Raw genomic sequence first — 56,968 nt, 5'->3', positions numbered from 1 at the left:
GTCCAGATCACCTTGGCGGCGCTCTGCCTGGCCAATGATCTGGACATGCACCAGGCAGGCGAAGTCGAGCTGGCGCGCATCTGGACGAAGGTCGAGCAGATGCGGGCAAAGCAGGCGGCGAAGCCGAAGCACTCGCCCCTGCCAGCAGCACCAGCCGACGCCCGCTGCAAGTCGTGCGGCGGCAATGACGCCGACATGCCACGCCTACCCGGGCGAAGGCAAGCCCGGATGCCTGCGGGATGCGCGGCTGCGTGTCGATCGGCCGACGCCTCCATCACGTGCCGCATTTATCTCTGAGCTCGAGAGCACGGCGCAGGACCTTCTACCGAATGAGGATGCAGCGGGTGCAGAGCGCGTTCGACATGCGGCCCGTCTATTGCGCACTTCCCAGCCAGAAACGTGGAAGGTTCTCCCCTCCCCGGCTGGCGCGCCGCCGCCGGATGATGAACTGCGCGACATCCTTGGCCGGCCGTGCTTCACCTTGATCAGCATGGCCCAGATGCTGCGCAGCATAGGCCACGACATCAAGCGACGCGCCGAGGACGAACAAGCAGTATCAATCCTCTGGATGCTGGGCCTATACATGAAGCATGACAGCGAATGGCGGACTGAAGCGGCTCGCATCATTCTGGAGTTCAAAGACGGACTCAGCAAACTGGCACGACGTCACGCAGTTGTTGCCATTGGTTGACGGCGTCCACCCAATTCGAGGAAAGCGCGGACGGCCATTGAAAAAGCCCTAGTCCGTTCAAGCCGATCGTGCCTACGATAGTCGTGCACACCGCCTGGCATTGGAGCAACGCGGCATTGACCACCAAATTGCCAAACGCCGAACAGCACATGGCAGCAATCTTGGTAAAACCCGGTGGGTAGTCGAACGCACTATCGCCTGGTTGCATCAATTTCGGCGACTGCGCGTACGCTACGAACGACTGCCCTCGATCCATGAAGCATTCCTTCACTTGGGCTGCGCCATATTTGTTGGCGCATTTTGAAAAACTCATTTTGTTAGATGCTCTTAGAAGCCAGCACGATTGGTGAGCTTCTACAGGAAGCAGTCTCACCTTTCGTATTGCGCTTATTTTCGTTTAAGACAACATGTATCATGCCGTGAACTCTGTTGCCTATTTTGCTATCCTTCGCTTTAGGGCCAATTAGTCGTATAAAAATCCTAAGATGGACCATCCCCGATAACCTCTCTGCGAAGAAAAATTATGAGCAACCTAAATACAGCAAGATCACTTATACAGGCCGACCTGGATCATGCTCGCCAAGTACTCGATCTCTGGACCAACCAGATTAGTGAACTTGAGCGTGCGCTCCAACAAATCGAGGCTGTGGGCGCATCACGTGACGCATTGCAGGTGGAATATCAAGGTTCAAATACCCAGGCTTTGGCACTTGAAAAACCAGTGGCGCCGAAAGAAGGAAAAAAGCAAGGTCGCAAGCCAAAAAATGCAGATGAAACTACTGCACCGAAAGCAAGCAAAGCCGATCTGGATATCGCTTCAAAACGCAGCCGTAAGCTTGCCGAACGCAGCACCGCCCGTGCAGAACAGGTGACGGACGCGAAAGCGGCAAAACCGAAGAAGGCTAAGGGTGAAAAATCCAAGGCACCCCCCGAAGCGAAATTCAAGGATCCGAACTCGGGGAAAACTTGGTCTGGCCGCGGACGGCGTCCATTCTGGATGAAAGGCGATGCGCAGCAATACGAAATCGGGTCTGCGAATCAGAACCCGGCGAGCGAAGCACAGCCCGACGAAGCGAAAGAAGCAGCTACAGCTACCGAATAATTAGCTTCCTTTGGATGGTTGCGCTATCGGCGCTCAAACTCGGCTTAGTGCAATCCGGATGCCTTCACTGATATTGCCCTTGCCTAGCTTCTTGGCTCGGGCAATGCTTACCGCATCAAGATAAACGTTACGCCGCCCGCCGCCTTCCAGTTCGGTGGGCCGCCCGACGTGCCCGTGCCCTACAGGCCAGGCGATCTCATCTACCCTTCCCTTCCAGTTGTTTGTCGCGCTGGCCGCTTCATTGAAACGGTGTACGGCCAAGGTAGTGCGTTGATACACAAGGTGCAGGCTGACGTCCTTGTTGTCCAGTTCGTCGCGCTCGAGGAATGCCCTGAAAACGGATTCGGCGATCGACCGCGATCCGGTTTCAGTCCGCTCGAACGCGCTGCCATTCGGTATTTGCAGATAGATGCGGTAGCTCATTGCCTGATTCGTGTTCGTAGCTATGAGATCGACTATTTACTTCGTTTCCGCAAGAAGGCCGGAATGTCGCTGTCGTCTGTGATTTGATGGATGCGCAAGGAGGAAGCACTATCGTCATGCAAAACTTCTTCGTGTCGTACGGGCGATGAAGGCCTACGCCACACGTTCGGTAAGGGACGATTGAGATCTGCCATGAGCCCATCGTCGGATTGAGCTGCTCGCTCGACGGCGTGGGATATCGAAGGTGTACTGGAAGGGGGAATTCTTTCCACATTCAGGATCCCTACTTGTTCAGCGACTGCGATACAGAACTTCACTGAGCTATAGAACGTGATTTGCTCTTCCGTTTCGCAGAGATAGACTTTCTTGTTGCAATGGTCGCAATGGCGGACCATATCTGAAAATGCTGGCTTTAGCTGGTCCCAGCGCTTGGGGCAAGCAGACTCGAGATCTTTTGCGCTGCAGTTCTTGATGACATAGCCAGAGTACGACATAAAATTGCCTTGGATCAGTAAAACAGGTCTGACTCATTATATACACACCAAATTATATTGAAAGCCCACTGTTGCCATAGACCCACATAAGTCAAAGTAAGTTTTCAGTGCCTATAAGTTGCCGCCTGGTTAGATTATTACGGTCCCACATTTTGGAGCAAAGCTCTTGCCACTGACATGATCGCTACCCAATCCAATCTCGTCACACCAGTAGATGCTCGCCTTTTCCGCTTTGCTTTTTGTGTCAGCCGTGGATAGTCCTAATCTGCCTACGGGCAATTGGTTCATCGTTTCTCTCTCAGGCCCAGCGTACCGGCTTTTGGGCGCTCATGCTCCACGCTTTCAAATAACGCCAGACTGTCGGTGGAATGGCAACGCCATACTCCCGCGCCATTAGATTGGCCACGGACTCCCGTGCCAACAGGCAATTAGGCAGCCGCAACTGGTTAGGCGCCTTGCCTATTATCAGTGCTTGAATGTTCGCCGCTTGCCTGGCATACAACCGTCCCCCATGGCGACGACCCTGTTTCCTGGATCGGAGGGCACGTAGGCCACCTTCTCGGGACACCTTCTTCCATTTGCTTACCGCACGCACGCCCACCTCGAAGCTCATCGTCGTCGCACTCTGCATCATGCTGTCTCACACCACTTATGCCACCAGCTTCCTCAGGTGCTCCTGCTCCGAAATATCCAGTTTTCGTGCATCGGTTTTCGTTTTCATTCTTTTTTAACGGGCAACGCATTATGTGGTACACACATCAATCACGTTTTTCCTCGTATTTGTCATGCGTACCCATGTACCTGAAAGACTGATCAGTATTGCCGATCAAATTAACGAAGGCGGTTCGGTTGCTCTTACTAAACTTACTGTGCTCAAAAAATGGTTTGAGCGGCCCTCTCGTCTTTCCTCGTTTGCCATCTTTGTCGCTAAAACCGCCTGTAGCCGCAAAGGCAAGACGACCCGCGACGCAGCCATTCTTTTCCGCGAAGCTCGCCAGTTCTTGGCGCAGGTAGACGTCTATGCTCCAGATATATCTCGCGTCGAAGCGGTAAAGTTGCATAGACGACTGAACGAATTTCAAAACGAGTATAAAAGTTCGTCCTGGGGACAAGTTCGCCTCATTTACAATCAAAACCTATTTTTAGTGGAGGAAGGGCTACGCATCTATCTATGGCACACCGATTCTCCATCGCAGGGATATCGACTTGCTGCCAACTATTGCGAACATTACGATCCGCGTTACGGGAATGGTCTCAACGGGACCAGTTACACCAGGATCCATGAAATTGCGAGTTTCATGCTTACCCTTGAGGCACTTGAAAAATAATTGCAGCTAAGCACTATTCGCAGGCCTCGTCAGTATGTTGGAAGACGACATAGTCATCGGCGCTGCAAGCTTGAAACAGTTGACGAGTTATTTTTCTATAGGTCTGCAATACGGCGAAAGCAGACTTAAAGACTCAAGAAGCTGCAACTTCATATTCGCAAAAACAGTAGCTGCCCCGCATTCACGGACTACTTCGATTGACTAGTTGCAGTCGCAGGCGACGATAAGAAAGCAAAATTTCCACTAACAGGCCCAGTCTCAATCTTTTCAAGCAACTTTTGCTCCTACGAAATGTTGATATAATAGATGCCAAACATAAGATCATAGAAAAATATTTGATATTAAAGCTTTTCGGTCGCCCATCACGAGTCAATTCAATACTAATTAGCTTTTTTAATTTATGCCAGCCAGATAACATGAAAATAGACAGCTTTCAGATCCAAAATTTTAGAGGTATAACTCGCGTTGAAGCTAAAAATCTCGGTGATACGATTATCATCGCAGGACAGAATGGTTCAGGAAAATCCTGTATCTTCGACGCCATTCGACTTTTAAAAAGCGTTTATGGCGGCTATCAGCAAAATGAATGGCAACATTTCTTTGGTGAATTCGCTATTCAATTGCACGGAGGATCGAAAAACCTTAAGGGTCTATTTAATGATGCTTCAAAACCTGCGATTATCGAGTGTATATTTAAGATACGCGACAATGAGCGAGCGTATATATCGGCTAACGCAGCGGATTTATTAGAAGAGACGATTTGGCAAACTGTACTTCCAGAAGCTTTTCAATTTGGTGGGTATCGGAAGGCTTTGTTTTCAAACCAATTTCGTGAGAGACAGCCAGAGGTAACAGCGAGGGTTGAAAGTGAGTTCCCAAAGCTTCAGCAGGAATTAACGGCACCTCACATTGCAGCACGAGTTCATATTACCCCCCAAGGTAATATTACAATTTCAGACTCGCGCCTGTTAAATGTGATTTTCTCGAGCTATAAGCCACGGCAAATTGGCGTAATTGATTTTCATGGTGCACAAAGGCATTATGGCAGAGAAAACGTTCAAGGAATTAATCTCAGCCTTGATCAAGCAAATCAACAATATAGCCAACATACCCTTTATAACTATAACAATAAGTATGCAAACGTTAAAAGCGAAATGGCCGGAAACTTTGTAAAAGAACTGTTAGCCGAAAAAGCCAGCGCCGGCAATGAAACTAAATTAGAATCATTGAGCGATACACTCAAAGAACTTTTCGAATCATTTTTCCCGGACAAAAAGTTTCTTGGGCCAAAACCTACATTAGATGGAAGCCTCGCTTTTCCTGTCGTTACAGCTTCTGGCGCGGAGCATGATTTAGACGAGCTTAGCTCCGGGGAGAAGGAAATTTTGTATGGCTATCTTAGAATCCGAAGTTCAGCACCACGAGATTCTATTATCTTGCTAGATGAACCGGAGTTGCATTTAAATCCACGACTGATTCGGGGCTTGCCTGAATTTTACCGGAAACATCTTGGCGAGGCGCTTCAAAACCAACTGTGGCTCGTTACACATTCTGATGCCTTGATTCGGGAGGCGGTTGGCAAACCAGGGTTCAATGTTTTCCATATGCTCCCTTGTGGTGCCGAATCAGCCGGAAGCTCACAGTTAAAGCCACTCACAGTTAGCCAAGATTTGGAAATGGTAATGGCGGATCTTGTCGGGGACTTAGCGGCATATCGTCCTGGGGGGAAAGGACTTATTTTTGAGGGAGGGGGCGACTCCGACTTTGATAAAACATTTGCATCTGCTTTATTTCCTGATGACCTTCGTGGGATAAACCTTATATCTGGATCAAACAAGATCCGGGTTAAGTTGCTACATGAAATATTGGATCGTGCACACAAAAATGGGGACCTCCCGACTAAATTTTATGCAATAGTAGATAGAGATTCAGAGGAATCCGTTGAAGATACAAAAGCTGTCAATAGATTCGTTTGGGACGTGTACCATATAGAAAATTATCTGCTAGAACCAAAGATTATTGCTGAAGTATTGACATCACTGAGTTTAGGCGTAACGTATGATGAGGCAATAATTACAGAAAAATTAAATGAAGCTGCAAGGAAAGTAGTGCCTAGTATGCTGGTTCATAAAATGCGGTCGTATGTAAATTCTGCAATTGTCAACTCAGTAACGCTCGGTTTTGATCCAAATACTTTAACTATTGGCGTTGATCTGCACAATGCGGCCGCACGGTCGAGTATCAAAGTAGCTGGTTTAATCCAGTCTGAGCTTTCTAAAGATGCTTTAAATGCCCGAGAACTACAATATCGGCAGGAATTCGAACAGAGCTTTGCTGATGGTACTTGGATGAATAAGTTGCCGGGGCGTGATATTCTTAAGCAATTCGTCGACATCGAAAAGGTTTCAGTAGGTTATGAGGTTTTCAGAAATCTTATCGTCGCTAGGATGGCACAAACGCTATATAAGCCGGCTGGCATGAAGAATATCATTGAAAAAATAATTAACGATTAAGGTGTTTAAGAATCTTAGAGCATAGATCTTTGGTGATTAATTAACTCAAGAATTTTTCGCCTTTTCATTACTTTATTATAAAGATACACGTTTACTCATGCTGGGCTTATGTATTTAAAATTGAATGGCATCCCGTCCGATCTTCCTAGAGATGCGGACGTAGTCTATTTGTGGTTTGACCCGCAAGGAGTGTGGCGGCTCAATCGTGGAGATCTGTCATATGAGTTAGATGCAGTGTGCGTACGTCTTCATAACGTCCTTCGAAAAACTGTAATGCAAGGTGTCCCTTACGACGAACTCTTGCCAAGAGTGCCTCAATTCGTTTCCTTGTCCGGCTTGAATTCGGAATCTATATTGTCGAAGGATCACTTCGAGAAATTTATTAAACTGTGTGCTACGTTCCCCGAGCTAAACCGATTTCTATATCTTTATGAAGTGCAAAAGCTAATTAGCTCGATACAAGAATCCTTAAAAGAACTATTGCAAATGGTTGGTGAGTTTTATCGAACGTTGAACACAGAGGGATTGTTTTATCCGCCCATTCAACAGGAGGATGGTATCAGATTTAACACATCTCCTACTGTTACCAAGCTATTTGCTTTACTGACCTTTGTATTTGTTCGCATGCACAGCCTATTGGATTACATCGTGAAGTTGGCGATTGAGACAGAGCATTTGCCTCCGAATTTTACCAAGTACCATAAAATGCGTAGCTTGAATGACCAATTCGGTAGCCGTAAGAAAATCAGCTTCAATAAGTCGCCAAAAACGTTGTTCGAAGAATGTGAATTCATTACGACGATCGAAACCCTTCGAAATCATCTAATTCACGACGGTTTGCTAGATGATATGCCGAAAGCCTATGAGCAGATTGAGCAAGGACGTGCTGTAGAAAGATTCATCTTATTTCCTGATATGACGCACGGCCGGTTTGACCGGTATGGCAATCGAAATCTATTTTTCTCCAAAGAAAACAAAATTAACAAGTGTTTGCCGGAAATTGTTACTGAGTTTCAACTACGGTTGAAGGTCACTCTTGAAATGCTATTGACGCGATTAGCAGATCAATAGTGGTCAAAAATTGAGAATTATTTCGATGCAGTTTCTTCAAGGAGCATACCTCTCACAAACACCGGAACTGAGTGCATAAGGAAGATTGAGCAAATGAATTTAGCTTTCTAATTGAATCAAGTATTAAGTTCTAATTTGAGTTCAATACTTTTTGCTTTTCTTTTTCAAATTCATCTTTAGTAAGAGTGCCATCGTCAAGCAGCTTTTTGAGCATCGCAAGTCTTGCCAACCGTCCTTCACCAACAACACTTCCTACCGCAGGCGTACCATTTTCTGTGCATTCGAAAATCAGCTCTACACGTGGAAAATTTCCCATAACATGTGGTGGCTTTGAAACGGTTTCCCGCAATGAACGCATTGATTTTCCTTTCTGCGTGCAAAACTTTGACGCACGTTCTTCAGCATTTTCGCGATTAGCTTGTAACGAAACAAAGCCGGTTGCACCCTGATTGAACACCCGATATTCTTCTCCGCCATGCGAAGCACTGTTTATAATGGTTGTCTCACCGCGGTACACAGAGCCGTCGAATTCGGATTTACTTGAAGCAACCGGCTTTATTGCTCCAGTGGTAGAACACCCTGCTAAAAGTAACGTTATAACTGCAGTGAATGATATAAGTTGATAAAATCGCATATGTGCTCCTGTTAGGCGAAGCAATTCTAGCGGAAACACAGCCTAATAGTTAGGTAGTTTTAATTTATTGTTAGGTACACTAACTCCTGTAGGGACAAATAATTACGGGCCGGAATCTGAGCAATTCTTTAAGCTACGCTTTATGGTGAAGCCCGTTTCAAGCATTTTCGCTTTGGTCTGCTTCCAGTCTTTATCGCATGCACCTCACTCTCCCATTAATCAAAATGCGCTTGCTTTCAACACTAGCTTATGGCCTTTCAAGCTTCGGTTTTCTCAGTAATATCCAGCGTATCGTCGACTTCAATGCCGCGATAGAGGAACGGGGTGCCTATAGCTATGCCTATGCTTGCATGTGCCGCACGATCGGAGCCCGGTCCTCGGCATAGGAAATATGCAGCCATTCTCCGGGATGGTATTGGGTAAGGCCATCCGGATGGGATTCTTTTTCGGATGCAGCATCGAGCAGGGCGCGATCGTGCAACACAACTACCTCAACGCCATTCGCAACAACAAACTGTGCGGCGTAATTATCGGTGGAGTTGACGATATTGCCGGCGTAGCTGCCGTTCAAGGGATCGGCTTCGATCAGATTTTCTCCGTACACGTCCTGGAATTCTTCGATTTCCAGAGCACGCTGTTCCGCAGGCCTCATGAAATGCCGGGTCACCCAGTCTGGACGCGAGGCTGTGACCAAGACATCTTCGGCGGTGACGACTACAACCTGCTTCGGTACGGTGAAGTCGGTTGAATTGTCGTATATGAAGACCGCCTCAGCCAGTTCGGCGGCTGCTGGCAACAACTGCATCACTCGGGAATAGCGTTGGCGCACACGGTCCTCCCGGACAAAATGACCGGTTGTGGTGCCGCTTCTGTAACGCTCCATGACCCGGCGCACGTTGATATCTGGATGATCAGTTGCAATGAAAGTAAGCAATACCCTGTAGCCCTGCTCTTTTAGCTGAATAATTTCATTAAGACGGGTGGGATGCGACATTACCGTTTCATAGGCAAAGGAGCGCCGCGCATCAATGGCTTTTTTGCGCAACGCAATGCCGCGCGCTTGGGCGGCGATATCCCGTTCCTCCTGCGTGGCGAACTCTCCTTCCAGATCTTTCGCTACCTGATCTGGATTGATGAAGTATTCCGGTACTGGGAAGACATCGCCGAGGGCTGCCAAGCCTGTGTTCCGCACCTCATCGATTAAGCTCGTCTTGCCGCTGCCATTCGGACCTGCAAAGATAATGACGAACGGCGCATCTTGGGCAGAAGTAACCATAGAAGCAAGTAGGGGAAAAGAAAAACGCGGCTAGGCCGCGTTTCTCGTTTATCAGGAATAGTGTTCCGACTGGAAGTATTAACCGCGCGCCAAGGTGCGACGCCGTACGGTGCTGGCAACATCGGTCGGTGCTTCTGCTGGGGCGGGCTGATTCGTCACACCCTGCACGCGCACAGCCATCACGCGACGGCGCACTTCTTGCAGGCTGGTCGCCAAATTGCCCTTCAATGCTTGGTCCCAGACGCCGGCAGTCGAACCTAAAACCGGCGAGCTTTCCCGCAGCAAACCGATTTTCAGGAAGCGCCGGGAGTTGCGTTGCATCACTTTCGACTTCATTTTGCACTCGCTGTTTCAATATATTCAAATGAATTATATACCCATTGAATAGTTGTAGTTGCCCACGCTACAGCAAAAGCGATGTGCCATCAAAAGCGATCCCTGTATTTTGCTCGGCCGAACGCCGGCGCTTCCCGGTCGAGCCGACACGACGTGTCCCAATCCAACATCGCCAGTTGGCTGGCGGCGTGATTGAATTAAGAATGCGCGGCACGAGCCTTACCGAGGCGACCAAATGCCGGGCACCGGTGCACCCGATAGCAACGGCCACTCAGGTGGCACAGCCGAGATGGGTCTGTGGCGAATTCATCTACCGTTCCGTTTCAGCATGAGGGACTGATAATTAGGGTTATCAGTCGCTCATTTATGAAAGATTCATCCCTGCAGCTTTTTTAAGTCCGCCTGCGGCTGACTGGTAGGCCAGTCCTAGAGACTGCGATAATCGCCGCTTGAGCGCATCGACGACGAGGTTTTCGATATACGTAATTCGAACTAAATTAGATTCTCATGTCTTTCATAACCCTGCACCCGATCAACCATGGAGAACTGGCAGTACTTTTGCTGGCGGTTAAAACTCTTGTTAAAGGGATTTTGCGAAACCTTTTATTTAGGAATAAGATATGAGTATGACAATCCAATTCGATACCTTGCGTTACGTCGAGAAACTTAGGTCCGCCGGCATGCCTGAAGCACATGCCAAGGCGAGCGCCGAAGCTTTGTCAACTGCGCTAGAGCAATCGACTTCCACCACCCTTGCTACCAAAGAAGACATCAGTGAACTCAAAGGAATGATCAACGAGCTACGGCTATCGACGAAAGAAGAAATTAATGGGGTCAAGAACGACGTCAGTACGCTTAGAAGCGATTTGACTGCAGTGAAATCTGAGATGCGCGCAGAGTTTGTTCACGTCCGGTCTGATCTGAAAGTAATGCAGTGGATGACGGGCACCATAGTAGTCGGTGTCGTATCGCTCGTAGCCAGAAGCTTTTTCTAAGCTATAACTTTTCCAACCCCCGATAGTCGAGCTGACGTCGGGGGTTTTCATTACCGCTTCGTCTGGTCAACCGAGCTCTCTGGTTCCCTTTCAAGCTCCGGCCTTAGGCCGGGGTAGTTGACAGAGTTTAGACAGGCCAACGCCGGTCTATTGACGGCGGCAACTGAGCCTGCGCTGGCTCTTTAGTGGACGGGGCAGAATTGTTCAATTCTGTAAAGTGTTTGTCGAGTACGGCTACCGGCGGCCGGCCAACCACCAAGCCGTTCTCTACAGCCCAGAATGTTCCCTCTCTTAGACCAGTTCGAATCATTTGATCGACCATCTCCTTACCGAAGGCTTCTCGCAGGGAATCTATCCAGGCGGTGACGCCGGGCATCTGAATTCTCAGATGCCCGGATGCTCCACACGCAATATCTTTAGGTAGGTCAGTCATTTGCCAACGCGGTGACTGGAATTAAAAGGACGGTTCCGGCTCTTGTCGAGCGCCGCTCCACAAAGGAAGCCGGTAGGCGTTGGTCTATATCAGTACCCGGAAAAGCGCTTTCAATGACGGACTGCAGAATAAAGTGCTTGCCTTCGAGCGTCGCGAGGCAATGAAGTGTGCCCCCCTGTACCGCGCGCTGAATGAGCTTTTGAAACGTTTCATAGGTCAGCACTTGCCTAAATTGGTCAGCTTCCTCAGGTGTGGTTGATTCCGCATTCGTACCCTTGCCATTACCATTCGTCTTCTGCAACGGTTTTGGATCATTGCCAGCACCGAGAAAAACCAGTAATCCATCCCCTGCCTTCTTTTTTGACTTTGCAGTAGCCAAATTTTGAATGAACTGTGATGGGTCGCCAGCTTGCTGTAACTTTCCCAGATTCTCAGTGTTGCGCTCGTCCTGTTTTTGTTTCTTGTATTTGGAGACCGGCTCTGTTGGAGCATCCTTAACAGCCTTTCCGAGATCATGATTCTTAGGAATACCTAATGCATCAGAAACCCCTGTGCCCTGCTGGTCAGCAGAAACCGGCGACTCCGAGAGGGATGGTTGATCTAACGCCGCAGGTAACTCAGGCGAGGCAAAGGAATCGGCCACGTCTGACGAGGAATCACCTGTTTCTCCTTTGCCTGCAACCAGGTCAAGGTCCTCCATGCCGATATCGCACGCGACTTCAACCTCAAGCAATCCCAGATCTCCGCCATCTTTTCCATCCGACCCAACATCGGGTAGTTCGAAATTTTCGATGTCACTTGCGCAGGGGGCGTCGTCCGGCTTAACCGTGATGTCTCCAGTTGCGTCGAATCCACCATCCTTTACTTCCTTATCAAGCTCCTCCCAATCTATCGCATGTTTGCTGGCCGCTGGTGAAGATAGAGTGGCCAAGGGTACGGATTCCGATTTGGCTGGCAGTAATGGCGAGCCTGTTGATGAGGTAGACGGCTCAGGAGCAAGGCATTGAGAAGGCGCATGAGCAACGGAGGGCAAATCACTCCTATTTTTCTGCATATCAGCGTCACCAATTACGGCCGTGGTAACAGGATTTGGGACTACCAAAGTTTCTTCCTGATCTGAAGCTGCACCGCGGCTAGAACGTATCTCATGGCGACTTGCACCCGTAATTCCTTTGCGTACAAGCAGAAGCACGTCTTGACCAAATGCATTCTCGACCATCTCCAAAAGTTTCGTCGGATCCGGAATCTGGTTCAGATGCCCGAAATACGGGCTTACTATCTTGGCAAGAGTAGTAAGGCCCGGCATGTCCACAAGCGAGATAAGCTCCCTGTGCTTGGCAGTTGGAGCAATGACGATCGTCTGGTGCCAGTCAGCTAAAACGGCAGAGGTTTCGCTGTGGAAGAATCGAACCTGATACAGAGGTAGGTAGTTATTGAAGTCGACGCCATTGTGCGAAGTGGTCAACAGGGATTTTTCCTGAAGTACATGCAGGATGCGATTTAGCAGAATTAATCGTCCCCTGCCGAGTTCAACTGATACGCCAAGCTTTCTGCACATGGCAGCAAGAAGCGGCTCTTCCCGCATATACACAACGTTGCCATGCTTTTGACCAATTTTGAAAGCTCTATCCGTATCTCTGTCGCCGGTACCATTGATCCTGCCTTGCTCAGTGAGGCAAGCTACCAGAGCCGCATAGATTTCTTCCGCTTCAGTTTCGGAAATCGTGTCCTCGTTCGCGATGGCTGCACTTATGCCGCTTTCACGCTGGCCAGTCGTCTTGTCGGCCAGGATCAGAAATTCCATCAACGCCGTTACCCGGTCACCAATGGAAAGCCCATCCTTATCGACTGGGAAGTCGCTGGGGTGGTGGTAGTGCGAAATAACGCGCGACAAGGCACGGGTATCGTTGGGTGGAAGCTCCCAGAACTCGCTAATGCGCGCCAGTATGCGGGAACCAAGCCGGTCGTGCTCGACGCCGGCATCGTCCTGCTCCGTACCGGTCTCGCTGGTAAGTACGGTGCCATCCGCCTGCAGCTTGTAGGCTTCGATCTTGCCGAGATCATGCGCGAGCGCCAGCACCGGAATGATGGGGTCAAGCGGATCGAACACATAGTTGGCGTCGCGCTTGGCAATGATCAGCTTGGGTGACTTGCCCGGGCGCTTGATATAGACGCCATCATAGGACCAGGTTGGCGCGAGTTCGAGGGCGGTATCGGCTACGGCCATGCAGTGCTGCGCAAGCGTTCTTCCGCCATGGCCCCCCTTGCGATGACTTGCCGGATGGGTCTTGTGCGCAGACAGCGTTTGCCAGACGGCCATAAACAGGGTGACGTGGGCCGGATTGGTGGTCTTGTTCGCCTCAATCCATTGTTTGACCCGCTGGCTCTCAATAGGCAAGCATTCCTTTGCTTTTGATCGCTTGGCCGGCGGCGCCAGGATGGGAACGGGGCCGATCGAGGACGTAATGCCATTGAAGGAGCCGCCCTGCAGCCGCATCTGCGCCAGCGACCGTTCAAGAAGAATCAGCCCGGCTGTAATAACAACACCCATCACGCAGCCTACCAGGGTGACAAATGCCCCGTGCACCATGTTCGGAATGTTTCCCCAGAAAAAAACCGGGTCCGTGATCAGGGTGTAGAGGTTCATTGCAATCCAAATGGTTGCAAACACAATGAAAGTCGCTTTGACGATGGGATTTCTTTGGTTCATAGGAACGCTCCTGCAGCTTGCTGCACGGTAGTTGGTTTGGATTGCCTGGCAACGGGTTTGCCGTCCTTGTCTTCCATGGTGGTCCGGCATCCGTCGGCATAGCCGGTGCAGCCCCAGAAGTAGGACTTGGCACCTTTGATGCGCCGCATCGGCTTGGCACACGCTGTGCAGGCGACAGTCGTGCCATTGCTCAGGCTCGTGCCGGCACTGGTAGCGACCGCATGGCCGTTTTCATCGTTCATGGTTTTCTTGCACTCGGCATCCCGGTTGGTGCACGCCCAGAACCAGCCTTTTTTGCCCTTGATGCGCTTCATGAGGCTCTTGCAGGCGGGGCATGTGACCGAGTTGCCGGAGGCGTCCAGCGAGTTGCGGTGCGCCGTCTCGTCGTCGTCAATGAACACAAAGTCGAGCTTGAACTCGGCGTTCATCTTCAGGCTGGCAGCGAACGGGGCCTTCTTCTTGGACAGGAAGCCTTCAAGGGTCGGTGTCTGCCGATCGACAAGCAGCTGCGTAATTTCCTCGTCGCTGAACATGCGTCCGGCGATCTCGCGCCAGAGCGCAAAGCCGCAGCTAGTCTGGCAGACGTAGGTTGGGCCACCAGACACCATTTGTGCGCCACATTTCGGACAGCCGCAACCCGGTAGTACTGCCAAGGCGGGCGCTTTCTGACGGATTGCCTCGATGATCGTGCGTGTCAGTTCACCGATCTCGCTCATGAAAGCGTCCCGCGCATAGTTCCCGGCTTCCATCTGCCGCAGCTTCTGCTCCCACTCGCCCGTCAGCCGCGGCGAGGTCAGCGCATCAACCCCGTTCGCATCCAGAAACTCGACCAGGTCCATGCCTTTTATGGTTGGCACCAGCCAATTGTCGTTACGGTCGACGTAGGGCTCCTTCGGCTCGCCGCGGCCATCCACACGACTCAGCAGCCCTTCGATGGTGGCCGCGCGGGTCGCCGGCGTCCCAAGGCCGCGTTCCTTCATCGCGTCGCGCAAGTCATCATCGTCTACCAGCTTGCCGGCATTTTCCATGGCGCCCAGCAGCGTCGCCTCGGTAAAACGTACGGGCGGCTTGGTCTTCAGATCCTTGATGACGATGTCCTTGTTGCTCACCGTCTCACCGGGCGTGTAAACACAAAGGGAAGGCGACTTGCCGTCATCGTCAAGATCGACGCCATAAACGGCCAGCCAACCCTGCGCGGTCAGCACCTTGCCAGTGGATTTGAAAGATTCGCCTGACACTAGGGTAATCCGGGTCGTGTGCTGATATTGCGCGGATGGGAAAAATGCAGCAATGAACCGGCGTACGACCATGTCGTAAATCTTTGATTCATCCGCGGTTAGACTGGCCGGTTTCAGGCCGGTGGGCACGATGGCAAAGTGGTCGGAAATCTTGCTGTTGTCATAGATGCGCTTGCCAGCATTCATCCAACTGTTGGCCAGGACCATGTTTGCATGGGCTTCATAGGAAGTGCCGGCAAATGCAGTTAGGGTCTTGACCACGGTCGGCACATAGTCTTCCGGCAGGGCGGTCGAATCGGTACGCGGATAGGTCGTTGCCTTGTGCTTCTCATAGAGCGCCTGGGCGATATCGAGGGTTTTCTTCGCCGAGAACTTCAGACGCTTGTTCGCTTCCCGTTGCAGCGAGGTCAGATCAAACAGGCGCGGCGCAGCCTTGGATACAGGCTTGGCGGTGTCTGTGACAGAACTGGGCGCAACACCACGGCACTTTGTGGCGACCTCCTCTGCCCTCGCATTTACAGTGAAGCGGTTCGACAGGCCTTCCTCGCCCTCTTCTTTTGCATTCGGGTTGAACCATTTGGCGACATAGGTGCCAGCCTGCACGCCAAAGGTGCCATGCACTTCCCAGTAGTCATGGAGAATGAAGCCGCGAATTTTTTGTTCCTGGTGCACAAGGATAGCCAAAGTCGGCGTCTGGACCCGGCCGGCCGCCATGATCTGACGCCGATGCGTCTGCCGACCGCGCAGGTCCGATATGCCGCGTGAGCCATTGATTCCAACGACCCAGTCCGCTTCGCTGCGGCAGCGGGCGGCATCGCTGAGGTTGTCATACGCCGCGCCCGGCTTCATGGCGCCATACGCATCCCGGATGGCATCGGGCGTCATGGACTGCAGCCACATGCGTTTCATCAGCTTGTTGCAGCGGGCCTTCTCGTAGATCAGCCGGAAAATCAGTTCGCCTTCCCGCCCGGCGTCACAGGCATTGACCACGCTCGATACGTCGGCCCTGCCCATCAACCGTTCAAGAAGGAGGTATTGGGCCTTGCTTGGCTCCAGCACCTTCAGGGCAAATCGTGCCGGGATGATTGGCAGGGAGGACAAGTCGCGGCCCGTTGTCGCGGCTTCCGGGGCAAACAGTTCGACCAGGTGGCCAACCGCACAGGAAACGATGGCGGTATCACTCTCCAGCCAGTTTTGCACCTTGCTGAACCCGCCGAGTGCGGCGGCAATATCTTTGGCAACTGACGGCTTCTCCGCCACGATCAGCATCTTGCTCATGTACCGAACACCTCTTCATTCAGATAAAAAACAAGCCAAGCCATTCCCATGGTCTTGGCTTGATCGCAGCTGTCCCGCAATCCCTAATGCCGGGTGCCGGAATTCGAACGGAGCCTTTCGAAGCGGCCGTGTTCGTCGGCACACTGGTTGTCGCAGAAAAGCTTGCCGATCTCGACATCTGCTTCACAACGGCTGTTGTGGCAGACACCGGTCGGCGTCAGATGCCGGAACGTGAGGCTTGCCTGGGCCGCTTTTACGCCGCGCTCAACGAAGGCCTCGTTAATAGCGTCGGAATCGTCGCAAACGTCTGCCATCGCTCTAGCCCTTCGGATTGATATCGTTCAGTGCGTCTGCGAGGATCGCTGCCGAATCGATGCCCGCAGGAGTAGCGACTTGTGCAGGCGCCTCTCGGCGTGGCGCTTTGCGAGTGCCCATTTCCAGCATTTCGGCAACCCAGAACGGCGCAATCTTGATCAGGCCGGAATCCGGGGTGACCGGGCCGGGGAAATCCTTTGCTTCGATATAAGGCAGCTTCGACACCGGTGCGATGCCGGACTCCGGATCGGGGGCGCCAAGGGCTTTCACGTCGAGGCGATATTCGCCCTGGACCTTGATCGGCAGGCCGCGCGTGAGCGTGTTGGCCAGCGGCTCCAGATTGCGGCCGTACCAGCGGATCGGGATGCTCTTGTCGGGATCTTCCGTCTGACGCAGCAGCACGACCAGGCGATCGTTCATCGGCTTGCCCTCGGCATTGACGCGGTTGCGCTCCAGCGACTTCGCCTGCACGAAGCCGGCCAACTGGACGGTATTGGTGGCATTCTTGTTGAGTTTCAAAACGCGCCAGTCGACGCTGTTCATGCGCTCTTCCTTCGCCGGCACGTCACCGACGACTTTCGCCACGGCTTCGATGGCAGCCGGCACCCCGGAATCCTTGGCCGCGGCATGAACCTTGACCGACCACTTGCGCATGACATCTTCTGCGAAGCGCTTGTCCATGTGCATGAGGTTGGGCGACTCGAAGCGGATGCTCTTGGCACGCACGATCCGCACGTCGTTCTCGCGGGCTCCGATGAAATGACAGTAGGCCATCACCAGATCCCACTCCTTGAGGTCACGCGGCAGCGGCGCCTGACGGGGATCGAATTCGACCGGCAGCATGTGGTTCTCGCTGGCGGTCTGCTGGATGAAGCACTTGCCCTCGCCTGGCAGGCGCAGCACGCCGACGATCCATCCTGAATTGAGCATGCCGTTCGGGTAGGAATACGAATCGGCATTGCGCTTTGCGTCCATTGGAAGCACGGTAACTCCTAAATATTAGTCAATGAAACCCCAAACGGGGCCTGTGATGAGACAAGCAGCCCACTGCAAAGCGATACCGAAAGCGGAATGTTGTCCTACGTCAACAATTATACCGAACACATCTCTGTAATACCAACAGATATTAAAAATGAGTCTTCATTGATGCCGCAAAAGAGCGGGATTTGTGGCAACGGCGAGGGAAAATGTATGCAGGATGACAACGCAACATATGTGAATGGTAGTATTGATCACAACATGCGGTAGAATACTGACTGTATTGACTGCATCTCGATTCATCCAGTATCGTCATCGGCGATATCCAGGAATCGGCCATGCTAGCCACCGTATTTGAAATGGATAAAACTATGCCCAGAAAAGTAACTGCTTCAGCGCCCGAGACGGCCGCTCAACCGGTAGTCCGGAAGACGGGCAAGGTTGGCCGGCCTCCGCGTGCTGCTTACACGGAACCACAAATTTCGCTGCTCACTACCGCGGAAGATACGAACCCCGCGGAGGACGATGAGGAAAGCGGCGAGCGCAAAGTTGAAGGAAAGCGCCTGATCACGCTGATCAAAAGAACGCTGATCGATCGCAATCTGCCAGATCGCTACATCGCCGACCTGATGGGCGTGACGACGATTTACTGGAATTCCATGTGCAACGGCCATCGCAAGATCAAGTCGGTGGGCAAGGACAAGCTCGAACGCGTGGGTGAATTTCTTGGCATCCCGACGGTGCAGGTGATGATCCTGGCTGATTACTTCGAGCCGACTGACTTTTATGCCAAGCGCTCGCTGGACGATGAGCTGAACATGGTGCTGCAGGCGATGCAGGCCGATCCGAACTGGGTTGCGCTGACGCCGTCGAAGGCGGAATGGGAGCAGCTTCCCGTCGGCACCAAGATTCTGATTTCCCTGCTGTTCGAGCGTGAGGCCGGCAGGTCCTTTATGAGCAAGCTGCAGATGGAGCATCCCGCCCTGGCAAAGAAACTGGGGATGGAAGACCAAAAGGATAAAGCCGCATAAGCAAGATCTGCGAGTCATAAAAAAACGCCACCGGTCGAAAAGACGGTGGCGTTTGTGCTTCTGATTAGAACTCGAAAGCGAAATGCTGATCGAGCGGCTGGCTCTCAGGCGCTGGCACTGACGGGATACTCTCCGCTGCTGCTGGCGCTGGCGTTACGGGCTCCAGTTCAACAAGTGCTTGCTGTGCTGGTGCTTCAACTTCCATTTCCACATCGAGCGGATCAAAACGCATGGACTGCTCCGCCAGGATATTCTCTGGACGCGAGCAGAACTCCAGAAGCGCACTGATCTGCATGAACTCCAACCCTTCGATGGCGCCAGTCTGGGGCATTTGCTTTAGCACCCGGTCACATGCTTCGCGTAAGTGCTCGAACTTTGGTGACAGGATGCCCATCGAATCAGCCTTCTGGCGGATCCGGCGAACCAGACCCAGCACACGCGAAGTGGTTTTGCCGCCGGCTGCGCCTTTCCACGACTTTTTTACATCTTCCGCGATCTCCAGCGCTGCCTGACCCGGCAACCCAGTGACCTCGGTATGCAGCGCGTCATCCTCACCAAAGAACTGGGAAGACTGGATCTGCGTGGCAGACATGGCAAAGCGAAGCAGCTTGTCCAGGTCCGATGCCTTTGGTGCATGGTTGCGAATCAGATCGGCGCGGGTGAGTCCCGGTTTGATCTCGACAGCGTTTTGCGGGTTAGCCGCCCATTCCTCGACGATGTTGGGCAGCTCCTGCAGGAACTCTGCCTTTTGCGTCTGAAAGGTATCACGCAGTGTCCTCAATTCATCCGAAACCGCTTGTGCGCGGTCCAGAGGAACAAAGTAGCCTCGGACGCGGTTGTCGACACGCCGGGCGGCGCCAACACGCAGGATGATGCGCTTGGCATCCGTGCGCGCCTTGGACACCCACGAGAACGTGCCGGGCGGGAGCATCTTGCCGACTTCACGAATGAAGTCGTCCGCTTCCAGGGTACGTTCGCCGGTAGAACCGCCGATGATGATGTCGACCAAAACCATGTTGCTCAGTACTTGTGTGATATCCATAATTTCCCCATTCAAGAGTTGGAACTTCAAAGGAAGGCGCTTGCGTTGGCCCTGATACAAGGGAGATGAGCAACAGGGAAAAACAAAACCCCGGTCGCTGGGAAGCGGACCGGGGTCGGGTGGGTACTGCATCAAATCACAATTTCCTCGACCTCGAGCTCGATGGCGATCAGGCCTTCAATGGACGGTGCACCAAGGTCGAATTCGTCGATCAGGTCGTCTGTACGCAGCGAGAGCAGCAGACGCGAATCGTCGAAGGAAGCTGTGCTTGGGGTGACTGCAAACATGGAAATCTCCTCAAGTGGTGACCCGCAATGGAGCCGAATGGATGGGATGGAAAATTGTAAATTGCGGCTGGAAGAGACCCTGGCAGCCAAACCGTGGCATAGGGAGATGGCATACATGCAGTTGTAAGCAGGACAACTGCCAAGTGAAATGGCTGGATGAAAAAGAAAGAAGCCTTGATACCGGGGTGGTATCAAGGCTGTTGAGAGTTAAAAATCGAGAACGAAGCCGGGGTCGGCTGCATTGCTGCCCTGTGCAGTGACCTTTTCGAAGAACTTCAGATCCTGCTTTTGCTGGCGTGGCGCCGGCGGTGGTGGAGCGGACGGCACGGGCGATGTTACCGCCCTTGCCTTCTGCCCCAGTGTTCGCAATCCTTCCGCGATGGCCGACTGCTCCACATTGGATGGATCGTGCTGGTATGCCTTGCCAGACCGTCCTTCAGTCCATGCTTCGGCAAATTTGTAGGCTGCTTCCCTGCTGGCGAAATGCCCAATATAGAAGTAGCCTTCCCTGACCTTTTGCCGCGCTGTGTCCAGTCCATAGCCAGCAGCTTTCTGGTCGACCGTCCATTTCCTGTTGAGTGAACCCCAGAAAATGGTGTCTGCCTGGCCCGAGGACTCAAATCCCCAGGCCTTCGGCACTGCACTTGGCCCCTTTCCAGCATTGGGGTTGACGTACAGCTTGACCATCAGGCATCCGTAACGATGGTTTCCCACAGGTCCTGCACTGCCTTGCGTTCAGCCGCGGAACCGAAGTCCAGCAGCGTCATGTTCAGCGACTCGGTGAAGGCCGTCTTGCTGTCCATACCAGTGACATTGAACAGCTTGTAGCTCATCCCCCAGTTCAGCAGGTTGCGGGTAGTGATCGTAAATTCCAGCGGTTCACCATTCGCGCCTGCGTCCTCATTAATGCCGAGGAACAGGGAGCGCACCTTGCCAGCCAGTCTGGACATCGCAGTTGCAGCGACATCAGGCAGGCCGACCTGGTTCATCAGCAGTTCTTTCTCCTCCTCTTCCGACAGATAGCTCGCGTTGATCACGAAAAATCGATCGGTCGAGGCGATGTTCTGCCGCTTGGTGCCTTTGTACAGCGAAGCACTTCCGCCATTGCCGCCAGCAGAGCCGCGGCCGTTGGTATTGGCCGTAGCCGCGACCAGGGCGCCTGGTGCGATTTTGACCCGCTCCCCCGTTTCCGGGACAACGATGTCATCACCGTCCAGAACACAGTTCAGGCTCATTGCTACCGTTGGCAGCAGCTGATCCGACTCGTCAAGCACCAGAATGGCGTTGGGAGTGCGAGCCCAGCGCAGCACGGGTCCGTCGACAAATGTCATCTCGGGACCGACGCCGGTATTGCGTTTGATGCTGATGGCCAGCTTTTCGATCGCCTTGGCGATGCCCTGAATACCCTTCTCCAGTATCCCAGCGTCTTCCACCAGCTCGTCCTTGACGATCGGGCGACAAAGCTTCCAGGAGCCGAACAGTTGTGCCTGATCGGTGTCCTCGCTGCACTGGGTGCGAAACAGAGGACGGCCGGTTCGGGCTGCGAACTGCTTGACCAGCTCGGTCTTGCCGCATCCTGTTGGTCCGAAGATCATCAGGTTGCGTTTCATTTTCGCCTTGAAAAAGCCATCAGGCAGAGATGCCGCAGCGGCCCAGACCATCATTCGGCGCAAATTCTCGATCGTGAACTTGAAGCCGTCGATGACGGCTGGGGTATCAACGGTCGTGCCGAACACCTTGACCTGGGTTTTTGCAAACGCCGGATCGTCCAGACCAAAAACGTCCTTGACTGCCTTTTTTTCGACTGCTTGGATTGCTGCTTGCATGTGTTCTTCCACATCGGTTGTCCCGATGTGGTTCCATAGTGAGTGAGTTGTGGACGCGAAATTGCCGCGTTGGCGCAGGTCAGTGCGATTACCTTGCTCAACGTAATGCTTCACATGGAAATGCAACTTAGCGAAGGTTAATTACTCGAAAGCTACGCCGGATGGTATGCCTTCAGCCCAGCAAAGGCTTTTTGCTTAATTAAACATAGGTGAGAAAATCGAGATGGCAGACGAAAATGCGAATGAAAAAGTAGCTTCGTGGGAGAAAACAGTCGAGTGGGCCTTTGTCAGAAAATATCTATCAAATGCCGAATTTGCAGCACCAATAGACGGGGATCATGAAATCAGCGATGCAATTCTAGCGCAACGTGGTCAGTGGTTTTTGATTGAGTTTAAGCACACTGAAAACGAATTCAAGTCTGAAAGGAACAAGTATCCGACTTTATCCAACGAGCGAACATATAGCGTATTAAAAAGAAACTACCCAGTCGATAATGCTGTGATAGAAGAGATAAAAAAGATTAAGGAACGTCCCAAATGGCTTAATAGTATTGCCAACTATGAACACAATCTTAGGGGTGGTATAGAAAATAAGGAAAAGTTCAGGGAGGAATCGCTACTGGCGAAGGCTCAGAGGGCTTTAAAAGGATTGATAACGAGATACGCAGAAATAAATGGGGAATCTGAGAATAACTTAGAGCCACATTTCTTCGTCTTCTCAAACGATAATAAATTCGATCAACTTTTGGCTCATCCTTACTGGACTTACTGGCTCGATAATCTTAAAAAACCGAGAGAGAGGAAGACCTTTGATCCTGACCACATAGGTATGTATGGGCAAAATTATTACGCTTTTTCCGATTATGTGCGTGAATTAGCTCTGGCACGTGGCTATAACGTTGAAGAATTAGGAAATGGAGGTCAAACAGATTTTAAAGCCGTTGTGTTTGGTAGAGTCAGCGGGTTTACGCGCAACCGGGCCATTTCAATGTCGCTTAATACTTTCCTTTTGCTAGATAAAGATTTGGAGGCGGCTTATAAATTGTCCAATTCTTTAGAAACTAAACGACCAGCTAGAGCCGTTCACCAGCCGAAAGATCGCACACAAAATCCGCCAACTTGAAAAGAGTTAGAGAAATTGAAATGATTGCCAGTGTGACTTGCATATTTTATAAAAAGCTCATCAGGAAATGAGCTTTTTAGTTAAAACATTATGAAGTAATGAAGTTAATGTGTCCGAATCCAAGTCGTTTTCACCGCTTTATTTTCTGCCAGCAAACCTACTTGGTTGCCCCATGCCTGCACATCTATACCATTGCTGCTAATTGGTGTGACGACTACTTTAGTTCCGAGGGCGGTAACAGATGCAATGGCAATGCTCCCGTCTTCTGCAAAGGCATTCACCATATACTGCGCACCCTGCGGTGGATTGAATATCGGCTGAAAGCTCCCAGCACTGACAAACACTTCGGTCTCGCCAGACTTCACCATGCTGATACGCTCGACATCGATCTGATCCGCCTTCAATTTCTTGATTCGCACAGTCTCTGCTTCTAGTTGAGCCACAGTCAGCTTTTCAGTCTCGATCCTCTTGAACCGGGCTTCGTTGCCTTCGATTGCATTAATGGACACAATGAGCGTTGATTCGTCCTTTTTAGTGAAGTGCTGAAGAATTGCCTGTTGCTCCTTTATACCTTGCAGGAGTAAGGCAGTCATCTGCGCATAATTCACGCTCTTATAGCCATCTGCCGCGGTGCTGACCAATTCGGGAACATATCGTTCAACTTCCTGGGCAATGAACCCGACCTGGCGGCCTTCCGGCAAAGAGCGGGTTGGATGGGCCTTGTGATCAAAATAATAGTGGTAGCCAGAGATATTGGCGATCGTGGAAAGCGCATCTGAGATAGGCGTAATGTCCCGTTTTAACCGGGCATCAGAGTGGTTGTAAAAACCGTACGCATAGATGTTTGCAGCTTTGAAGTTCGCGTAGTCGCTGCCTGGCTGATTAATCACGGACAATGCAGCATCAGGATCAAGACGCAACTGAACAGCTGACGTTGCGCCCCAATGAAAGGCAAGTCGAGGAGCGCGTGCAATATCCGTCGATTGGCCCGCCTCATAGTTGTACTCACGTATCTGCAAGGCGGCAGACCAGAAATCATACCCATACACATTGGTGGAAAACAGAGATTGTGCCCTTGCCTGCTCGGTCAAGATTCGCGAGCCGGCGATAGCGCCAATGTTAGGCGTCAAATACGTGTTTGAGCCATAAACGCGTAAAGCACCTTCCGCCTGTAACTCTCTATTGAAGTAAAACAGGTTTCTGTCAGTGGTGAAATGGGCGAATCCGCTATTTTGCGATCCCATATCTACCCATCCGTAGGCGGTATTGACGCGCAGCGTCCCCCAGCTACCTTGAACCAAATTTGTAGGATTAGAAGTACCAGGCGCAATAGTTAATCCTGCATAATTTGCAACAAGGCCATTAATGCCCGAGCAGTCGTGATTGCTGTTGCCAATGCAAATCGATCCATAACTGTAGATGGATTTGCCCGCACCGATTGTTCCTGCGCCGACGTCATATGGAGCCTGATTCGCGCTGCCAATTTGGCCGGTCACGTTGACGGCCAGGCCTGCGTAGGGTGTGGTGAGGTTAACGCCAATCCGGCCGTCCTGAGTGATACGCATGCGTTCCAATACCCCGCCCGGGTTATTCGATGCCATGCCGGTACCAAATGCGATTCCGGCTGGCGCACCCGATGGGTTGAATTCCACATACGACATGTCAGTGCTGTCGACTTTGGACTGGATGCGGGTCGATGCTGAATCCCAGCCACCTCCATTCGCGAACCGGTAGGCCACGGTTCGCAGCATCGTCGTATTGGCACTGGTATAACTGGTATGGGCTATCTCCAATGTATTGCCAGCAGAAGTACCCAATGCACCGGCATGCACATGGAACATGGAGAGCGGTGTCTTGGTGCCAATTGAAACAGCGTTATTCGAATACCAGGTCGTGTTGTTTTCTGTAAGCCATGGCATGCCGGACCCGCTCCCACCGACCGGAACCCAAATTGCGGTAGTGGCATTCCACCGATAGAGCGCGTTCGTGTCTTTCGTAAGGCGCAATTGACCGTCTTTGAGCGCCGCCTGATTCAATCCCTGCAGAACAGACAGCGAAGCAACTGGATCGCCGAAATACAGCGTGCCGGAATTGCCTTGCTGGATTTGTGTTGTCGTATAGCTGACAACGAAGTCGTCCCCCGCCGCGCTGGCGCCGGCGGCGATGCTTGCACACGTAGTCGTAAAGACGTTGTCGACGCCTGCCGAAATCACGGCAATCACCGGCGCACCTGGTGCGCTCGGACTTCCAGTGATCCGATTGGTGCTGGCGCTGACAGAACCGTTATCCCAGGCACAGTAGCCCAGTCTGACGCCATACGAGTCAGTCTTGGGGGCGGCACTGGTCGTCGGGATGAAACCGCCGCCCACCGGGGCCCCGGTTCCTGGCAGCATGGCCGGTGTCTCCACGAAACCGTCACCATCGATATCCGAACCCTCAGAAGCCAGCGCGATTATGGCCTGCTGCACGGCGATTCGCTGGGTGGCAGAGCGCGTCATATCGGCCAGACCGGAGATCTCGCTGGCAGAGGCCGCATAGGTAGTGGCGTGGGCCAGCAACAGGATCGAAAAGGCCGAGACAGAGCATGCGGCTTTTGACGTGAAGGAAAACGGATATTTGTTCATCATGCGCCCGGGTATGGGGTCTTTTAGTTCATCAGGGTGACAGCGAGGGTGGAGCCGGAACGGGTCGCGCTCGTGCCGATCCTTGCCACAACAGTATCAAGCACGCCGATCGCATTGGCGTCCGATGTGCCAGCCACTGGGCTGATGGTGATACGAATGCCTGTGGAAGCGTTATACGAGTACGTCCAATTGTTGAAGCGCCGAGGCGCTGCAGGAAGCGTCAGGCCGCCTGTGCCGGACCATAGGTTCTTGTTCGTTGCCGGATTGCCAGGGCAAGTCAGGTCGGAGACAAGGGTGCTCGCCGGTGTGGCGGGGTAGCGGACATTGGTCACCGGGTCGCCGGCTGGGTAGCTGACCGCACAGGCGATGACACGGGCCCGGATGAGGGAAACCTGCTCCAGCAGAGCTTCTCTGGTTTCATGGTTCCACTGACCCAACTGGCTGGTACGCGACATCTTCGAATACGCCATGGTCATGAACGAAAGCAGGCTGATACCGATCAGGAGATAAGTAAAGATCAGACCCTGCTGCCTGGTGCGTTTCATGTTCTTCCTTCGTAAATTCACTGAACAAAAAAAAGGCCATCCATTTCAACTGGATGACCCCGGATCACGCGACGATCAGTTTTCGGCCAGTGCCTTGTAGTAGGCGTACTGGTTGTCGGAGGTCTTGATGCAGCCTTCAGGGCGTCCGTAGTAAGTCGTGGTGCTCGCAGCTACTGCGCTGTCATCGATAGCAGTCAGCGAGGTCCAACCGGCATTCGAACCCCCAGAGGATGCAGGCGTTGCGTTCAGGCCGTCGTTGTACAGGGTGTTATTGATCTGCTGGCAAACAGCCAGCGAGATATTGCCGACCGTAACAACGCCGTCGGCTACGCTGGCGGAGCCGATGTTGGGAAGCTTGATGTTGTTGTTGTAGGTGAAGGCCGGCGTGCCGCTTACCACAGCGCCGGCGGGAGGCGTATGCAGGACCGCGTACTGCGCACCTTGAGTCGGGTTGAACAGGCCCGTCGTGGTGTTATTGTCGAACGTGATCTGGCTGGCGGTGACGGTGCCGGTGGTCAGCAGCCGGTCAAAGCCCGCTTTGAAGTCGCTGGCTTGCTTGATCAGCACGGAGGCGTTGGTCTTGGCGCCCTGATCGGTCACGCCCGAAGTGCTGTTACGACTCATCTTGCCCATCGCGCCCATGACGACGGCCATCAACAGGATGGCCACGAACAGAGGTCCGACAAAACCGCTTTGTTTTTTGCTGCTCTTAAATGTCTTTTTCATAAAAACTCCAAGTGAGGTAAAAAAAATGGCACTGCTGACTACAAAACTGCGACGACTTACCCTTTCAATTCGATCTTTGCCTCCTTACGCAAGGACTGGATCTCCTGGGAAAGCCGGTCGTTGATCAGGTAGGTCCGAATTTCTTCCTTGACCTTGTCAAGGGATGGTTTCGGGACGTCTTTTGTCTCTTCTACGAAGGCAACCAGGACGCCCTCGCGGACCACCGTTGGTGCGAGCGCCTCGCCGGTCTTCATTCTTTTCAGGACCTGGCCAAGGTTGTAGGGAATCTCCGGCATTGCAATGAAATGGTCCCCGTCCTTCTTGATGTAGGAAAACTTCGCAAGCGCCTCCTTGCCTTCCTGGCTGGTTTTTCTGGCGCTGACGGCTTCATAGGTCATCTGCGCATCTTTGGCGTCCGACGTCACGAACACCCGCACTTTCATCAGCCGCGAATCTTCGGCCGTGATTTTCGTTTCATAGACCGCGGCAATGTCCGCATCGGTGACTGCGCTACGCAGCGCAGCGGTGCGCTTGGCGGCATAGAGCTGGAAAAGGATGTCGGCGCGCGCCGCTTCGATTGCGGCTTTCGCCTCGCCGGCGAACTGCCTTTCGGCCGCCTGCGAGACGACTTCAAGGGTGATGCGCCGGTCCAGCGCATTGGTGCGGTCAAGACCGTTCTGCAGCATGGGCACGAGCGCCGCTTCAGCTATGCCGTGTCCGTTGACCGAGGCAACGACAGCAGCCGGTACTGGTCGGGTTTCCGCGTTAGCGGTAGCGGAGAAGCTGTAGGCGGCACCCACGGTGCCTGCAATGCCCAGCGCTGCGACCGCGCCGATAATCGCTTTTTTGGTGATTTTCATAGTGATTCACTGATCAGGGTTATTGAATGGCTACTTGCTGCGTGAACGCCTTCAGTTCGGCATAGGCGGCTTCTCCGCCTTCGCACTTTTTCAGGCAGATTTTTTCGGCATTCCACATCAGGCCCGGCTGGTATGCCTGCATCGTGGATATCAGGTACAGCCACTCGGGCATCAGGGCTGCGTCCGTGACGGAGACGGTCAGGGCGTTCTTATCCTTGTTCAGGTTCACCACCACACTCGGGTTTCCCTGGCTGACGATGCGCCGGGCATCCTCATAGCCGACAGCGGTGAGCGGTACCTTGTTGATGGTGGCCGACCTGGTCATGGCGTAATCGGCCTTTGCCGCGGCGGATTTGGTCGAAAGGACCAGGACCTGCTCAACTTGGCTAAAGGCAAACCATGAGGTCAGCAATGCAGCTGCGACGACAGTAGGCGTGGCCACGCTGACGAACTTCGCACTTGCGGCAATGGAGGCAGAAAGCGACTTGAGGTTCGGGGACAGGTTTCTCATTTCACGACTCGAATGATGTTGTTGGCGGTGTCTTTGTCGGCCCGGGTGCCAGTGCCGAGGGCGTTGATGTAGTCCTGGGTGACCCATTCAGGCAGGCTGACGGTAAACGACTCGTTGCTGCCCTTCATTTCATAGGCATCAATCCAGCCGCCGGCACGCACCACAGTCGAGGAGATTTTCTGGAACTGGGCGAGTTGGCGGGAGAGCGGGGAGGCATGCTCAATCTTCATCACGACCGAATTAAGCTGGTCGGCAGTTTTGGTGTTGTCGCTCCTGAGTTGAGCGGCCATCACGCCTTCAGTGACCATCGCCCCGAGTCCAATCACGGCGGCAGCCGCTGTGACGACGGCGCCGATCTTGATGGTGCGCACAGAGAACTGGTCCGCCATGCGGCGGTACCGGCCAACAGCCGACTCCAGAGCCCACGGCTTGGCCTGCTCCACGTTATGGACGGGCAGGTTTAAATCGTGGATATAGTTGAGAACGACATCCGCCTTGTTGGTCAGCGCCTGGAATTTCTCGCCGTCCTTGATGATCGCGCAGGAAAAACCTTCGTTCTCGAGCAAATAGACGCCCTCCCCCTTGTGGTCGGGATGGCCAGGAAATGCGGCTGCAAGCGGCGTCTCGAACTTGCCGGATTCATGTAGCGCGGCAGATGGGAGCGCAAAAAAGTAGGCATGAAGGCCGTCCGCCGACAAGCCCACCAGCGTATGGAGCTTGTCAGTGTGCAGGACTTCGCGTGATATCAGGAAGATGCTCTTTTCGACGTCGCCAGAGTGGTTGATGACGCTTCCAGCCATCATGGTCGAGTAGATCGGGCCGAGGGGAATTTTGTTCATGATTAGCCTTTCAGTCCGGACAGAAGCGAGTCGTTCTGAATCCAGATGACATACACAGAGCCGAGAACGGCCACGGTGAGATAGAGGGCGGTTGCAAAGAAGGAAACGACGCCAAACCGCTTGGAGGCCTTGGCAGCCATGTAGCCGCGGCGTTCGGCGATCGTTGCAAACGAGGTCGCCAGCTGGGCCCGGTCGGTATGCGCACTGACCAGCAGGCGGTCGGAGTTATCCAGCATGGGCTGGGACAGCATCGCGGCAACCGAGTCGCCGTTTTCCGAGCGCACGCGGGCCTCACCCCAGTAGCGCATGACGCCCGGCACCCTGGAGCTTTTTTCGGCAATCGCAATTGCCGCATTCAGGTGAACGCCGCCCTTGACGAGGGACGCGGCCACCTTGAAGGAGTTGGCGACGGCCGAATGCAGGATTGCCTTGCTCAGGACCGGCACGTTCATCACCTTGTCGTCGACCCAGGTGCGGAAACGCTTGTCGCGGTCAAAGTAGGCATAAATTGCCATCACCACGACAAAGAACAGGCCAAATGTCCCCCACATCATGACGTCGGAAAACACCATCGCATAATGGATTGCCTGCAGTATTTCCTGTGTTTTTGCCGCTGGCGCATCGACTGGCATGTTGTTGAGCATCATGGGCAGCAAGCCATAGCGGTTACTCACCACGGTGCTGATGGCCATGAAAATCTCGATTGCCGCCATCGAAGCCATCCCGGTGAGCAGCTTGTTGTTTACGGCACGAGATTCCAGGTGCTCGACAGCGGTACGCAGCGCCTCGGTGAGCGTGCCGGTCCGCTCGCCCGCTTCCAGAATTGCCAGCGTCGATTCATTGAAAAAATCAAGACTGACAAGGGCTTCAATAAAGCCGCCGCCGCGCTTGATGATGGCGTGGGCGCCGTTCAGATGGGCGCGGGTGCTGGTCGTGTCGGATTCAATGACGGTTTCCAGTGCGCGTGCAGCCGACATCGAGGTGCAGTTGAAATGGATAGCCATCAAGAACTGCTTCTTGTATTCGGCCGTCACCCGGTTAAATGCACTGAAGCGCGGCTCGACCGGCGCGACATCGACGGGGATGCCTCCCTGACGCCGGATGGACGAAATGACTTCTTCTTCGTTCTCTCCCACGATCAAATCCCGATGCCGGAAGTAGCCGCGCGCCTTGCGGTCCTCAACCGCATTGGCGTCGGCCCGCACCTTCAGCAGGTAATCGACCCGGTAGCTGCGCAACTGGTTGAACATCAGATCAGCTCCTTGGCCGCACCTTTGAGTGCGGTGGCCAGATCGATCACGCCGGTCTCCTGCAGGCGGCCGAGCGAATCCTGGCGGGACTTGATGGTGATTCCCGGGATTTCTTTGAGGCGGGAATAAGCTTTCGCGGCATCAAATACCACGGCGGTAAGATCCGCACGGGTTTGCGAATCCGTGGAAATGATCAGTGTTTCGTGGGAGGCAACACGCCCGTAGTAACCAAGATTGCGGCAGCGTGGGCAGCCGGTGGCCTTGCGCAGTGCGGAGGTCTGGCTGAGGTGGATTTGCCGGTAGGCGGCTTTTTCAACCGTCTCGGCAATTTCCGCTTCGCTCTTGACAGGGGCCGCGCAAGTGCACAGCGTCTTGACCAGGTGCTGGCTGACCACCACCCGCAAATTGTTGGCCAGCATGTACAGGGCGCTCGACTTCGACGAGCCTTCCGCGAAATTGGTGACGCGTTCGAAGGTTTCAGCCGGATTGTTAGCATGGATGGTGGCCAGCACGAGGTGGCCAGATTGCGCGAACTGGAGCGCAGCCATCATCGTGTCGCTATCGCGGATTTCGCCGAGGATCAAGACGTCAGGGTCCTGGCGCAGCATCGAGCGCTCGACATCCAGAGCTTGCTGGTTCAAGTGCGAGTTGAGCTGGATCTGCCTGGTGAACGGAAGAACATATTCGACAGGCTGCTCGACGGTCAGAATATTCGCCTCATCCCGTGGGAATTCCTGTGCCAGGGCATACAGGGAGGTCGTCTTGCCAGATCCAGTCGGACCGGAGAACAGCACGAGGCCGCCCGTTTTGCCCTCGACGCGGGAAATGTTCCTGAACAGCTGCGCCATATCCGGCTGGTTGGGAAAAAGCTCATCGAGCGTGATAAGTGCATCCGGGTCCAGAACACGCAGCGTCATGGTCTCGCCCCCGACGACAGGCTGGGTAGCTACCCGGAAATCAATGATCCGGCCTCTAACTTCGACGCTCAGACGCCCGTCCTGGGCGCGGCGGTCGTCAGACGCGTCCATGTTGGCTTCGGTCTTGAGCCGCATAAAAAGGGCTGACATCAGGTTAGCCGGTACCAGGTGGGTCTGTTCCAGAGTGCCGTCGATCCGGTGGCTGATCCAGGCTTCGGGATCGGGCTTCTTGTCCAGGTGGATATCCGATGCGCGCAGGTCAATTGCCTCGATCAGCATCGCCTGATAGGCCTGGCGCAGCATGACGCCATTGATGGCTTCCACCTTCATGCGGGTTAGCATCGCATCGAAAGAGTGTTCGCCGGTGGATAGGCGGGTCAGGGTTTCGTAAATGTCCGTGCGGTCGGTTGGGATGATCTTGACGTTCGCGACCTTCACTTCGCAGGCGCGCAAGATCGAAGCAATCTGGCGGTCTGTCAGCGGCGTGGCCGACTTCATCTCCAGTGTTTCGTTGGTCACACGCAGCGGGTAAATCTGGTACTGCCTGCATACCTGCACAGGGAGAATCTTCTGGAACAGGCTGCTGGTGGCGCCGCCATCGGCGTCGGAGCTGACTTTGACGATCGCGCCCTTGGAGACAAAGCGGTTGCGTACAAGGATTTCTTCGATGAAGAAGGTGCGGCCCTGCTCGCGCCAATAAGCCTGCTGGCGCAGGCAAATGCTCAGTTGCGACGGGGAGATCAGGCCAGCGGCGATGAGGGCTTGTCCGCGGGCGGATGCCTCTCCGCTCCCAAATTTGTTCAACATCAGCTGCTCTGAATGATTCATCGTCAGGTCCTTAGTACGCAGGAGTCGGAGCAGCGCCCGCTACGCCATTGGGCGACGAGCCATTGGAACCGTTGATGCCGTTGCTCGATACCAGCGGCCTTGTTTCCGGAGAAATCGTTGCCTTGTAGGCAGGATCAGGTTTTTCGAGAACGATCTGCGACGGGACGGACGGTGCTTGAGACTCCACCTCGCCCATGAACACGACCTGAACCGGCTGAGCCCCTTTTTTCTTGTTCGATCCAGCGCCGCCATTGCTGTAGTAGTAAAGCGACACGCGCCCACCGCTGACTTTAGGCACCAGCGTGACGGACGAGCCAAGGAATTCAATCGCCTCGCCGTCCCTGACAATCAGGCTGTCCGCGCGGCCTACCGCACCCAGACCCGGCGTAGCCTGGCGGGACACGGCACCAGCCGTTGCTGGCGCGACCGATGCCTGTGCCGATGAGTTTTGGACAGCTGCACCACGTCGCAGAACAGCCTGGTCGCCAACCGTGGCAGAGACATAGAACGCATCAAAACGCTGGCGCAGTTCGGTGATGACTGCGTCGGGCTTGCTCTCCTGACTCACAACCGGTGCGGTACGCAAAAAGTCGGACGACACTGGAGGCGGCACACTTGAACGGCTGGCATTCGGCGGCGGGCTGCCGGGACCTTGCGGAAGCGGGCTGTTCAGGTTCTGCGGGTCGCTGGCCACGGGCTGCTTGACCGGCTGCGGCCGCATGAGCGGATTCGGGATTTGCATTTGCGCATGGCTAGCGTCGGCCAAAAGCAGCGCTCCAAGGCCGGCCAAGGTGCAGAGCACGGTCGAAAATTGTTTTTTCATGTTGGAATCCATGGGTGTTTTTCTTGGGGAACTCGGGGTTGGACGGGACGAATTACCCGCCTGCAGCGCGAGTCGGGGTGACGACGCCGACAGCGGCCGGGGCTTGCGCCGACTGCTTTTTCCCTTTGAAAAACACGACCTTTGAGCGCAACGCCAGCACCAGTTCGGAGCGCACCACTTCTTTTGTGACGCTGTTTTCCGAAACTCCACGGTTGTCATTGCGTGTTTCGCGGTCCGTCGTAATACCGCCCAGCAGGACCAGATCGCCAGGGCGCGAGCGGATGACATTTTCGATTTCCCGGTCGGCAGCGTCCGGCAGGACGAGATCGATGCCCAGCGCGGTGAATTTGTTGAAGCGCACGATCTCAGAGAGGCTCATCTTGAGCTTGGTGTAGACAGTGTTGTCGCTGTAGTCACCGTACAGGGCCAGTTCCAGGCCCGTGCGCAGGTCGCGGGTTTCCGTGGTCACCTGATTCAGGCTGGTGGAGAAGTTGGTGCCGATCTTGCTCACGTAGGTCGTTGACTGGCCGACCCGCAAAGCACCCTTGGAGCCCGTAATGACGGACAGTCGGGGGCGTGAAATCGCCTTGACGTTGCCTTGGGTCTGGAGGAAGTCGATCAGGCTGTCGATGGTCAGCTTGCTGGATGACAGAATGAGGTTCATTCCTAACGCATTGGCAGTTGCGGACACCGTGGTCCCGACTGCGGTCCCAACAGCGGCGGCTGCCGTCTGCTGTGCGCCAGTGGTGCCTGAGGTGATGCCCGACGCAGCTGCGGTCTGGGTGGGAGCGGAAGCAGGAAGGCCGTTGCGGTTGTAAGCCAGCTTGTTCCAGGAAATGCCGATATTGGAATTGTCCTTGAGATCGACCTGGAAGATGTCGATGGAATAGACAATCAGTGCACGGTTTTCACGCACCTTCTGCAGGTAGCTCTCAATGCGGGAAAGTGCCTTGCGATTGGTCTTGAAAACCAGCGAGCGATTCAGGCGGTCGACGTACGGGTCTTTGGCGCCAAGATGCTGCAGCGTGTTGGCCAGGCCTGCGGCATTGTCTTCCGATAGCGCTGGCGGCAATTCGACGATGAATTGCTGCTCCTGCTGCAAAAAGAGGGTGTTGTTTCTGACGCTGTAGAAGATGCCCATCGAATCGGCCAGCGTTTCCAGGACATCCCGGAGCGACCCTTTCAGATCGAAGACCGCCGCGGCGCCGAACCGCTCGCTCGTCTTCGGCCCGCCTTCGATATTGAGTGACAGGCCGGCATCACGGGCGATCAAGGTCAGCGCATCGTATATGCCAGATTCGGTGACGTGAATCGGCTTGACCAGGCGATCGGGCACGACCCCGGCTTCCTCCACCGGGCGCAGCATGAATACATCCTCAGCATTGAAGCCGGCATCCAGATCCATGGTGGTTTCGTTACCGCCATCGACAACGGTTTGCACCGTCGTGTCATTCCGGGTCACGGTGGTCGGCTCCATGGACTGGCGTGGGAAAGTGGCAGAGCAACCGCCGAGGGTGGCTGCTATCAGGAGTGCTGCAGTCGACTTCTTGAGGATGGGGTGCATTGCTCGGTGGAAATATAGTTGAATGACGCGAATCATACCTTACAAATAAATGTAATACAAAGGGTATGTAAAACAATTTTAGAGCTTGTAGCGGTCGACAACACTTGCAAGCTTGAGAACAACCGGGGAGCGGGGAAATACCGTGAGGATGAAGCGGATACACAGGCAAAAAGAAACCCCTCGTTCGAAACGAGGGGTGGGGTGGTATTTAAGAAAATGCCGCTTCAAGCGAGCCGAAAACCGCTTCGGCAAGCTGATGCGGGTTGGTCGCCACGCCAAATGCAGCGGAAAGACCACGGTAATAGTGCTCATACTCTTTGTCGATAAGGACAAAGCGTACTTCGACACCGAACCGTTTTGCTTCTTGGATGGCTGCTTCAAGCACGTTGAGGTCGCCCGGATCGCCATCTGTTGTGACACAGAGGATTTTCCGGCTTTCCTTTCGGTCCATAAGGCGTTTGAGCGCCCAGACGACTGCCAGGTGGGTATTGGTGCAATCCCGGGCCGCCGCGGTGAACAGATTCAGGGTTTTGGCCCAGTCTCCGTCCATTGGCTGCCATTCGCGCACAGAAGTGCTGTAGCTGGCCAGGCCGAACGGAATGCTGGCGTTATCGCAGACTTCGCCGGCGGCGACTGCTACCCGCCCTGCTGCTTCCCGGCGCGTGATGTTGCCGAACGTCTCTCCCATGCTTGCGGATTCGTCGTTCAGAAAATACAGGCATGTATCGAGCTCCTCGCTGCGGCTCTTTTTCTGAAAAACCCGCAAATCGCCAGTCGCTACCCGCGCCACCTTGTTCGGCCGCAGCCGTCCTTCGGTGGAACTGGATCGCTGCACCATTGAATGCGCCTCGAGCAGCTCTTCCATCTTCAGCGCCAGAGTAGCCGCTGTCGAACGTGCCGCGCTTCGCAACTGGGCCCGATGTTCCGGAGGCCTGACGTTGTTTGGCGCATCGACTTCCCGCATTTCATTGGTGTGACTGCCACCTGAAGCCTGTTGCATCGCTTCGTTGCCCTCGCACAGGACATCTTCCAATCCCTTGCCATAGTTGCCGGCATCAGCATCGGTCGAATCCAGTACGTCGGCAATTGCCTGTTGCAAGTCGTCGTAAGACGGCTCGTAGACGGCAGAGCCTGAACCCGGATTGCCACCATTCTGGCCAGTGGCACCAGAGGTGTCGTCAGCGCTCATGTTGCCAGTACTGCCGTCGCCGGCGTCCTGATCCCCTGAATTGCCGGCATTGCCCTGGTCACCCGGTCCATCTTGGTCGCCTCCGTCGCCTTGATCATCCTGGCCATTCTGCTCGTCCGGGTCTCCCTGGTCGCCAGTCTGGTCCTGATCGCCTTGGTCTTGATCTCCCTGGTTGCCCGGTTGATCCTGATCGGAGGCGTTGGCCTGATCGTCGCCGTCGCCTTGTCCCGTCCCATCTTGCGGCGGTGGGGGTGGCGGCTCTTTTGCGGCCAGTTCCAGTAGTTCCACAATGCGCTGTGATGCATTTGCTGCGCCTTGTGTATCCGCTGCATGAGCTGCTTTGAGTGCTTCCGCTTTGACCTGAGCCGTCAACTTTGTTCCGAAAGTCTGAATAGCCAGCTTACGGTACGCGACTGAAAAGCCCTCCAGGCATTTCTGGCCCAGCAACTCCGAACGAAGCTCCGTAACCAGCCAGCCAAAAAGAATTTCAGCAGGGTGTAAGGTTGAAGCATCAGCGTCGGGCCCCTTGAAGATACCGCGTTGCGTCAGGATCTCGATGCCCTCCCGGATTACCTTCTTGGAACCGCCGTACGACTTCGAGGCAAGCAACTCCCCTCGCGCGTCTTCCAGTGGGTTTGTCAGGCGCCCAGCAAGGCCGGGAGGCAGCTTGACGCCAAAGTCCGTGTTATTGCCATGGCAGAGGATTTCATGCGCCACCAGAGCGCGCAGAAGGATTGCATCCTCTTCGGTCCCGGTTGCCGCCATGTTACTGAGCTTCATAACAAGCCCTTTATCGTTTTGCGGATCAGGGCCGATGGAAGCAGTTGGCATGTTGCTCCACTCAATGCGAATGGGCCTGCCTGCACGCTTTACCTCGTCAAGAAGCAGGTAGGTGTACAGGTACAGGTGCCGCATCGAAGTCTTCTGTGTTGCGCGTGTCATCAACATCTCCTTAGTGAACAAAGATGGCCATCGTGAGGAATCACGTTCGCCGGATAAGGGGAGATGTCAGACAGGGAATTAGAAAACGGTGGTGTGTTGAGTGTTGAGGTCACCAGCAGGAGATGTTTAGCCCAACGAGTCGGCCCAACTTAGCAACGGTGGAGAGGACCTGTAACGTCTGCTTCCCATCATCAAATTAGTTAACGACAACTTTCCTCAAATGATTTCGCAACAAGGGGACTATGCAAAAGAAAAATTACAAGTCATCGCTATTAAATGTTTTATGGGTTGCCTAGAAAGCGTCAGCCGGAAGTTGCCTTGTAGGGAAGTTGCCATCCAATGTTCCTTCAAGTGTCAAGGTATGGCCAATAATTGATTTCCCGTCGCTATAGAAATTTAACGGAGCATTTCCCTGTTGGACCGTTGTTCCGTTTCCGAAAAGCTTTGTCTCTCCATACCATTTTTCGCCAGATGCAATGTTCGCCTTGTAAAGGCCTAATGGAATTTTTATGGAGGCTTTTTCACCGGATCGGACAAACACGGAAAGCACTGGCTGTCCTGTATTTGCGTCTACCATTTTCACCAAATGGCTGGTTTTGTTCAAGCCTGATGACTTGGCGACAACGGAGAAAGAAGCGACTAATGGAGCACTATGGCCAAGTTGATAGAGCGTTACGTCCCCTGTCGCTGGCATCGGCATTTGTTTTGCTGAAATCGGTAGGAAGCTTGGCCAGTTAATAGGCGCCTTATCGGGTGCAATTTTATGGGTAATAAACGTTCCTACCGAAAGCATAACGACAAAAAACAATACGCTTTTTCCGAGTCCTGAAGGCTTTTCACTAGGCATGCGGAAGGATCCTTTTTTTCTTGATTGCCGCTGCGTTTGTGTTCGATGGCGCTCGTGCATATAGTCTCGATCCTGAATGCCCATTAATTCCTCACTTATGCAAAGCCAGTCGGAAAGCCATAAAACATTTTTTCGACCGGGATTTCAAGACCAGCGGGTGTGCAGCACTAATTGCGCCAACGAGAAACGGAAAATATCCAGTATCAATTCTTTCTTGTTTCCATTGGCCCAGATAATGCCGTCGCACATCTCGACTGGTTGCTGACTACGTTGAATATGGTCCTCGATGAGGATCGGATACCCTCTGCTTATCTGACTTTTTTAAATACGACGTCATACATTACCCCCTGCTGTACCATGTTGTTCACTTGGCGAGGTAGACGATTGGATACTATCCATCCTTGCTCCAGGATGGTGCTGTAATTGTGAGTTCCGTAATTTGGACACTCAAATCGATTTTTTTCTACATTGCCAAAGAATATTGCGCGGCAAAATTCTTCAGTGCCTTTTGCTGCTTTGTTGAGTTCTTGCACCTGACCCGCAACTTGCTTCTCAGAAGCCTTGTTCGCTATGTCGAATTCCTTCCTAAGTTGCGCGATGGACTGTTGGTTGAACTGGCGTCTGGCAGCGAAATCGGCTTTTAATTTCTGTAGCTCGGCATCCCTGATGATTTGTATGTTGGTAGCAGAACTCGATTGCGGAAGCAGGATGCTTTGCTGGAACGTTTTATAGAAGTCATTACTATGTTCAGACAGATTCTTTCCAATCGTACGACTGAATAAATTGTTCGAGTAGATAGTTGTTAGAGGGACTGACGCACTAGGGTTAGGCCAGTGAGAACATTCCTTCTGTCGATTACAAAAATTTAGTATAGGAGCGGAGGGATTTTTTCCGTAGTAATCCGTCGACCATTTCTGTTTGCTTCCATCAACCATGGTCACTTCGACCATAGGTCCACCTCGTGGACTATCGTTGCGGATGAAAGCAACTTCCTTGAGGTTATAGAGCTTTCCACCAGCTTCGAAGGCAATCACGCGGTCACTATCCTCGTTCATGGCGTATATAGTGCGGTCAGATGAGTCCTTCACTGCCACTGCCACACTGTTGTCGTCATAAACTTTGAGAGTGCTTAGCTTGTCTTGTTTGATTTGCTCTGGATTAGAACTAGCGCAGCCAGCAAGTGCGACGATAAGAGGAATCAGGTGCAGTGGTGTTTTTTTCATTTTAAATCGAAGTATGAACAAGTAAGGTTTGTTAATTAAATATCATCGAAAAAAGCGTAGTTTCTTGGAGCCTTAATCGAAAAGATTGTGGACTCATGCATTCCATTTTGGGTTTTTGCCTGAGTTATGCGTGGCCGGCCGGGAACACATAAAGGGCTTTGGCGACCGCAAATTCCTTCACCAGCGGATGCGCAGTACTGATCGCCCCATCGAGGAACGGGAAAATGTCGACTTTTGCTTCCAGCGTCTTCGCGTCCACGTAGACGTTGGCGGCGTACATGTCGAACTGCCACATGAACAGGTGCCAGTATTCGTCGTTCGGCGGCGCAAAGATGTTCAGGCCGTTGCTGCGCAGCGCCGCATCGAGCGAAAACAGCATCGACTGGATGGGGATGCGGGGCGGCTCACCACCGTCCATCGACGCGGGGTGGATGAAGTTGGGAATATTGAAGTCAGGCAGAAAATCGTGGTCCATAGTATTTAGTAGGTTAATTTGTATTTATCGGCTCTCAGCCAGTATTCTTCAGTTCAAACTCATGCGGCCAGCGCCGGCGCCGGCTGCGCTTCTTTGATCAGCGCCTTATTACCCGCCTCAATGTCGTGGCGGCTTAGCTCAATCCCCCAGAACAGAATCCGGGTCGAACCTGTTTGCTCGCCGCTATCGCCGTCGACGTTCCCGAATCCCCGCAGATCAGCGTCACGTTCGGCCAGGGTGAATCCATCCAGGCATTCCACCATCAGCTGCAGGCGCTCCTGCGCTGTTTCTTCCACATCCTCCGGCGTGTACATGAAAAAGTAGCCCTTGCCGCCCTTGCGGGCCAGTCGGCCTCGGAGTTGATGCATCTGGGACGTACCGAACCGTTCAGGATGAACGACAACCACCGCGCGCAGCGACGGCAGTGTTATGCCAACCTCGATGACCGTGGAACTGATGAGGACGTCGAGCGAACCTGCTTTCATCTGTTCGATGACCGCGGTTTTTTCGTCACTGGACAGTTTCCCGTGCAGCATGCCTACTCGACCTGTCATCTTGGAGCGGAAGCGGTCGAAAGCGGCTTCGACTGAAGCACGCGCTCCATCACCCTTGTCTTCTGCGAGTGGATAGACAACGGCGACCTGGCCGCCCTTGCTTACCACCGTATTGACGAACTCAAACAACCTTGCCCGGTCAGCCTTGGGCACCACACGGGAAATGATGTCCTTCTTCACCGGACATTCGCGGAGAACCGATAGGGCCATGCCGCCGAACTGGACAAGCGCAATCGTCCTAGGAATGGCTGTTGCGGTCGCTTCCAGGAAGTTGGTATGGTCAGACAACAGCGCCTGTTTCTGGCCCACGCTCATTTTCTGCTGCTCGTCAATGATGACCAGGTCAAACACCAGCCCATGCTTGGCTGCTTGCGCCAGTACTGCCGTGGTGCCGACAATGATCCCCTCGCCTATTTTGGAACCGGATACCACTTCGGTCACTGGCACATCGGGGAAAAAGCCGCGCATCTCATTGGCGATCTGAGGCACGAGCAGCTGATTGGGTGCGATGATGGCTACCTTGGCGCCAGCAGAAAATGCGGCCACGGCGGGGATCATGAACGTCAGGGATTTGCCTGTGCCCACATCGCCGGAAAGAAGCCGACACATCGGGAACGGCGAACGCAGGTCAGAGATGATCTCGCCGATCGCCGTGTGCTGGTCCGACGTCAAGGGAAATGGTACACGGCCGATCAGGTCCGTGACGGCTTGCCGGTTGATCGGGATGAGTGAGCCGGAAACCGGGAAGCGAGCCTGATTGCGTTCGGCTCGGTTAAGGATCGCCTTAATCGACAAGCGTTTGGCAAGCACAAGCGCCCGCTCGGCCAGGACAAGCGATGTCGGCTGGTGCAGGTGGCGCAGCAGATCGACCGGGTCGTTCAGACCGGTAAATGCCCGGAAATCCGACTCGCGCATGCCCAGCTGCTCGAGGAGCAGGCAGGCAGCCATATCCATCTGGGGCAGAGCCCTTGCAACCGCATCGGAAACAGAGGACGCCTTGACCTGTCCCGGCTTGCCAACATAGACCGGGCAGATGCGTCCTTGCTGGTCGCGAGGAATCAACTCAGGGGAGTTGATCTGGCGACGGCCCTTCCAAGTAACGACTTCCGCATAAATATGCAGGGAGTCGCCCGGCATCAGGTTCCGCCAGTCCTTCGCCGTGCCAAATACCGTAATGGTGATGCCTTCGCCGCGGCCGTCGACGGCACGCATGTTGAGGCGGTGGGTCTGGTCCCAGTCACTGGTTCCCTGCCCGTTCTTGTCAAACATTACCTGCTCGGTGAGTGTCAGAACCAGGTAGTGCTTTTGCTGCTGGTCCGGAATGGGCAGGATATAAAGCGGATCAAGAAAGTCCCGGTATTCCTTGGGCGCACAGAGGAGACACTCGGGAACCGAAGTGAAACCTAAGCGAGTGAGCCGGCCGAGACTGTCAGACATGATGAATGGAAAACGTTGCGGTATTGCATTATATTTGATAACAGGAAAATATAATACTAAGATATGATAAAAAAACCCCGATTGGCCATGGCCGGATCGGGGGGTGCAGCTTCAGGCAGGCGCCAGATGCTGCAGGGTTTCGGGAAGAAATTCCGCGAGGGTGCGGGGCTTTCGCCTGCGGGGATGAATCAGTTCATCCCATTTCATGGCTTTCGCTGCCTTCCATAGCGCGATGTCTTCTTCGAACGTATGGACTTCTGATACACGCTCCCAGCAGACGCGGCGATGTGAGCCGAAATCCCAATACACCGGGATCACGTTATCCAGGCGGCCTTCTGTCTTGGCTTTCAAGGCAACGCCCATGACCTCGCCGGCATGAGGATTATCGGCTGGGAATTGCGGGGTATTGGCCCATGCGCGGGGATCGGTGAAGTCAATGACCTGGCCCCCGATGGGTTTGCCCCAGTTGTCCGGATGGCTCATGCGATTGGGCCAGCGCTTGGCCCCGACCCAAGTTCCTACTCTGTACATTTTGCATCTCCTGAAATGGTGGATGCCGGGCTTTTGCGTAAGCCTGGCGATCAGGAAATGCGAAACATGGAGCGACAAAAGGAGATTGGATTGTGCAATCCAAAGTGAGATGGGAAAAAAACGGCCCCGGTGATGAATCGGGGCCGCTCTTAGTTTGCAGACGCCGTCTTGGCTTCTTCCGCGTTGGTAATTGCAGGCTGTACTTCTGCCTTTTCTTCGGCCGGCTTCACTTCCGATGCGCTATCAACTGGTTTTTTAACCTGATGAGGGGCGCGGCGAGCAATCCAATCCGGCGATTCCTCCTTGGTTACATTTGAGCCTTTGTAATAGGTCATCTTCGGCGAAGCAACGATGGATAGCCGTGCTCCAACTTTGTCGTAGCCTGCGGACTTCGCCTGATTTTTAGTCCGAACGACCTTCAACTGCTCGCCTGTATCAAGCTGAATGCCGAGCATATAACCATCTATAACCTTGGTGGACTTGTGTACCACCGCATCGGCAACTATAGCTACAACAGAGCCAATAACTGCTCCGGTAAAACTTCCGCCGCTAAGTGCAGCGCCGGCCTGGGCCATGGTATGGTCATTTAACTGGGTGTAATCAACTTGAGACATATCGACTGGCTCCAGTGATACAACTGTACCGTAAGACAGAGTTGAATCCTCTGAAATTGTCGTTACAGGATAGTCACAGAGTATGCAAGCTGACGCCTGAGCAGAAATTGCAAGGGTGATCGCTGCGATAAAAATTTGAAATGCTTTCATTTGATTTTCCTGAAGATGCCAACAGACCGTTCTCTTGACTCACGGTGATGATTTACAGAAACATATAATACCGGACGTATTGAAAGAAAGAAACAAAAAATGCAAAGGCTGCTGCCGTTTAACATCAGAAAATTACTTCCTTGACAACCTACTAAGAAAAATCCCTGCAGCACAAGGCGGCAGGGATCGGGTACGTTAGATAAACAGATCGGCAAACAGATCTGGCGTGTGGGAGGCTTTCGCGTTCAATACTGGCGACGGTACGGTTTTAACGGAAGCTGGAGCCGCCTGAATCAACATCGGGATGCTCGACGTCATCGAGTCGGTGCTGGGCAAGACAGCCTCCTTAATGGCGGCCCCTTTCATACCCAGGCTCGAAAACGCCACGCATTCACGCTGCCAATCCGGATTGTGGAAAACTGCTTCCATACTGCGACCTGCCTGCTGGCGCTTCATGCACCACACAAAGCCGGTCATGTTCTCGACGGTGCTTGGCGTGCTGTGCTCGCAAGAACCACACGTCTTTACCAAAGCTGCGTTCATCAAAATTCTCCATAGTTGAGGCACTCACGTTGGCCTTATGGAGGGGGATGACTTTCACGGAATTGGAAAATAGAGCCATGCAATATAGCCAACTGCGCCGAGGTAGATCGGCCAGGACTGCAATGAAATGCGCCAGTCTGTCGAGGATGGCCAGCAGCTGATCAGTACCGATGCGAGCGCAATCCAGACCGGTGGATCAATCCAAAGGAATGTCCATCCTCCCATAGTTCGCCAATAAGCCACCGCAGCGGCCAGAGGCAAACCGAACAAGGGAGCAATGGCGAGCGGGAGTGCGTTGTACCAGGTGATATTGGAAAAACAGACCGACCCAAGCTCCATGGTTCCCTGCTGCCCAAGTCGCGGGATCACAGACATGCCAACCGGCCTTGCACCGAGGATGGCGCCGGTGACCAGATGCAGCGTCTCATGCACGAAGACGCCGAAAAACATGAACGCGGCACACAGTCGAAAGCTGCGGCATTTTATGCGCACAAAAAGGGCCAGCAGCAAAGGTGGAATCAGATAATACAAAATTGGCAACTGCTTCCACCACATTCTCTTACCGCCTGTATCGTTTTGGTTGCTTGCGTCGTTTGTAGGGATGAAAGACAGGCACGCCCATTGGTGTGCGGGCATCCATGAGCACATGGGTCAACCCGCTCAAGGTGAACCCTGCTGCGATACACCAGATAAACGTCCCGTCCGCCACTGCGTGCCACATGGTCCAGATGGTAGCCGCTATCCACGCCATCATCCAGTGCGTGATGGTCCTGTGGGGGATAAGCGAGTAGCGCGTACCCCACCAGGCCCATCCCGAGATCTCCATCCAGTCAGGTGAACTCGATCCCCAGACGCAGCCGCAAGCCAGAAGCAGCAGCTGCCAGGGCGTAAAGACGTCACGCGCGAGATAAACGGATGCCGCTGCAACCAGCACGCCTACGGCAAAGTGCGCTCCTTTTGAACTCAATTTCTTGCTTTCTATCTATTTTTGCATACAAACGCATAACAGGTAGATATACTAGAGGCGTATCCCAAAATCATCAAGGTTAATCAATGAGCAGAAGAAGAAAGTCACGCTATGGCGTCATGGCTGCAACAGCCATCATGGCTCTTGTCGTATTTGCGCCGGCGCATGCGGCCGACAGCAAGGCCATTGTCCTTGCCGCACTCGGGGATGGCGTCTTTACGGGCACGATGACAGGCGGTATCGCAGACAAGTTCAAGACCATTACGCGATCGGCCAGTCCGGTCCAGGCTAAGGTCGTGTTGCTCAAGCGGTTCAAGGACGTTGGATGCGGTCGCCTGAAATTCACCCTTGGCCAGGACAATGTTCCCGGCCCGGACGGCTCTTCCCGGCCCTTTGAAACCACGTTCGAGATGAATGTCTGTGCCGACGGCTCATATCCATCAGATGGCGTTGACCTTGCTCAGTTTCCCGTCGCGCCCCAGCCTTCTGCAAAGGATCTCAAATGAAGTACTTACACCTTGCAGCCGGACTTGTTGCTGCTTGCCTTATTGCGAGTGTGCAGGCGGCAGGTCCGGCATTCGATCCCGCGCAGCTGACTTCGAAGCATGATGCGGGGATTGACTTCGCTAAAAGCCAGTTGGGCAAATCCGCGGCAAATGTGAACCAAACCAATGCCAAAAACACGCCCTTCTACAATCCCAGCCCCAAGCAGTCGGCAGGATTCGTTTCGACCGATATTTTCGGGATCGGCTCGTCGCGCATTACCGAATGCAAGACGGAGGCAAAAGGCACGGACAAGGTAGCCAATCAGGAGTGCGAGGCGGTTAATTTCCTGGCCAAGAATCCGGACAATCGGAAGCGGTTTCAGCTTTCGTCAAACGATCCTGCAGTTCTTGCCGGCCGTTCAGCGATCAACAACGCAAAGAAGGACATGTTCTCGGACAATGGCTGCGTGCTGAAGACGACTACGACACCAAGCCAGTATCGGATCGAATCCTGCAACGAATATAACCCGGTCTCCGCAATGAATTGCGTCATGGGGCGAGAGGTCGTTGTCAACAGCGCTTCCAATTTCATGTGCGACGTCACGCTCAATGCACTGGAGCAGGTGAACTGCAACCGGGGTGTGTCTCCCGTGTTTGCTTCCTATCCCCAGTCATGGTCGGTTAATCGCGGCTCCGAGGTGCCGGAATGGAGCACAAGAACGTTCGATATGAGCATCAATATTGACGGTGTTCCGGACCAATTTACGCTGGACAGTTACACGGTAGACAATTACGGACAGCTCTGGATCAATGACAACCTGGTATACCAAAATATCGTTCCGTCGCTCAATGGCGATCTACGGTATAGCTACTTTGCCACGACAACGCAAGAATGGTGTGGGGACTTGTGGGGCGACGGTGGGTATGCCTGTCAAATGCAAACCACCACCGGCTTTTTCTTCAGAGACGGCAGGCCATCGTCTTACGGCGATGACAACTGTAACGCCGGTTGCCACGGCCTAAATCCCAACATCAATGTGACGCCCTACCTGCGGCAAGGCTATAACAAAATCGAATTGGTATGCATAAACGCCAAGGCTGTTGGTCCCTGTGCAGTCTCACTTTCAGGCAGCCGGAAAGCGATTGTGGGCACGACCGTATCTGATGGTTGTCAAGCATTGCGGCAGAGGACACTATGAGAGCAAAGCACATCATCCTGGCACTCATAGTTACGATGGCAAACGTTGCGTATGCTGGAGATTGCCGGCAAACCGCGTCGGTCTGTGTGGACACCACACCAGAGAAAAATATTGGCGGCACGATCGTCACGCTGGCTGACGTCGGAGGGTGCTGGAACTATCAGGACACCTACGAGTGCGTCAAGCCGAATTCTGTGGACTACTGTGCCGCGATCAGGAATACCCCGGGGTGCTATCAAACCTCGGCCCAGGTTAAAAGCTACGCATTTAATGGCGCGGTGATCGATCAAACCTTCACCTACCGTTGCAATGATATTAATACAGCAACTCCGCCCAACACGGTACGGCTGGACGGGACATACACGGTGGTCAAGGATGAATTCAATCATACCCAATGTGCACCGCAGGAGAGTAATGTCCATTGCCAATTGGCCGCTCATACCTGTACTCAAGGCCCGGAAACAAGAGTAATCAACGGCCTGCCCGTCTACAAAGACTGCTGGGAGTACAAGGACGACTACTCATGCCTGATGCCGTCGAAAAACGATGACTGCCAGGATCTCAGGAACAAGGGATGCACCCAAGTAGACTCGACCTGTCTGACGCAGGACCCGAACGGTTTTGGGTGCACCATGAAGCAAATTTCGTATAGCTGCCTTACTCGCAAAGGCGAAACAAGAACTGAAGAGGACTGCAGCGTGCGCCAAGTGTGCCAGAACGGGACTTGTTGGGACACTTCTTCGCCAAACGATACGGATTTCGCCCAAGCAGTCGCCATGCAGGAAGCAATGCGGGAAGCAGGGAAATATGATCCTGATGCCTCCAATTTATTCAGGGGAATCGCACAAGGCTGCACGAAAGGCTACGTAGGCTTGAAAAACTGTTGTAAGACAGATACCGCAACTGGTCAGGACAACAACAGTGTCATGACACAAATGCTGATGGACGCCGGAAAGTCAGGTGCTGGCGAAGTGGCGAACCTGGGAAGCAAATATGCATATGATTTTCTTTACAGCGACACCGGCTGGCTTGGCTCTGGCAGCTCATGCGTGTCGACACTGTTTGAGCCAACCAACTTTACAGCTTCCTTCGGCGCGTACGGTTTTAGCGTCGGCGCAGCTGGAGGGGCCGCTCCGACGTTCTTGGGGACCGCTGCTTCTGAATTGGGCGGGTCCTTCATGGGTATGCAAATGTATTTCAACCCTTATGCGCTTGCCTTCGCCATAGCCATGCAAATCGTCATGGAGATGATTAAATGTGAACCGGAGGAACAAAAGCTGGGCATGGCAAGGGGAGCAAATTTGTGTACTTATGTCGGATCGTATTGCTCTTCCAAGGTGCTGGGTGGCTGTGTCGAAACCAAACAGAATTATTGCTGCTTCAACAGCAAGCTGTCCCGGATCATCAATGAGCAGGGCCGCCCGCAGCTGGGGCGCACTTGGGGTACTGCTAAAGATCCTGACTGCCGGGGATTCACCGCCGACGAGTTCGGCCAGATGGACTGGTCGAAAATAGACATGGGCGAGTTTGTCACTGACATCATGTCGTCCGTCCAGATTCCCAATGCAGATGAAATTAGCAAACGGATGACAGACAATTTGAATACCAGGACCACCAATAATCCGACGGTCAATAATCCGATCTTACCTGCAGTGAAATAGGCTGGAAAAAGAAAACCGGGCCTCGCCCGGTTTTTTTACGTCTCTTACCCACCTTCTAGCCGAACACTTCGTAGATCGTGTTCTTGTAGTCGACCTTCTGGCTGTCTCCATGCGCCGCAAGCCAGTTGTTGGCAAAGGCCGTCGCTTCCCTGCTCTCAGCAGCTTCCAGATTGAAAGCAGCAACGGCACCAGCCCCGGCCTTGTCCTTGTTCTTGCCCGTGTAAATCATCCACCAGGCCGCAGCCATGATTGGATTTTTATCCGCGCCAAGGCCTTGTTCATAGATTTTGGACAGGAGCGCCGGCGAATTGGGCTCGGAAGCCTGTGCAGCCTTCATCAGCCACGCATAGGACTCCTTGTAGCTCTTCTTCTCAAACAGCATTCGACCGATCAGATAGAAGCCGATGACATTTCCCCGGTTGGATGCTTCGTTGGCCCACTTCCACGCCTCATCCCGGTCGCCCTTGGCAAGCGCATGCAGCGCCAGCCTTACCTGGGCCTGCTGTACGCCGGCGCCGGTCGCCGCCTCCTTGAAAAAGCCATAGGCGCGTTCTTCATTCTTCGTGACACCGCGGCCGAAAAAATACAGGACGCCGACGTTGTACCTGGCCAGCGGATAGGACTTCGCGGATGCGACGAAATAATTGAACGCTGCAGCACTGTCTTTTTTGACGCCCTTGCCGTTATCGAGCATCCAACCGGCGAAGTTCTGTGCAGTCGCATTGCCTTGCTGCGCCAGAGAGAAAATCTCCCCGACTGCCGCCTTGCTGCCGGCGCGGTAGGCGCTCCAGGCACGCAGGACTTCCGTGCTTTCCTTGGCGCTGCCCAGCACCGCCATCATTTTGTCGGCCATGCCGGCAGCTTCCTGCGCCGCTGCAAAGGGACTTGCGAGCAGGCCAAGCGCCAGCATGGCGCGTCGTCGTTTGCTAAAAAAATACATATTGGATACCGGTTGGATATAAATACCTGTGTTGTTTCTGTATAATAACACGGATGAATACCCGAACTGTATGTGCTTTTGCCTTGATGGCAGCATTCTCCCTCAGCGCCCATGCCTTTTGCTTCGATGAAGCGGCGAGCCGCTACAAGGTCGACAAGTCATTGTTGATGGCCATTGCAAAGACCGAATCTTCTTATCGGGCCAATGCGGTGAATGTCAACAGCAACGGCAGCGAAGATATCGGCCTCATGCAGATCAACGACAGTTGGCTGCCCACGCTGCGAAAGTGGGGAATCGACCGCTCGCGGCTTTTCGATCCCTGCACGAACGTCAATGTGGGTGCATGGGTGCTCGCCAATAACTTTGTTCGGCATGGCCGCACCTGGAAGGCTGTCGGTGCCTATAACGCACGCTCGACGGACAAACAGGAGGTGTACGCCATGAAGGTCTGGAAAAACCTTAACTTAGGAAATTAACTGTGAAAACAATCATCGGGGGCGCAGCTTCCGCGCTGGCTATCGGGTTTGCCCTGTACGTCGTGGCCTCGCCCGACTCCTGCACGCGCGTTGACCGTGGCGCAGCGCCGGTTCGCATCGCTATGGATGGCATTCGCTGGGCCGGCCACAACTGGCTCAGCACCGATGCACGGCTTGAAATGCTGAAATACAGCATCCATGCCGACTCCGGCACGCAGCGCTTCCTCTCGCAGCAGTTCTACGGTCAGCCGAACGTGTGCAAGGCAGAAAACACATGATCAAGGAACCAGACCTTTTTATCGCCATCGGTCACACCGACCGTGATGCGACGCGCCAGTTGAACGAACTATTCCATGACGCGGCCAGGCGGCGTGTCTCTGACGTGCACCTCCTGTTTCAGGAAGGGCGTTGCCAGATTTGCTTTCGCGCCGGCGGCGTTCTGGAGGAAGTCGTTGTGGTCGATGCCCAGACAGCCAAGCAGTACGACGAAAAGATCCGGGCCCGATCGCAGATGTCACAGGCGGACCGGCACCGCTCGCTCGATGGCAGGATGCGGCTGCGCTATGTTGACCGTAGCATCGATGTGCGTGTTTCGGTGATTCCGGTGGTCGGCGGCCAGAAGATCGTGTGCCGCCTACTCGACCAGGCGAATGCCGCCATGGACATGAATTCGATTCGCATGACGTCGATGACCCGCTATTACCTCGAAGAGCTGATCGAGGAGCCGCAGGGCCTGCTTTTGGTATGCGGTCCGACCGGTTCGGGCAAAACCACCACGCTCTATGGCCTGCTGGGCGCACTGAACGATGGCAAGCGCAACCTGATGACGATTGAAAATCCCGTGGAATATGTGATCCCGGGCATCGGCCAGGTCAACATCGACCAGCATGTGTCGTTTCCGGATGCGCTGAGGGCGATATTGCGGCAGGACCCCGACGTCATCCTGGTGGGTGAGATTCGTGATGCGGAGACCGCCAAGATCGCTGTGAGCGCGGCTAATACGGGCCACCTGGTGCTGTCCACCCTGCACGCAAATAACTCGGCGCTGGCGCTGACGCGATTGATTGAACTGGGTGTGGACCCGCAAACGCTGGCTGCCGCGCTTCGTGGAGTGCTGGCGCAGCGTCTTGTTCCAACGATTGATGAGCACGACGGCTTCGAATGGGAGTTTCCGACCGAATTCGATGGCGCATGGCTCGGACTTCACGGCATCGATGCGCAGGGATTGTGCTTCCCAAAATTGGACCGGGGGCAGCAGTTTACCGGCAAGACCCCGGTCATCGAGATGGTCAAGGCGGACAAGGCAGTGCGAGCCGCCATTGTCTCGGGCAGGGGTGAACAGCCCATTTTCAATGCCGCGGCGCGGCAGATGCAGTTCGAAACACTGGCTCAGGCCGGCGTGCGCCTCGCCAATGAAGGCGTCACGACCATGGAGCAGGTCCGAAAAATCGTCGGCCAGGACGCCATTCTTCCCGAAGTCAAACGATTGGGTGAAGTTCTGGTTGCCAGCCGGGCTGCGGAACTGGGCCAGATTACGGCTGCGCTGGACATCCAGGTGCGTCGCTATAAGCAAGGTCGCTTGACCCGGCTGGGCGAAATCCTGATCGAAGAAGGTATTTGTAGCATCCAGCAGGTGGTTGACGCCCTCGGCATGACCGAAGGCGCACCGGACCTGGCCTACTTTTTTGTCGTGCATGCAAAGCTGTCCGACAAGGACCTGAAGGCCACCGTACAGGAATGGAAGACCCAGACAAAACGGGAATCGTTGTTTGGGATGTTACTCAACAAGAATTTAATCACTCAGGAAGATTTGTATGAACCGTCGTTCGTTTCTTGTGCAGGCAGGTGTACTACTTGTGACGCCGGCCGTTGCCAGCGCGCAGAGGAGCGGATCGCCTTCCGTGAAGATGCCGTTTCGGGAAGTGCCGTCGCGGTCGTCTGATGCGAAGAAGGTTTTTTGCTTTTTCTCGTTTACCTGTCCGGTCAGCGCCGGCTACCATGCGTCGATCGCGCAGTGGGGAGAATCCCTGCCGCGCGGCTGGCAACTTGAATTCGTGCCGGTGACGCTTCCTGAACGCGAGACGATCATTGCCTCCCGCGCCTACTTTGCGGCCATGCATGCCGATCCTGCCAAAATTTATGATTTTGTGGGTGCGGCCTATAGCCTCATCCAGCAGCAGGGGATGCGACAGGATGATGCGCAGACCTGGGATCGGGCGGCGAAAATGGCAGGAATTACGCGCTTTGCCGCCGGCTGGCAGAAAGTGTCATCCGGCGCCGTCAAAAAGCCCTATGAGGATCTTCTGGCATACGATGTGTCCGCAACGCCGAGCCTGGCCATTGGCGGGCGCTACGTGATTACGCCGGACGATACGAACGGGGATAAAGATCTATTCATCCAGCTTGCGTCGGCAATGGTTTCAAAAAGCATGTAACTACCGGCCAGCTATCTGCCCTCCAGCAGGACAACTATTCTTGATTAATTAAATCGATAACACAACGCCGTCGTAAACTTTTAAATCACTGCCAGAAATTTACCAATGCAAAAGGCTGCCCGGCGATATACCGGGCAGCCTTTTTGTCTGAACGAGCCGGTTTGCTAGCCGGCTCTTTTGCTATCGTGGCTTGCCCTGCCGGGCCGGCCGCGATGGGCGCGATGGCGAGCCTTGTGCGGGGTTGGCAGAGCCGCCTGGCTGGGGTGCACTGGTACCGGCCGCCGGCGGCTGTCCCTGCTGGGCGGCATTTCCGGCACCTACCGAACCGGGCCCTGGTCCATCGCCTTTCACCGGATTATGGAACCTGTTGGCCACTGCATTGACGGCAAAGCCCCCAAACGCCGCCGCCCCCATCATTTGTTTTTCGGTCCTCATTTCTGCAGGCTTATCGCCCCCAGGAGCCTGCAATTCGGTGCTGTGGCGTTGCGCATCGAGTTTCATTCCTTCGACGATGACCGGGCTGGTGTCGGTAGAGGCGGCCGTCAGCGTTCGAGAGGCATGGTTGCCCGGATTGAACGCGGCATTGACCACCGCGCTTGGCGAGACATCAGCTGATGCCACCGAGCCGGTATGGACTTTGCCGGCCAAGTTCTTGTCTACGTCGCCGACTTTGATTGAACCCGCCGCTTTCGCGGTGACGTTTTCCACTTCCTTGACCTGGCCATGGATCTTCCTGGTATCCGGGCCATGCGGTTGCTCAATTCCCGCATTGGCATCCGATCGGCCTCCGCTGTTGTCGAACAGTTTGAAGTTGGGATCGAGCTTTCGAATAGTCGCCAGATCGGTAAGAAATTCCTTTGTCGGCTCGTTGAAATGGTTCCCCATCTGCCACTTGCCCTTATTTACTTCTTCCTTTCGGGCGGCTTCAAACCCTATGGGATCTTTTTGCTTCCAGTTCTCTACCTGTTTTTGGATATCCGCTACCATTTCCGGACTGCTGTTGAGGCGTTGCACCATCTGTTGGGGATTGACGGTGATCTGCATGGCTTCCCCAGTGCCGGAGGTCGAGGTCTTCATATATGCCTCTTCCGCATTGATGATCCTGGATGCCGCTTCCTGATAGGTATTAGCCAGGGTCTGGCCATTGGCGACGGTGTGGGTTTCCGACTTCGTCTTAGCGTCCGTGTTTGAGTTTGTTGTGCTTGAGCCATGGAAGGTGTTGTAGCCCCAGTTGGCGACAACACCCACGGCGTCCTTCTTTTGTGCAGCCGATGCGGTTTTGAACTGGTCGCTTTCACTTACGGTGAGTTCAGATGCAGCTCGAGCCCCACCCTCAGTATTCTTGCTCAGCAATTCCGTGAGTTGCTTACCATTGGCCTTTTGCAATTTCGAAGGGGCATCTTTTGCTGCGCCGATCACGCTGGATACGCCTTTTGCCAAGCCGTCAGCAGCGCCGCCGGCAATCAGCGCTTTTTTCATGCTGGAGCGGGCAGCCATGCCGGCAACAGCAGTAGCAGGTGCCGCCAGTGCGCCAGCGCCAGTGGCGATCTCTGTCCCTACGGCAATTGCCGTTCCAGCCACCATGGCGCCGTCTGCAATATCGATGGCCACATTTGCGACGTCCTTCCAGGCATTTGTGCGCACGCCTTCGTCGGGCGAGAACAGTTTGGAAGCAAATCCCGCGTCCTGACGGGTAATGTTGTCGATTGCCTTATGCGTTGCTTGTTCTGCCTGCTTTTCGCTGATTTTGCCGCCAAACTTCTTCGCGAGACCGCCAACGAATGCGCCGGTGATCCCCGACGTGAGCGACATTGTGCCTTTTGTCTGTTCAGCAAGGCCCTTGGATTGCTCTTCGCTAAGCGTTATCGCCTTTTCAGAGCCTTTGCTAAACGTTACGCCACCGTCCATGAACTGGACACCACTTTGGGATTGATGCATCTGTTGCGCAGTCTTGGCATAGGCCGTTGCGAACTGGTTCTGTGTCATTACCGATTGCGCACTGCTGACTGACTGGAGCGCAGCGTTGGATTCGCCGACACGCCTCGACAACGAGCTCGCCTCCTGCGATCCGTTGGAGATCTGGAACGACATGGTGTTTTGTTCGCCACCCTCATCAACAAAGCCGCGGGTGAGCCGGTTGACGTTGGCGCTGCCTGAAGCAAAGACGGGTGCGGCTGATTGCACCGGCGGCGTCACCAGGTTCGGGTCGGTGTGGCCCTGTCCGTTCCACTTGTTGGCAAGGCTGCTGAGGGAATAGATCGAACCAGACAAGAGGGCAAGTGAGAGCATCGGTGTGGCCGCGAGCAGGTCCGAGGCCAGTGCAAGCCGGGTGCCGATGATGTCATTGAACGTCGCATCGAATGTGGCCGGCGTCAGAATGCCCGGATGCTTGGCCTGAATGGACATCAGCTTGTCAGCGACATTGTTCTGAATATACATCTGGATGATGGCGGAAAACGGCAGCCAGGAACTGGTCCAGACGCCGAAGCCGAGATACTTGATGTACAGGCCAAGCGAGCCGGCGCCCTTGAACAGGCTGTACAGAATGACAATGGGAGCAAAGCCGAAGAACATCAGCTGGAGAAAGACAATCGCCGGCGTCATCATCTTGGCAAAGAACGTACCGTTCGATACGGCTTCTGCCTTCCATTTTTCAAACGCCTGGTTTAGCGCCATGGTGCAGGTATTGAAGTCCTTCTGGCTACCCACACTATCGAGGCAGCGGAATGTGTCGTTGATGCGATGGTAAAACATCGCGTTGAGCGCGTAAGCGCGCGTATCCTGCTGGCTGCCTGCCACCAGGCCGCCGGTCTGTCCGACATTGGTAATGGCCGACTCCAGATCGCTGAGTTTGTAGAGGCCATTCGGATCGTTCGGATTCTTCTCCTTCAGCCCGGAATTGATCATATCCACGAACTGTGGACTATTGTAGAACTTGGTCGAATCGGTGAGCAGCAGCTGGCCAGCGTTCTGGCACGCCATGGCCGTGCCTGCTGTTGCGTTTGCCGTGTAATAGGTGGTCAACCCGGATGGCCGGGCGTTGTCGACGATATACTTGATTGCATCCTCTGACCGGCCAAATCCGCCCGCCGTATTGGTCAGGTTGAAGGTCGTAGAACCGGGAATGCAGTCGATAATGAACTGGGAAACACTGGCAGCGAGATAGGGCTCGGCCTTGTCTATGCCGCTGCGCAGGGACAAAAGCAGCTTGAGCGGCATAACAAAGCCGGAGGTGGACACACCCATATAGCTGCCGTTAACGGTTTGGAAACTCGTGTTTGCCGTGTCGAACAGCTTGTAGGCACCCGTGGTGAACAGGCTGGCCGGCGCGGCGATGAGCACCGGAACGTTATCGACCTTCACGGTGCTGCCGGTATAGATGTCCTGAACAGTCACGCTGCTGGGGATGGACATGAAAGCGACCATGGCGCCGAACATCAGCGGCGTGGTCACTGGGTGCTGTCCCATCTTGCTGTCGCCGGCCATCTTACCGAGAAGCCCCGCCACGCATGCGACCAGGGCAATCAATCCTGCCGCGAGCTGAGTGGAGAGAATAAAGCCTTTGGACGAGAACACCATGGCGACGCTGTTGATCACCGAGTAAAAGGAAGTGGCGTCGCCCAGCACATAAATCGGAAAATTAACCATGATGATGTCTTACCACTGAGAGGTTTTAGTAAACACTTTGGGATTGCCCTCGATAATCGCCTTGACCATGTCCTTGGATTTCAGGATGCGTTCCTGGTTGCCTTCGGCGGATTTCCTGATTGCTGCTAGTTCGATGGCACGTTCCTTCAGTGCGGCCGGCACAAAGTCCGGCTGAGTGACCTTTACGCCGTCATAGGTGGACCTGGCCGCGCGCAGGGCAGCCTCGCCAAAGCGCACCGCGAGTTCGTCCGCGATCACCGGCGCCATGTCGCGGGCCAGCACGCTCATGGCGCCCGGCTCGGACTGTACTTGCTTGATCAGGCTGAGCACTGGGGAACTGATGGCATTCACAAAGCCAATTTGCGCGGCGGTGAATCCGCAGTTATTTGAGTCGCACGTTGACAGTTTGCCCACAATGGAATTCGCAAAGCTACCCGGAAGACTTTGTCCTTCCTTGTCGCCAAAGAGCATCTGGTTCGTGTAACCAAGCGTGCCAGCGAATGCAAAGTCCCTGCTCTCGAGCACGGTGCATTTTTCACGTTCCTTGCCATCCTGGCAGCGCCATACCTTGACCGACTTGCCCGCCGTGTTTCCATCCTTGAAATCGTAGAGCGTCAAGGACGGTGCAAACGTCGCACCCACATCAACCTTTCGCGATCCATCCGCGTTGGTATCCGTGCCCTGAGCCTTGTTCATGACAACTGCGCCGATCAGGCTCATGATAATTTCATTGTCGCCGGCCATGTCAGTTTGACTGGTACTCGGATTCCCGAGCATCTGCCCAGGATTGGAGTCATTCAGCGCCTTCCAGACCGGATTGCCACAGGCATCGCACCGGCCATTCAGGTTCGCGGTTTTTTCCGTCTCGCCGGGGCTGTCGAACATCTTGGTAATACCGGCCATAAAGTCGCTGAAAACACCGGCCCCTGCCTCGCCGGCCGCAGCGGTATCCTCCGCCAGCTTCTTTCGCGCACTAGGGTCGGCAACCGTCTTGACCACTGAATTTGCGATGGCACAGGTGTTTTTCATGTTTTCGTTAAGCGACTGCACCATGGCCTGGAAGTTTTCCATGAGCTTGCCCAGCTGCGGGTTGATCGCATCGATGGCCGCCTTGAACGCTAGTCCCACCGAATTGGCCGCGATCTGCCGGAAAAGGGCCACAATCTGGTCAGCGTTGATGAAGCTGAAGGAGCCGCCAAACAAGTCGATACCGCCACAGCCGGCTGAAAAACGCGGGGGATCAAAGGCCACGAGGTTGATATTGCGAATCGGCGTGCGCAGGCCCAGCCCACCGCCAATGAAGCCGCCGCGCGTCTGGCTTTCAAATGCGGTTGCGCTAGTGCCGTTGCTGACAAACATGCCGTCCAGCGCATCCTGCAGGCCTGCATGGCTTGCCGGAACGGTGGCAAGCAACACGATTGCCATAAGGGACGCCGTGATTTTTTTCAGATAACTTTTCATGGAGTGGTATCGAGGAGGGAAATTAATAACGGCTCTGGAGCCGCTCTTTGAGCTTTTGAACCCACTGCTTGGGATCGTCACTGCGACCGTCTTGCGTATCTTCGTTTGTCAGGACGCCGCGGTCGTATGCGTTGAGCTTGGTGGAAATGTCCTTGGGCAGGAGCGAGTTACTTTCCGCGGCCAGAAGTATCCTGTCGGCCAGCTGGTCCTGCGCCATCATCCCCTGCGACACGATGTAGAAATTATTGGGCGGCACGACGAGGACCGTGGTTGGCGTAATCTTCAGCTTGAGCTGTTTTGCATGCCCTTTGTCTCGCGAGAACTGCGGTATGTTTGGCAGTCCCTTGCCATCCATGGAAATGAAGTTGGTGAGGATTCCGTACTTTTTGCTGAGTTCAGCAACAGAATTGGCTTGTGGCTGGCAGAACTTGCATTTGGAATCGAAGAACACCCAGAGACCGCCCACGCTGGCAACGTGCTTCAGCGCGACGTCCTTCGCTTCCTGCGTTTCGCGCAAAAAGAACGGCTTGGTATAGGAGGCGATGGGTACCCGGTTGTTTTCATCCAGGAAGGGATCGTT

The 56,968-nt window shown here is 54.1% G+C and carries 53 protein-coding genes and 1 pseudogene (1 of these 54 cut by a window edge); 17 read left to right on the top strand and 37 right to left on the bottom strand.

Annotated features, from left to right (window positions below; translation table 11 throughout):
- The first annotated feature begins 12 nt into the window (after positions 1–12).
- The 4 genes and pseudogenes from QOL82_RS20475 (at position 13) to QOL82_RS20460 (ending at position 1,793) form a co-directional block, all read left to right on the top strand.
- Entirely contained in the window at positions 13–297 is a 285-nt protein-coding gene (locus tag QOL82_RS20475; RefSeq protein WP_283444161.1) for a hypothetical protein, read from the top strand.
- Positions 185–691 (top strand): hypothetical protein, encoded by a 507-nt coding sequence (locus QOL82_RS20470; RefSeq protein ID WP_283444194.1) that lies wholly within the window; start codon positions 185–187, stop codon positions 689–691. The genes QOL82_RS20475 and QOL82_RS20470 overlap by 113 nt, the downstream gene beginning before the upstream one ends.
- Positions 651–1,012, top strand: a pseudogene (locus tag QOL82_RS20465) (transposase); the annotation flags it as partial. The gene QOL82_RS20470 and the pseudogene QOL82_RS20465, both read left to right, overlap by 41 nt.
- Positions 1,013–1,214: 202 nt before the next feature.
- Positions 1,215–1,793: an H-NS family nucleoid-associated regulatory protein gene (locus QOL82_RS20460; RefSeq protein ID WP_283444160.1), complete on the top strand. Its 579-nt coding sequence runs from the start codon at positions 1,215–1,217 to the stop codon at positions 1,791–1,793.
- A 33-nt stretch (positions 1,794–1,826) separates the two neighbouring features.
- On the opposite strand, the gene QOL82_RS20455 is transcribed toward QOL82_RS20460, so the two are convergent.
- Together QOL82_RS20455 and QOL82_RS29305 are read right to left on the bottom strand one after the other, a co-directional pair.
- On the bottom strand, positions 1,827–2,216 hold the full coding sequence (locus QOL82_RS20455; RefSeq protein ID WP_283444159.1) for a hypothetical protein: 390 nt from the start codon (positions 2,214–2,216) through the stop codon (positions 1,827–1,829).
- 792 nt (positions 2,217–3,008) lie between these two features.
- Positions 3,009–3,323, bottom strand: coding sequence for a winged helix-turn-helix domain-containing protein (locus QOL82_RS29305; RefSeq protein WP_430438518.1), 315 nt, complete (start codon positions 3,321–3,323; stop codon positions 3,009–3,011).
- Between the two features lie 172 nt (positions 3,324–3,495).
- On the opposite strand from QOL82_RS29305, the gene QOL82_RS20450 reads away from it, so the two are divergent.
- The 3 genes from QOL82_RS20450 (at position 3,496) to QOL82_RS20440 (ending at position 7,622) form a co-directional block, all read left to right on the top strand.
- Positions 3,496–4,038 (top strand): hypothetical protein, encoded by a 543-nt coding sequence (locus QOL82_RS20450; RefSeq protein ID WP_283444158.1) that lies wholly within the window; start codon positions 3,496–3,498, stop codon positions 4,036–4,038.
- Positions 4,039–4,454: 416 nt separating this feature from the next.
- Complete coding sequence (locus QOL82_RS20445) at positions 4,455–6,551, top strand: AAA family ATPase (protein WP_283444157.1); 2,097 nt, start codon at positions 4,455–4,457, stop codon at positions 6,549–6,551.
- A 120-nt stretch (positions 6,552–6,671) separates the two neighbouring features.
- Positions 6,672–7,622, top strand: coding sequence for a hypothetical protein (locus QOL82_RS20440; RefSeq protein WP_283444156.1), 951 nt, complete (start codon positions 6,672–6,674; stop codon positions 7,620–7,622).
- Positions 7,623–7,752: 130 nt separating this feature from the next.
- On the opposite strand, the gene QOL82_RS20435 is transcribed toward QOL82_RS20440, so the two are convergent.
- From QOL82_RS20435 to QOL82_RS20425, 3 genes are all read right to left on the bottom strand, one after another.
- Complete coding sequence (locus tag QOL82_RS20435; RefSeq protein WP_283444155.1) at positions 7,753–8,256, bottom strand: SHOCT domain-containing protein; 504 nt, start codon at positions 8,254–8,256, stop codon at positions 7,753–7,755.
- A 340-nt stretch (positions 8,257–8,596) separates the two neighbouring features.
- A complete protein-coding gene (locus tag QOL82_RS20430; RefSeq protein ID WP_283444154.1) occupies positions 8,597–9,532 on the bottom strand; it encodes an ATPase in 936 nt (311 codons plus the stop codon).
- Between the two features lie 78 nt (positions 9,533–9,610).
- A complete protein-coding gene (locus tag QOL82_RS20425) occupies positions 9,611–9,868 on the bottom strand; it encodes a hypothetical protein (RefSeq protein ID WP_283444153.1) in 258 nt (85 codons plus the stop codon).
- A 620-nt stretch (positions 9,869–10,488) separates the two neighbouring features.
- Between QOL82_RS20425 and QOL82_RS20420 the strand changes: the two genes are divergently transcribed.
- Positions 10,489–10,863: a coiled-coil domain-containing protein gene (locus QOL82_RS20420; protein WP_283444152.1), complete on the top strand. Its 375-nt coding sequence runs from the start codon at positions 10,489–10,491 to the stop codon at positions 10,861–10,863.
- 425 nt (positions 10,864–11,288) lie between these two features.
- Here the strand turns inward: QOL82_RS20420 and QOL82_RS20415 are convergent, their stop codons facing one another.
- The 4 genes from QOL82_RS20415 to QOL82_RS20400 form a co-directional block, all read right to left on the bottom strand.
- Positions 11,289–14,006, bottom strand: coding sequence for an HD domain-containing protein (locus tag QOL82_RS20415; protein WP_283444151.1), 2,718 nt, complete (start codon positions 14,004–14,006; stop codon positions 11,289–11,291).
- Entirely contained in the window at positions 14,003–16,522 is a 2,520-nt protein-coding gene (locus tag QOL82_RS20410; protein ID WP_283444150.1) for a DNA topoisomerase, read from the bottom strand. The genes QOL82_RS20415 and QOL82_RS20410 overlap by 4 nt, the downstream gene beginning before the upstream one ends.
- Before the next feature lie 83 nt (positions 16,523–16,605).
- Positions 16,606–16,836 carry a hypothetical protein gene (locus QOL82_RS20405; protein ID WP_283444149.1) on the bottom strand — a complete coding sequence of 77 codons (231 nt, stop codon included), beginning with the start codon at positions 16,834–16,836 and terminating at the stop codon, positions 16,606–16,608.
- Positions 16,837–16,840: 4 nt separating this feature from the next.
- Positions 16,841–17,812 (bottom strand): hypothetical protein, encoded by a 972-nt coding sequence (locus QOL82_RS20400; protein WP_283444148.1) that lies wholly within the window; start codon positions 17,810–17,812, stop codon positions 16,841–16,843.
- 341 nt (positions 17,813–18,153) lie between these two features.
- Here QOL82_RS20400 and QOL82_RS20395 point away from each other — a divergent pair, with 341 nt between their 5' ends.
- The gene (locus tag QOL82_RS20395) at positions 18,154–18,846 is read left to right on the top strand and encodes an XRE family transcriptional regulator (RefSeq protein WP_283444147.1); all 693 of its coding nucleotides are present in this window, start codon (positions 18,154–18,156) and stop codon (positions 18,844–18,846) included.
- Between the two features lie 64 nt (positions 18,847–18,910).
- Here QOL82_RS20395 and QOL82_RS20390 read toward each other — a convergent pair whose 3' ends face one another.
- From QOL82_RS20390 to QOL82_RS20375, 4 genes are all read right to left on the bottom strand, one after another.
- Complete coding sequence (locus QOL82_RS20390) at positions 18,911–19,888, bottom strand: DUF3150 domain-containing protein (protein ID WP_283444146.1); 978 nt, start codon at positions 19,886–19,888, stop codon at positions 18,911–18,913.
- A 131-nt stretch (positions 19,889–20,019) separates the two neighbouring features.
- Complete coding sequence (locus QOL82_RS20385; RefSeq protein ID WP_283444145.1) at positions 20,020–20,175, bottom strand: hypothetical protein; 156 nt, start codon at positions 20,173–20,175, stop codon at positions 20,020–20,022.
- A gap of 207 nt (positions 20,176–20,382) precedes the next feature.
- Positions 20,383–20,862 carry a hypothetical protein gene (locus tag QOL82_RS20380; RefSeq protein ID WP_283444144.1) on the bottom strand — a complete coding sequence of 160 codons (480 nt, stop codon included), beginning with the start codon at positions 20,860–20,862 and terminating at the stop codon, positions 20,383–20,385.
- Positions 20,862–22,001 carry an AAA family ATPase gene (locus tag QOL82_RS20375; RefSeq protein ID WP_283444143.1) on the bottom strand — a complete coding sequence of 380 codons (1,140 nt, stop codon included), beginning with the start codon at positions 21,999–22,001 and terminating at the stop codon, positions 20,862–20,864. Before QOL82_RS20375 ends, QOL82_RS20380 begins: the two co-directional genes overlap by 1 nt.
- A 223-nt stretch (positions 22,002–22,224) precedes the next feature.
- Between QOL82_RS20375 and QOL82_RS20370 the strand changes: the two genes are divergently transcribed.
- Positions 22,225–23,124 (top strand): hypothetical protein, encoded by a 900-nt coding sequence (locus QOL82_RS20370; protein WP_283444142.1) that lies wholly within the window; start codon positions 22,225–22,227, stop codon positions 23,122–23,124.
- Between the two features lie 104 nt (positions 23,125–23,228).
- Here QOL82_RS20370 and QOL82_RS20365 read toward each other — a convergent pair whose 3' ends face one another.
- The 20 genes from QOL82_RS20365 to QOL82_RS20270 form a co-directional block, all read right to left on the bottom strand.
- Positions 23,229–25,751, bottom strand: a complete 2,523-nt coding sequence (locus tag QOL82_RS20365; RefSeq protein WP_283444141.1) for a tail fiber domain-containing protein — start codon at positions 25,749–25,751, stop codon at positions 23,229–23,231.
- A 20-nt stretch (positions 25,752–25,771) separates the two neighbouring features.
- Positions 25,772–26,293 (bottom strand): hypothetical protein, encoded by a 522-nt coding sequence (locus QOL82_RS20360; RefSeq protein WP_283444140.1) that lies wholly within the window; start codon positions 26,291–26,293, stop codon positions 25,772–25,774.
- Positions 26,294–26,368: 75 nt separating this feature from the next.
- Complete coding sequence (locus QOL82_RS20355) at positions 26,369–27,019, bottom strand: hypothetical protein (protein WP_283444139.1); 651 nt, start codon at positions 27,017–27,019, stop codon at positions 26,369–26,371.
- Positions 27,020–27,075: 56 nt separating this feature from the next.
- Positions 27,076–27,879, bottom strand: a complete 804-nt coding sequence (locus QOL82_RS20350) for a peptidylprolyl isomerase (protein ID WP_283444138.1) — start codon at positions 27,877–27,879, stop codon at positions 27,076–27,078.
- A 19-nt stretch (positions 27,880–27,898) separates the two neighbouring features.
- Positions 27,899–28,390 carry a hypothetical protein gene (locus QOL82_RS20345; RefSeq protein ID WP_283444137.1) on the bottom strand — a complete coding sequence of 164 codons (492 nt, stop codon included), beginning with the start codon at positions 28,388–28,390 and terminating at the stop codon, positions 27,899–27,901.
- Positions 28,387–29,229 (bottom strand): hypothetical protein, encoded by an 843-nt coding sequence (locus QOL82_RS20340; RefSeq protein ID WP_283444136.1) that lies wholly within the window; start codon positions 29,227–29,229, stop codon positions 28,387–28,389. The genes QOL82_RS20345 and QOL82_RS20340 overlap by 4 nt, the downstream gene beginning before the upstream one ends.
- Before the next feature lie 2 nt (positions 29,230–29,231).
- Positions 29,232–30,479: a type II secretion system F family protein gene (locus tag QOL82_RS20335; protein ID WP_283444135.1), complete on the bottom strand. Its 1,248-nt coding sequence runs from the start codon at positions 30,477–30,479 to the stop codon at positions 29,232–29,234.
- Positions 30,479–32,224 carry a GspE/PulE family protein gene (locus tag QOL82_RS20330; protein ID WP_283444134.1) on the bottom strand — a complete coding sequence of 582 codons (1,746 nt, stop codon included), beginning with the start codon at positions 32,222–32,224 and terminating at the stop codon, positions 30,479–30,481. The genes QOL82_RS20335 and QOL82_RS20330 overlap by 1 nt, the downstream gene beginning before the upstream one ends.
- A gap of 10 nt (positions 32,225–32,234) precedes the next feature.
- Positions 32,235–33,059 carry a hypothetical protein gene (locus QOL82_RS20325; protein ID WP_283444133.1) on the bottom strand — a complete coding sequence of 275 codons (825 nt, stop codon included), beginning with the start codon at positions 33,057–33,059 and terminating at the stop codon, positions 32,235–32,237.
- Between the two features lie 40 nt (positions 33,060–33,099).
- The gene (locus tag QOL82_RS20320) at positions 33,100–34,524 is read right to left on the bottom strand and encodes a type II secretion system protein GspD (protein ID WP_283444132.1); all 1,425 of its coding nucleotides are present in this window, start codon (positions 34,522–34,524) and stop codon (positions 33,100–33,102) included.
- 295 nt (positions 34,525–34,819) lie between these two features.
- Positions 34,820–36,742, bottom strand: a complete 1,923-nt coding sequence (locus QOL82_RS20315; protein ID WP_283444131.1) for a VWA domain-containing protein — start codon at positions 36,740–36,742, stop codon at positions 34,820–34,822.
- A gap of 292 nt (positions 36,743–37,034) precedes the next feature.
- On the bottom strand, positions 37,035–37,673 hold the full coding sequence (locus tag QOL82_RS20310; protein WP_283444130.1) for a hypothetical protein: 639 nt from the start codon (positions 37,671–37,673) through the stop codon (positions 37,035–37,037).
- A 224-nt stretch (positions 37,674–37,897) separates the two neighbouring features.
- Positions 37,898–38,812 (bottom strand): hypothetical protein, encoded by a 915-nt coding sequence (locus tag QOL82_RS20305; RefSeq protein ID WP_283444129.1) that lies wholly within the window; start codon positions 38,810–38,812, stop codon positions 37,898–37,900.
- Between the two features lie 124 nt (positions 38,813–38,936).
- Positions 38,937–39,287 carry a hypothetical protein gene (locus QOL82_RS20300; protein ID WP_283444128.1) on the bottom strand — a complete coding sequence of 117 codons (351 nt, stop codon included), beginning with the start codon at positions 39,285–39,287 and terminating at the stop codon, positions 38,937–38,939.
- A 59-nt stretch (positions 39,288–39,346) separates the two neighbouring features.
- A complete protein-coding gene (locus QOL82_RS20295) occupies positions 39,347–41,278 on the bottom strand; it encodes a helicase-related protein (protein WP_283444127.1) in 1,932 nt (643 codons plus the stop codon).
- 111 nt (positions 41,279–41,389) lie between these two features.
- Positions 41,390–41,761, bottom strand: a complete 372-nt coding sequence (locus QOL82_RS20290) for a hypothetical protein (RefSeq protein WP_283444126.1) — start codon at positions 41,759–41,761, stop codon at positions 41,390–41,392.
- A gap of 197 nt (positions 41,762–41,958) precedes the next feature.
- A complete protein-coding gene (locus tag QOL82_RS20285; protein WP_283444125.1) occupies positions 41,959–42,573 on the bottom strand; it encodes a hypothetical protein in 615 nt (204 codons plus the stop codon).
- A 195-nt stretch (positions 42,574–42,768) separates the two neighbouring features.
- A complete protein-coding gene (locus QOL82_RS20280; protein ID WP_283444124.1) occupies positions 42,769–43,116 on the bottom strand; it encodes a hypothetical protein in 348 nt (115 codons plus the stop codon).
- Between the two features lie 54 nt (positions 43,117–43,170).
- Entirely contained in the window at positions 43,171–43,671 is a 501-nt protein-coding gene (locus tag QOL82_RS20275) for a hypothetical protein (protein ID WP_283444123.1), read from the bottom strand.
- A gap of 4 nt (positions 43,672–43,675) precedes the next feature.
- Positions 43,676–44,083 carry a metal-dependent hydrolase gene (locus QOL82_RS20270; RefSeq protein ID WP_228527047.1) on the bottom strand — a complete coding sequence of 136 codons (408 nt, stop codon included), beginning with the start codon at positions 44,081–44,083 and terminating at the stop codon, positions 43,676–43,678.
- A gap of 86 nt (positions 44,084–44,169) precedes the next feature.
- Here QOL82_RS20270 and QOL82_RS20265 point away from each other — a divergent pair, with 86 nt between their 5' ends.
- The 3 genes from QOL82_RS20265 to QOL82_RS20255 are packed head-to-tail and all read left to right on the top strand — an operon-like array spanning position 44,170 to position 47,428.
- Positions 44,170–44,589 carry a hypothetical protein gene (locus tag QOL82_RS20265; RefSeq protein ID WP_283444122.1) on the top strand — a complete coding sequence of 140 codons (420 nt, stop codon included), beginning with the start codon at positions 44,170–44,172 and terminating at the stop codon, positions 44,587–44,589.
- Complete coding sequence (locus QOL82_RS20260; RefSeq protein WP_283444121.1) at positions 44,586–45,767, top strand: hypothetical protein; 1,182 nt, start codon at positions 44,586–44,588, stop codon at positions 45,765–45,767. The genes QOL82_RS20265 and QOL82_RS20260 overlap by 4 nt, the downstream gene beginning before the upstream one ends.
- A complete protein-coding gene (locus tag QOL82_RS20255) occupies positions 45,764–47,428 on the top strand; it encodes a conjugal transfer protein TraN (protein WP_283444120.1) in 1,665 nt (554 codons plus the stop codon). Before QOL82_RS20260 ends, QOL82_RS20255 begins: the two co-directional genes overlap by 4 nt.
- 55 nt (positions 47,429–47,483) lie before the next feature.
- On the opposite strand, the gene QOL82_RS20250 is transcribed toward QOL82_RS20255, so the two are convergent.
- On the bottom strand, positions 47,484–48,368 hold the full coding sequence (locus QOL82_RS20250; RefSeq protein WP_283444119.1) for a tetratricopeptide repeat protein: 885 nt from the start codon (positions 48,366–48,368) through the stop codon (positions 47,484–47,486).
- A 53-nt stretch (positions 48,369–48,421) separates the two neighbouring features.
- Between QOL82_RS20250 and QOL82_RS20245 the strand changes: the two genes are divergently transcribed.
- The 4 genes from QOL82_RS20245 to QOL82_RS20230 are packed head-to-tail and all read left to right on the top strand — an operon-like array spanning position 48,422 to position 51,279.
- The gene (locus QOL82_RS20245; protein ID WP_283444118.1) at positions 48,422–48,844 is read left to right on the top strand and encodes a lytic transglycosylase domain-containing protein; all 423 of its coding nucleotides are present in this window, start codon (positions 48,422–48,424) and stop codon (positions 48,842–48,844) included.
- A gap of 2 nt (positions 48,845–48,846) precedes the next feature.
- A complete protein-coding gene (locus QOL82_RS20240) occupies positions 48,847–49,122 on the top strand; it encodes a hypothetical protein (RefSeq protein ID WP_283444117.1) in 276 nt (91 codons plus the stop codon).
- Complete coding sequence (locus QOL82_RS20235) at positions 49,119–50,786, top strand: GspE/PulE family protein (RefSeq protein WP_283444116.1); 1,668 nt, start codon at positions 49,119–49,121, stop codon at positions 50,784–50,786. The genes QOL82_RS20240 and QOL82_RS20235 overlap by 4 nt, the downstream gene beginning before the upstream one ends.
- Positions 50,752–51,279, top strand: coding sequence for a thioredoxin domain-containing protein (locus tag QOL82_RS20230; protein ID WP_283444191.1), 528 nt, complete (start codon positions 50,752–50,754; stop codon positions 51,277–51,279). Before QOL82_RS20235 ends, QOL82_RS20230 begins: the two co-directional genes overlap by 35 nt.
- Before the next feature lie 180 nt (positions 51,280–51,459).
- On the opposite strand, the gene QOL82_RS20225 is transcribed toward QOL82_RS20230, so the two are convergent.
- The 3 genes in view from QOL82_RS20225 to traF are tightly spaced (at most 22 nt apart) and all read right to left on the bottom strand, a layout consistent with a single transcriptional unit that may run on beyond the window.
- A complete protein-coding gene (locus QOL82_RS20225) occupies positions 51,460–54,927 on the bottom strand; it encodes a conjugal transfer protein TraG N-terminal domain-containing protein (protein ID WP_283444115.1) in 3,468 nt (1,155 codons plus the stop codon).
- Between the two features lie 9 nt (positions 54,928–54,936).
- Positions 54,937–56,388 (bottom strand): conjugal transfer protein TraH, encoded by a 1,452-nt coding sequence (locus QOL82_RS20220; RefSeq protein ID WP_283444114.1) that lies wholly within the window; start codon positions 56,386–56,388, stop codon positions 54,937–54,939.
- 22 nt (positions 56,389–56,410) lie between these two features.
- Positions 56,411–56,968 carry the 3' portion of a conjugal transfer protein TraF gene (gene traF, locus QOL82_RS20215; protein ID WP_283444113.1) on the bottom strand. The gene runs 372 nt beyond the window's last position, so the window shows 558 of its 930 coding nt (coding positions 373–930); the start codon falls outside the window, past its right edge — the gene reads right to left on this strand; the stop codon is at positions 56,411–56,413.

Source organism: Noviherbaspirillum suwonense (assembly GCF_900182955.1).
Lineage (GTDB): Bacteria > Pseudomonadota > Gammaproteobacteria > Burkholderiales > Burkholderiaceae_D > Noviherbaspirillum_A > Noviherbaspirillum_A suwonense.
The sequence above is the reverse complement of the archived record's forward strand: the minus strand, read 5'-3'. Positions and strand labels throughout refer to the sequence as shown.

Bases quoted from the DNA above. Each gene is read 5' to 3' on its own strand.
- QOL82_RS20410 (WP_283444150.1), bottom strand. From the start codon at position 16,522: ATGAGCAAGATGCTGATCGTGGCGGAGAAGCCGTCAGTTGCCAAAGAT.
- QOL82_RS20260 (WP_283444121.1), top strand. From the start codon at position 44,586: ATGAAGTACTTACACCTTGCAGCCGGACTTGTTGCTGCTTGCCTTATT.
- QOL82_RS20380 (WP_283444144.1), bottom strand. From the start codon at position 20,862: ATGGTCAAGCTGTACGTCAACCCCAATGCTGGAAAGGGGCCAAGTGCA.
- QOL82_RS20280 (WP_283444124.1), bottom strand. From the start codon at position 43,116: ATGAACGCAGCTTTGGTAAAGACGTGTGGTTCTTGCGAGCACAGCACG.
- QOL82_RS20225 (WP_283444115.1), bottom strand. From the start codon at position 54,927: ATGGTTAATTTTCCGATTTATGTGCTGGGCGACGCCACTTCCTTTTAC.
- QOL82_RS20370 (WP_283444142.1), top strand. From the start codon at position 22,225: ATGGCAGACGAAAATGCGAATGAAAAAGTAGCTTCGTGGGAGAAAACA.
- QOL82_RS20425 (WP_283444153.1), bottom strand. From the start codon at position 9,868: ATGAAGTCGAAAGTGATGCAACGCAACTCCCGGCGCTTCCTGAAAATC.
- QOL82_RS20320 (WP_283444132.1), bottom strand. From the start codon at position 34,524: ATGGAGCCGACCACCGTGACCCGGAATGACACGACGGTGCAAACCGTT.
- QOL82_RS20455 (WP_283444159.1), bottom strand. From the start codon at position 2,216: ATGAGCTACCGCATCTATCTGCAAATACCGAATGGCAGCGCGTTCGAG.
- QOL82_RS20340 (WP_283444136.1), bottom strand. From the start codon at position 29,229: ATGAACAAAATTCCCCTCGGCCCGATCTACTCGACCATGATGGCTGGA.
- QOL82_RS20255 (WP_283444120.1), top strand. From the start codon at position 45,764: ATGAGAGCAAAGCACATCATCCTGGCACTCATAGTTACGATGGCAAAC.
- QOL82_RS20415 (WP_283444151.1), bottom strand. From the start codon at position 14,006: ATGAACCAAAGAAATCCCATCGTCAAAGCGACTTTCATTGTGTTTGCA.
- QOL82_RS20365 (WP_283444141.1), bottom strand. From the start codon at position 25,751: ATGATGAACAAATATCCGTTTTCCTTCACGTCAAAAGCCGCATGCTCT.
- QOL82_RS20285 (WP_283444125.1), bottom strand. From the start codon at position 42,573: ATGAAAGCATTTCAAATTTTTATCGCAGCGATCACCCTTGCAATTTCT.
- QOL82_RS20395 (WP_283444147.1), top strand. From the start codon at position 18,154: ATGCTAGCCACCGTATTTGAAATGGATAAAACTATGCCCAGAAAAGTA.
- QOL82_RS20295 (WP_283444127.1), bottom strand. From the start codon at position 41,278: ATGTCTGACAGTCTCGGCCGGCTCACTCGCTTAGGTTTCACTTCGGTT.
- QOL82_RS20290 (WP_283444126.1), bottom strand. From the start codon at position 41,761: ATGAGCCATCCGGACAACTGGGGCAAACCCATCGGGGGCCAGGTCATT.
- QOL82_RS20335 (WP_283444135.1), bottom strand. From the start codon at position 30,479: ATGTTCAACCAGTTGCGCAGCTACCGGGTCGATTACCTGCTGAAGGTG.
- QOL82_RS20420 (WP_283444152.1), top strand. From the start codon at position 10,489: ATGAGTATGACAATCCAATTCGATACCTTGCGTTACGTCGAGAAACTT.
- QOL82_RS20325 (WP_283444133.1), bottom strand. From the start codon at position 33,059: ATGGATTCCAACATGAAAAAACAATTTTCGACCGTGCTCTGCACCTTG.
- QOL82_RS20330 (WP_283444134.1), bottom strand. From the start codon at position 32,224: ATGAATCATTCAGAGCAGCTGATGTTGAACAAATTTGGGAGCGGAGAG.
- QOL82_RS20230 (WP_283444191.1), top strand. From the start codon at position 50,752: ATGCCGTTTCGGGAAGTGCCGTCGCGGTCGTCTGATGCGAAGAAGGTT.
- QOL82_RS20250 (WP_283444119.1), bottom strand. From the start codon at position 48,368: ATGTATTTTTTTAGCAAACGACGACGCGCCATGCTGGCGCTTGGCCTG.
- QOL82_RS20460 (WP_283444160.1), top strand. From the start codon at position 1,215: ATGAGCAACCTAAATACAGCAAGATCACTTATACAGGCCGACCTGGAT.
- QOL82_RS20315 (WP_283444131.1), bottom strand. From the start codon at position 36,742: ATGACACGCGCAACACAGAAGACTTCGATGCGGCACCTGTACCTGTAC.
- QOL82_RS20385 (WP_283444145.1), bottom strand. From the start codon at position 20,175: ATGTTTGCAGTCACCCCAAGCACAGCTTCCTTCGACGATTCGCGTCTG.
- QOL82_RS20300 (WP_283444128.1), bottom strand. From the start codon at position 39,287: ATGGACCACGATTTTCTGCCTGACTTCAATATTCCCAACTTCATCCAC.
- QOL82_RS20450 (WP_283444158.1), top strand. From the start codon at position 3,496: ATGCGTACCCATGTACCTGAAAGACTGATCAGTATTGCCGATCAAATT.
- QOL82_RS20350 (WP_283444138.1), bottom strand. From the start codon at position 27,879: ATGAAAATCACCAAAAAAGCGATTATCGGCGCGGTCGCAGCGCTGGGC.
- QOL82_RS29305 (WP_430438518.1), bottom strand. From the start codon at position 3,323: ATGAGCTTCGAGGTGGGCGTGCGTGCGGTAAGCAAATGGAAGAAGGTG.
- QOL82_RS20245 (WP_283444118.1), top strand. From the start codon at position 48,422: ATGAATACCCGAACTGTATGTGCTTTTGCCTTGATGGCAGCATTCTCC.
- QOL82_RS20220 (WP_283444114.1), bottom strand. From the start codon at position 56,388: ATGAAAAGTTATCTGAAAAAAATCACGGCGTCCCTTATGGCAATCGTG.
- QOL82_RS20275 (WP_283444123.1), bottom strand. From the start codon at position 43,671: ATGTGGTGGAAGCAGTTGCCAATTTTGTATTATCTGATTCCACCTTTG.
- QOL82_RS20400 (WP_283444148.1), bottom strand. From the start codon at position 17,812: ATGGACGCAAAGCGCAATGCCGATTCGTATTCCTACCCGAACGGCATG.
- QOL82_RS20435 (WP_283444155.1), bottom strand. From the start codon at position 8,256: ATGCGATTTTATCAACTTATATCATTCACTGCAGTTATAACGTTACTT.
- QOL82_RS20445 (WP_283444157.1), top strand. From the start codon at position 4,455: ATGAAAATAGACAGCTTTCAGATCCAAAATTTTAGAGGTATAACTCGC.
- QOL82_RS20235 (WP_283444116.1), top strand. From the start codon at position 49,119: ATGATCAAGGAACCAGACCTTTTTATCGCCATCGGTCACACCGACCGT.
- QOL82_RS20265 (WP_283444122.1), top strand. From the start codon at position 44,170: ATGAGCAGAAGAAGAAAGTCACGCTATGGCGTCATGGCTGCAACAGCC.
- QOL82_RS20345 (WP_283444137.1), bottom strand. From the start codon at position 28,390: ATGAGAAACCTGTCCCCGAACCTCAAGTCGCTTTCTGCCTCCATTGCC.
- QOL82_RS20310 (WP_283444130.1), bottom strand. From the start codon at position 37,673: ATGGGCATTCAGGATCGAGACTATATGCACGAGCGCCATCGAACACAA.
- QOL82_RS20390 (WP_283444146.1), bottom strand. From the start codon at position 19,888: ATGGATATCACACAAGTACTGAGCAACATGGTTTTGGTCGACATCATC.
- QOL82_RS20360 (WP_283444140.1), bottom strand. From the start codon at position 26,293: ATGAAACGCACCAGGCAGCAGGGTCTGATCTTTACTTATCTCCTGATC.
- QOL82_RS20430 (WP_283444154.1), bottom strand. From the start codon at position 9,532: ATGGTTACTTCTGCCCAAGATGCGCCGTTCGTCATTATCTTTGCAGGT.
- QOL82_RS20375 (WP_283444143.1), bottom strand. From the start codon at position 22,001: ATGCAAGCAGCAATCCAAGCAGTCGAAAAAAAGGCAGTCAAGGACGTT.
- QOL82_RS20470 (WP_283444194.1), top strand. From the start codon at position 185: ATGACGCCGACATGCCACGCCTACCCGGGCGAAGGCAAGCCCGGATGC.
- QOL82_RS20355 (WP_283444139.1), bottom strand. From the start codon at position 27,019: ATGAAAAAGACATTTAAGAGCAGCAAAAAACAAAGCGGTTTTGTCGGA.
- QOL82_RS20305 (WP_283444129.1), bottom strand. From the start codon at position 38,812: ATGAAAAAAACACCACTGCACCTGATTCCTCTTATCGTCGCACTTGCT.
- QOL82_RS20405 (WP_283444149.1), bottom strand. From the start codon at position 16,836: ATGGCAGACGTTTGCGACGATTCCGACGCTATTAACGAGGCCTTCGTT.